The 55,139-nt window shown below is 62.8% G+C and carries 54 protein-coding genes and 3 pseudogenes (1 of these 57 cut by a window edge); 31 read left to right on the top strand and 26 right to left on the bottom strand.

From position 1 onward, the window contains the following. Window positions 1-301: 301 nt before the first annotated feature. Together ACLQ8T_RS16130 and ACLQ8T_RS16125 are read left to right on the top strand one after the other, a co-directional pair. Window positions 302-1,684, top strand: a complete 1,383-nt coding sequence (locus ACLQ8T_RS16130) for an MFS transporter (protein ID WP_413455288.1) — start codon at window positions 302-304, stop codon at window positions 1,682-1,684. 13 nt (window positions 1,685-1,697) lie between these two features. Beyond that, window positions 1,698-1,886, top strand: coding sequence for a hypothetical protein (locus tag ACLQ8T_RS16125; protein WP_413455287.1), 189 nt, complete (start codon window positions 1,698-1,700; stop codon window positions 1,884-1,886). 10 nt (window positions 1,887-1,896) lie between these two features. On the opposite strand, the gene ACLQ8T_RS16120 is transcribed toward ACLQ8T_RS16125, so the two are convergent. Together ACLQ8T_RS16120 and ACLQ8T_RS16115 are read right to left on the bottom strand one after the other, a co-directional pair. Further along, the gene (locus ACLQ8T_RS16120; protein ID WP_413455286.1) at window positions 1,897-2,229 is read right to left on the bottom strand and encodes a GNAT family N-acetyltransferase; all 333 of its coding nucleotides are present in this window, start codon (window positions 2,227-2,229) and stop codon (window positions 1,897-1,899) included. Between the two features lie 17 nt (window positions 2,230-2,246). Next, a complete protein-coding gene (locus tag ACLQ8T_RS16115; RefSeq protein WP_413455285.1) occupies window positions 2,247-3,248 on the bottom strand; it encodes a pirin family protein in 1,002 nt (333 codons plus the stop codon). A 169-nt stretch (window positions 3,249-3,417) separates the two neighbouring features. Here ACLQ8T_RS16115 and ACLQ8T_RS16110 point away from each other — a divergent pair, with 169 nt between their 5' ends. From ACLQ8T_RS16110 to ACLQ8T_RS16100, 3 genes are all read left to right on the top strand, one after another. Continuing rightward, window positions 3,418-3,879: a MarR family winged helix-turn-helix transcriptional regulator gene (locus tag ACLQ8T_RS16110; protein WP_413455284.1), complete on the top strand. Its 462-nt coding sequence runs from the start codon at window positions 3,418-3,420 to the stop codon at window positions 3,877-3,879. Between the two features lie 85 nt (window positions 3,880-3,964). Next, entirely contained in the window at window positions 3,965-4,222 is a 258-nt protein-coding gene (locus ACLQ8T_RS16105) for a hypothetical protein (protein WP_413455283.1), read from the top strand. Between the two features lie 54 nt (window positions 4,223-4,276). Next, window positions 4,277-4,717 (top strand): SRPBCC family protein, encoded by a 441-nt coding sequence (locus ACLQ8T_RS16100; protein ID WP_413455282.1) that lies wholly within the window; start codon window positions 4,277-4,279, stop codon window positions 4,715-4,717. Between the two features lie 3 nt (window positions 4,718-4,720). Here the strand turns inward: ACLQ8T_RS16100 and ACLQ8T_RS16095 are convergent, their stop codons facing one another. Continuing rightward, window positions 4,721-5,104: a nuclear transport factor 2 family protein gene (locus ACLQ8T_RS16095; protein WP_413455281.1), complete on the bottom strand. Its 384-nt coding sequence runs from the start codon at window positions 5,102-5,104 to the stop codon at window positions 4,721-4,723. A 29-nt stretch (window positions 5,105-5,133) separates the two neighbouring features. After that, window positions 5,134-5,898 (bottom strand): SDR family oxidoreductase, encoded by a 765-nt coding sequence (locus ACLQ8T_RS16090; protein ID WP_413455280.1) that lies wholly within the window; start codon window positions 5,896-5,898, stop codon window positions 5,134-5,136. Window positions 5,899-6,097: 199 nt separating this feature from the next. Between ACLQ8T_RS16090 and ACLQ8T_RS16085 the strand changes: the two genes are divergently transcribed. Continuing rightward, complete coding sequence (locus ACLQ8T_RS16085) at window positions 6,098-7,114, top strand: AEC family transporter (protein ID WP_413455279.1); 1,017 nt, start codon at window positions 6,098-6,100, stop codon at window positions 7,112-7,114. 106 nt (window positions 7,115-7,220) lie between these two features. After that, the gene (locus ACLQ8T_RS16080) at window positions 7,221-7,556 is read left to right on the top strand and encodes a LuxR family transcriptional regulator (protein WP_413455278.1); all 336 of its coding nucleotides are present in this window, start codon (window positions 7,221-7,223) and stop codon (window positions 7,554-7,556) included. A gap of 192 nt (window positions 7,557-7,748) precedes the next feature. Here ACLQ8T_RS16080 and ACLQ8T_RS16075 read toward each other — a convergent pair whose 3' ends face one another. Next, window positions 7,749-7,943 carry a hypothetical protein gene (locus tag ACLQ8T_RS16075; RefSeq protein WP_066142901.1) on the bottom strand — a complete coding sequence of 65 codons (195 nt, stop codon included), beginning with the start codon at window positions 7,941-7,943 and terminating at the stop codon, window positions 7,749-7,751. 322 nt (window positions 7,944-8,265) lie between these two features. Between ACLQ8T_RS16075 and uraD the strand changes: the two genes are divergently transcribed. From uraD to ACLQ8T_RS16055, 4 genes are all read left to right on the top strand, one after another. Beyond that, window positions 8,266-8,760, top strand: coding sequence for a 2-oxo-4-hydroxy-4-carboxy-5-ureidoimidazoline decarboxylase (gene uraD / locus ACLQ8T_RS16070; protein ID WP_413455277.1), 495 nt, complete (start codon window positions 8,266-8,268; stop codon window positions 8,758-8,760). Between the two features lie 67 nt (window positions 8,761-8,827). Continuing rightward, a complete protein-coding gene (gene uraH / locus ACLQ8T_RS16065; protein WP_038993376.1) occupies window positions 8,828-9,184 on the top strand; it encodes a hydroxyisourate hydrolase in 357 nt (118 codons plus the stop codon). A 4-nt stretch (window positions 9,185-9,188) separates the two neighbouring features. After that, window positions 9,189-10,112 (top strand): factor-independent urate hydroxylase, encoded by a 924-nt coding sequence (gene pucL, locus ACLQ8T_RS16060; protein WP_204719678.1) that lies wholly within the window; start codon window positions 9,189-9,191, stop codon window positions 10,110-10,112. A gap of 75 nt (window positions 10,113-10,187) precedes the next feature. After that, the gene (locus ACLQ8T_RS16055) at window positions 10,188-11,723 is read left to right on the top strand and encodes a nucleobase:cation symporter-2 family protein (RefSeq protein WP_052253951.1); all 1,536 of its coding nucleotides are present in this window, start codon (window positions 10,188-10,190) and stop codon (window positions 11,721-11,723) included. 1,075 nt (window positions 11,724-12,798) lie between these two features. Here ACLQ8T_RS16055 and ACLQ8T_RS16050 read toward each other — a convergent pair. Further along, window positions 12,799-13,536, bottom strand: coding sequence for a hypothetical protein (locus ACLQ8T_RS16050; RefSeq protein WP_162989390.1), 738 nt, complete (start codon window positions 13,534-13,536; stop codon window positions 12,799-12,801). A gap of 447 nt (window positions 13,537-13,983) precedes the next feature. On the opposite strand from ACLQ8T_RS16050, the gene ACLQ8T_RS16045 reads away from it, so the two are divergent. The 11 genes from ACLQ8T_RS16045 (at window position 13,984) to galE (ending at window position 27,549) form a co-directional block, all read left to right on the top strand. Beyond that, window positions 13,984-14,985, top strand: a complete 1,002-nt coding sequence (locus ACLQ8T_RS16045) for a substrate-binding domain-containing protein (protein ID WP_413455276.1) — start codon at window positions 13,984-13,986, stop codon at window positions 14,983-14,985. A gap of 165 nt (window positions 14,986-15,150) precedes the next feature. After that, window positions 15,151-16,764: a xylulokinase gene (locus tag ACLQ8T_RS16040; RefSeq protein WP_413455275.1), complete on the top strand. Its 1,614-nt coding sequence runs from the start codon at window positions 15,151-15,153 to the stop codon at window positions 16,762-16,764. Between the two features lie 25 nt (window positions 16,765-16,789). After that, window positions 16,790-17,506 (top strand): L-ribulose-5-phosphate 4-epimerase, encoded by a 717-nt coding sequence (locus tag ACLQ8T_RS16035; protein WP_413455274.1) that lies wholly within the window; start codon window positions 16,790-16,792, stop codon window positions 17,504-17,506. 7 nt (window positions 17,507-17,513) lie between these two features. Further along, window positions 17,514-19,025: an L-arabinose isomerase gene (gene araA, locus ACLQ8T_RS16030; protein ID WP_413455273.1), complete on the top strand. Its 1,512-nt coding sequence runs from the start codon at window positions 17,514-17,516 to the stop codon at window positions 19,023-19,025. 176 nt (window positions 19,026-19,201) lie between these two features. After that, window positions 19,202-20,371 (top strand): multiple monosaccharide ABC transporter substrate-binding protein, encoded by a 1,170-nt coding sequence (gene chvE / locus ACLQ8T_RS16025; RefSeq protein WP_413455272.1) that lies wholly within the window; start codon window positions 19,202-19,204, stop codon window positions 20,369-20,371. Between the two features lie 93 nt (window positions 20,372-20,464). After that, a complete protein-coding gene (mmsA, locus tag ACLQ8T_RS16020) occupies window positions 20,465-22,003 on the top strand; it encodes a multiple monosaccharide ABC transporter ATP-binding protein (RefSeq protein WP_204719663.1) in 1,539 nt (512 codons plus the stop codon). Beyond that, a complete protein-coding gene (gene mmsB, locus ACLQ8T_RS16015; protein WP_413455271.1) occupies window positions 22,000-23,181 on the top strand; it encodes a multiple monosaccharide ABC transporter permease in 1,182 nt (393 codons plus the stop codon). The genes mmsA and mmsB overlap by 4 nt, the downstream gene beginning before the upstream one ends. A gap of 95 nt (window positions 23,182-23,276) precedes the next feature. Continuing rightward, entirely contained in the window at window positions 23,277-24,221 is a 945-nt protein-coding gene (locus ACLQ8T_RS16010) for an aldose 1-epimerase family protein (protein ID WP_413455270.1), read from the top strand. A 60-nt stretch (window positions 24,222-24,281) separates the two neighbouring features. Beyond that, window positions 24,282-25,397, top strand: coding sequence for a galactose-1-phosphate uridylyltransferase (gene galT / locus ACLQ8T_RS16005; protein WP_413455269.1), 1,116 nt, complete (start codon window positions 24,282-24,284; stop codon window positions 25,395-25,397). After that, complete coding sequence (gene galK / locus ACLQ8T_RS16000; RefSeq protein WP_413455268.1) at window positions 25,394-26,590, top strand: galactokinase; 1,197 nt, start codon at window positions 25,394-25,396, stop codon at window positions 26,588-26,590. The genes galT and galK overlap by 4 nt, the downstream gene beginning before the upstream one ends. Continuing rightward, window positions 26,587-27,549 carry a UDP-glucose 4-epimerase GalE gene (galE, locus tag ACLQ8T_RS15995; protein ID WP_204719653.1) on the top strand — a complete coding sequence of 321 codons (963 nt, stop codon included), beginning with the start codon at window positions 26,587-26,589 and terminating at the stop codon, window positions 27,547-27,549. Before galK ends, galE begins: the two co-directional genes overlap by 4 nt. On the opposite strand, the gene ACLQ8T_RS15990 is transcribed toward galE, so the two are convergent. Continuing rightward, window positions 27,550-28,578: a Gfo/Idh/MocA family oxidoreductase gene (locus ACLQ8T_RS15990; RefSeq protein WP_204719651.1), complete on the bottom strand. Its 1,029-nt coding sequence runs from the start codon at window positions 28,576-28,578 to the stop codon at window positions 27,550-27,552. Between the two features lie 178 nt (window positions 28,579-28,756). Here ACLQ8T_RS15990 and ACLQ8T_RS15985 point away from each other — a divergent pair, with 178 nt between their 5' ends. Next, window positions 28,757-29,632: a serine aminopeptidase domain-containing protein gene (locus tag ACLQ8T_RS15985; RefSeq protein ID WP_204719649.1), complete on the top strand. Its 876-nt coding sequence runs from the start codon at window positions 28,757-28,759 to the stop codon at window positions 29,630-29,632. A 13-nt stretch (window positions 29,633-29,645) separates the two neighbouring features. Here ACLQ8T_RS15985 and ACLQ8T_RS15980 read toward each other — a convergent pair whose 3' ends face one another. After that, window positions 29,646-30,440, bottom strand: a complete 795-nt coding sequence (locus ACLQ8T_RS15980) for a carbon-nitrogen hydrolase family protein (RefSeq protein WP_204719646.1) — start codon at window positions 30,438-30,440, stop codon at window positions 29,646-29,648. 75 nt (window positions 30,441-30,515) lie between these two features. Continuing rightward, window positions 30,516-31,544 carry an aldo/keto reductase gene (locus ACLQ8T_RS15975; protein WP_204719645.1) on the bottom strand — a complete coding sequence of 343 codons (1,029 nt, stop codon included), beginning with the start codon at window positions 31,542-31,544 and terminating at the stop codon, window positions 30,516-30,518. A 194-nt stretch (window positions 31,545-31,738) separates the two neighbouring features. Between ACLQ8T_RS15975 and ACLQ8T_RS15970 the strand changes: the two genes are divergently transcribed. After that, window positions 31,739-32,335 carry a TetR family transcriptional regulator gene (locus ACLQ8T_RS15970; RefSeq protein ID WP_204719643.1) on the top strand — a complete coding sequence of 199 codons (597 nt, stop codon included), beginning with the start codon at window positions 31,739-31,741 and terminating at the stop codon, window positions 32,333-32,335. A 287-nt stretch (window positions 32,336-32,622) separates the two neighbouring features. On the opposite strand, the pseudogene ACLQ8T_RS15965 reads toward ACLQ8T_RS15970, so the two are convergent. Then, window positions 32,623-33,738: pseudogene (locus ACLQ8T_RS15965) on the bottom strand (cation:dicarboxylate symporter family transporter); the annotation flags it as partial. Window positions 33,739-33,776: 38 nt separating this feature from the next. Between ACLQ8T_RS15965 and ACLQ8T_RS15960 the strand changes: the two are divergent. Next, window positions 33,777-34,112 carry a hypothetical protein gene (locus ACLQ8T_RS15960; RefSeq protein ID WP_204719641.1) on the top strand — a complete coding sequence of 112 codons (336 nt, stop codon included), beginning with the start codon at window positions 33,777-33,779 and terminating at the stop codon, window positions 34,110-34,112. A 399-nt stretch (window positions 34,113-34,511) separates the two neighbouring features. Here ACLQ8T_RS15960 and ACLQ8T_RS15955 read toward each other — a convergent pair whose 3' ends face one another. Together ACLQ8T_RS15955 and ACLQ8T_RS15950 are read right to left on the bottom strand one after the other, a co-directional pair. Then, window positions 34,512-35,027 (bottom strand): type II toxin-antitoxin system RelE family toxin, encoded by a 516-nt coding sequence (locus tag ACLQ8T_RS15955; protein ID WP_170214551.1) that lies wholly within the window; start codon window positions 35,025-35,027, stop codon window positions 34,512-34,514. Between the two features lie 47 nt (window positions 35,028-35,074). After that, on the bottom strand, window positions 35,075-35,374 hold the full coding sequence (locus ACLQ8T_RS15950; protein ID WP_128471024.1) for a type II toxin-antitoxin system Phd/YefM family antitoxin: 300 nt from the start codon (window positions 35,372-35,374) through the stop codon (window positions 35,075-35,077). 423 nt (window positions 35,375-35,797) lie between these two features. Here ACLQ8T_RS15950 and ACLQ8T_RS15945 point away from each other — a divergent pair, with 423 nt between their 5' ends. After that, window positions 35,798-37,651: an ABC transporter ATP-binding protein gene (locus ACLQ8T_RS15945; RefSeq protein WP_413455267.1), complete on the top strand. Its 1,854-nt coding sequence runs from the start codon at window positions 35,798-35,800 to the stop codon at window positions 37,649-37,651. A 56-nt stretch (window positions 37,652-37,707) separates the two neighbouring features. Here the strand turns inward: ACLQ8T_RS15945 and ACLQ8T_RS15940 are convergent, their stop codons facing one another. Next, window positions 37,708-38,481 carry an IclR family transcriptional regulator gene (locus ACLQ8T_RS15940; RefSeq protein ID WP_128470927.1) on the bottom strand — a complete coding sequence of 258 codons (774 nt, stop codon included), beginning with the start codon at window positions 38,479-38,481 and terminating at the stop codon, window positions 37,708-37,710. A gap of 220 nt (window positions 38,482-38,701) precedes the next feature. Here ACLQ8T_RS15940 and ACLQ8T_RS15935 point away from each other — a divergent pair, with 220 nt between their 5' ends. The 4 genes from ACLQ8T_RS15935 (at window position 38,702) to ACLQ8T_RS15920 (ending at window position 43,896) form a co-directional block, all read left to right on the top strand. Beyond that, window positions 38,702-40,087 (top strand): NAD-dependent malic enzyme, encoded by a 1,386-nt coding sequence (locus tag ACLQ8T_RS15935; RefSeq protein WP_413455266.1) that lies wholly within the window; start codon window positions 38,702-38,704, stop codon window positions 40,085-40,087. An 80-nt stretch (window positions 40,088-40,167) separates the two neighbouring features. Then, window positions 40,168-41,799 (top strand): malate synthase A, encoded by a 1,632-nt coding sequence (gene aceB / locus ACLQ8T_RS15930; RefSeq protein ID WP_413455265.1) that lies wholly within the window; start codon window positions 40,168-40,170, stop codon window positions 41,797-41,799. Further along, window positions 41,796-43,049, top strand: a complete 1,254-nt coding sequence (locus ACLQ8T_RS15925; RefSeq protein WP_413455264.1) for a DUF6986 family protein — start codon at window positions 41,796-41,798, stop codon at window positions 43,047-43,049. Before aceB ends, ACLQ8T_RS15925 begins: the two co-directional genes overlap by 4 nt. A 10-nt stretch (window positions 43,050-43,059) precedes the next feature. Beyond that, on the top strand, window positions 43,060-43,896 hold the full coding sequence (locus ACLQ8T_RS15920; protein WP_413455263.1) for a bifunctional allantoicase/(S)-ureidoglycine aminohydrolase: 837 nt from the start codon (window positions 43,060-43,062) through the stop codon (window positions 43,894-43,896). Between the two features lie 892 nt (window positions 43,897-44,788). Here the strand turns inward: ACLQ8T_RS15920 and ACLQ8T_RS15915 are convergent. From ACLQ8T_RS15915 to ACLQ8T_RS15890, 6 genes and pseudogenes are all read right to left on the bottom strand, one after another. Next, the gene (locus ACLQ8T_RS15915) at window positions 44,789-44,947 is read right to left on the bottom strand and encodes a hypothetical protein (RefSeq protein ID WP_413455262.1); all 159 of its coding nucleotides are present in this window, start codon (window positions 44,945-44,947) and stop codon (window positions 44,789-44,791) included. Between the two features lie 20 nt (window positions 44,948-44,967). Continuing rightward, window positions 44,968-45,185, bottom strand: a pseudogene (locus ACLQ8T_RS15910) (Wadjet anti-phage system protein JetD domain-containing protein). 67 nt (window positions 45,186-45,252) lie between these two features. Further along, on the bottom strand, window positions 45,253-45,507 hold the full coding sequence (locus tag ACLQ8T_RS15905; protein ID WP_204719624.1) for a Txe/YoeB family addiction module toxin: 255 nt from the start codon (window positions 45,505-45,507) through the stop codon (window positions 45,253-45,255). Beyond that, window positions 45,508-45,758 (bottom strand): annotated as a pseudogene (locus ACLQ8T_RS15900) (type II toxin-antitoxin system Phd/YefM family antitoxin). Window positions 45,759-46,069: 311 nt separating this feature from the next. Beyond that, window positions 46,070-47,125: a CobW family GTP-binding protein gene (locus ACLQ8T_RS15895; RefSeq protein WP_413455261.1), complete on the bottom strand. Its 1,056-nt coding sequence runs from the start codon at window positions 47,123-47,125 to the stop codon at window positions 46,070-46,072. A gap of 93 nt (window positions 47,126-47,218) precedes the next feature. Beyond that, window positions 47,219-47,917, bottom strand: coding sequence for a maleylpyruvate isomerase family mycothiol-dependent enzyme (locus ACLQ8T_RS15890; protein WP_413455260.1), 699 nt, complete (start codon window positions 47,915-47,917; stop codon window positions 47,219-47,221). Between the two features lie 203 nt (window positions 47,918-48,120). Between ACLQ8T_RS15890 and ACLQ8T_RS15885 the strand changes: the two genes are divergently transcribed. Next, window positions 48,121-49,908: a plasmid pRiA4b ORF-3 family protein gene (locus ACLQ8T_RS15885; protein ID WP_413455259.1), complete on the top strand. Its 1,788-nt coding sequence runs from the start codon at window positions 48,121-48,123 to the stop codon at window positions 49,906-49,908. A 94-nt stretch (window positions 49,909-50,002) separates the two neighbouring features. On the opposite strand, the gene ACLQ8T_RS15880 is transcribed toward ACLQ8T_RS15885, so the two are convergent. From ACLQ8T_RS15880 to ACLQ8T_RS15850, 7 genes are all read right to left on the bottom strand, one after another. Next, the gene (locus ACLQ8T_RS15880) at window positions 50,003-50,209 is read right to left on the bottom strand and encodes a hypothetical protein (RefSeq protein WP_413455258.1); all 207 of its coding nucleotides are present in this window, start codon (window positions 50,207-50,209) and stop codon (window positions 50,003-50,005) included. A gap of 43 nt (window positions 50,210-50,252) precedes the next feature. Beyond that, the gene (locus tag ACLQ8T_RS15875) at window positions 50,253-50,714 is read right to left on the bottom strand and encodes a DUF3817 domain-containing protein (protein WP_413455257.1); all 462 of its coding nucleotides are present in this window, start codon (window positions 50,712-50,714) and stop codon (window positions 50,253-50,255) included. Between the two features lie 342 nt (window positions 50,715-51,056). Continuing rightward, a complete protein-coding gene (locus ACLQ8T_RS15870; protein WP_413455256.1) occupies window positions 51,057-51,218 on the bottom strand; it encodes a hypothetical protein in 162 nt (53 codons plus the stop codon). A gap of 138 nt (window positions 51,219-51,356) precedes the next feature. Further along, window positions 51,357-52,013 carry a class I SAM-dependent methyltransferase gene (locus tag ACLQ8T_RS15865; protein WP_413455255.1) on the bottom strand — a complete coding sequence of 219 codons (657 nt, stop codon included), beginning with the start codon at window positions 52,011-52,013 and terminating at the stop codon, window positions 51,357-51,359. A gap of 102 nt (window positions 52,014-52,115) precedes the next feature. Beyond that, window positions 52,116-54,014, bottom strand: coding sequence for a cytochrome b/b6 domain-containing protein (locus tag ACLQ8T_RS15860; RefSeq protein WP_413455254.1), 1,899 nt, complete (start codon window positions 54,012-54,014; stop codon window positions 52,116-52,118). A gap of 5 nt (window positions 54,015-54,019) precedes the next feature. Next, on the bottom strand, window positions 54,020-55,000 hold the full coding sequence (locus ACLQ8T_RS15855; RefSeq protein ID WP_413455253.1) for an electron transfer flavoprotein subunit alpha/FixB family protein: 981 nt from the start codon (window positions 54,998-55,000) through the stop codon (window positions 54,020-54,022). 14 nt (window positions 55,001-55,014) lie between these two features. Then, window positions 55,015-55,139 carry the end of an electron transfer flavoprotein subunit beta/FixA family protein gene (locus ACLQ8T_RS15850; RefSeq protein ID WP_413455252.1) on the bottom strand. The gene runs 652 nt beyond the window's last position, so 125 of the gene's 777 nt are visible here — the last part of the coding sequence; its start codon lies off the right edge, out of view; the stop codon is at window positions 55,015-55,017.

The following is a 55,139-nucleotide window of genomic DNA, read 5'->3' as shown; positions in this document are numbered from 1 at the left end:
GAATCATCAGCTTCTGACTGTCGGGGCCTTAATAGTTGAAAGTTACAAGAACGTTATCAATGTCTACGCGTGGTCTCATGTGCAAGTTCTTCATTGAGGCCATGGAGAATTAGGACGTGAGCTGTTGGATAGGAACGCTATTCTGCGCTGAACTCTTCCGCCCGCATCGTGAGCGTGATGCTAGCCGTACCGATTGACCCGTGGAGCACGACTACACCGGATTGCTGGTGACCTCTGGCTTCCTCGCGGCCTTCAGCCTGCACGTGATCGGCGGCTAGGCGAAACCTGAGATCATGGATGCATGCCCCTGAACCGCAGCAGCCAATCAACCGAGCGCGCCGAGTCCACCATCTATGCTCCGCAGTATCTTGCCACCACCCTTGGCATGTTCGTGCTCGTCTTCCTGGTCGCCTTCGAATCCATGGCCGTGACGACGGTGATGCCTCTGGTCAGCGAGCTGCTGGACGGTGAACGCTACTTTGCGTTGGCCTTTGCCGCGCCGATCGCCAGCGGCATGCTGGGGATGGTGGCCGCCGGAGAGGTCACCGACCGCTGGGGGCCGAAGCACCCGCTGTTCATCGCCGTTGCCGTTTTCTGCGTTGGGCTGCTGATCTGCGGCTCAGCCGAGAACATGCAGGCCCTGATTGCCGGGCGCATCCTGCAGGGAGTCGGCGGCGGCGCGATCACCGTCGCCATCTATGTGCTCATTGCCCGGGTGTACCCCGGGCACCTGCACTCGAAGATCTTCGCCCTGTTCGCTACCGCCTGGGTTATCCCGGCGATGATCGGCCCCTGGATGGCGGGCCTGATTGCGGTGCACCTCGGTTGGCGCTGGGTGTTCTCCGGCGTGGCGGTGCTGGTGGTTCTCGCGTTTTGCGGGGTCGTGCCGGCGCTGAAGACTCTGAGCTCGACGCGCAATCCTGACCTGGGGCCGATTTCCGCCAAACGGCTGGTGCTGGCTGGCCTGACCGGGGTGGCTGTCATCTGCATGAACCTGCTCGGAAATACGCAGGGCCGCTGGTCCCTGATCGGGTTGATCCTGGCGCTGGCGGTGGCCCTGGCCGCGGTTCGCCCGCTGCTGCCCAAGGGCACATTCAGCTTGGCTAGGGGACTGCCGTCCACCATCATGACCCGCATCTTCGTGGCCGGTGCCTTCTTCGGCGTGGAAGTCTACCTGCCCTACATGCTGCGCGAGGATTACCACTTGGGCCCCGACCGGGCCGGCCTGATCCTGACGGCGTCGGCACTGTGCTGGTCGGTGGGCTCATGGCTGCAGGGAAAGCTGGGGGAGAAGGTGGAATCCTCCACCTGCATCACCGTGGGGGCGATTGCCGGCTGCGTGGCGATTTCAACCGCATTGGCTACCGCGGTCTTCCATCCGCCGGTGCTCGTGCTGGTGGGCGGATGGGCTGTGGGCGGCTTCGGCATGGGCATGATCTTCCCGAGGCAAAACGTGAACATGCTGGCCCTGTCCGCCAAGGATGAGCAGGGATTCAACTCATCGGCAATGACCGTGGCCGACTCCCTGGGCAATGCCGGGGTCACCGCCATCGGTGGCGTCATCTTCGCAATGGCCGCCACCGGCATGGGGTTCATCTCGGTATTCAGCTTCAGCCTCTTGCTGGTCCTGGTCCTGATCGCCATCTCACCGCGCACCAAAGCTGTTGCGCGGCCTGCAGCCTGACTACGCTGGGGTCATGGGCACCGAGCTTCCGAAAACCAGCAACCCCGCGGCCAGGGCCTTCGAGCAGGCGGGCATCACCAGCCTCGAGCAGGCGGGGCAGGCCGGCGCCGCGGCGCTGCTCGCACTGCACGGCGTGGGTCCGAAAGCCATCCGCATACTGAGCGAAGAGCTGGCCGCGCGCGGCCTGGAGATGAATCCTTGAACTGCCCGGATCAGCCGCGCGGCAGGATATCCAGGTGGTGCTTTTCCGGTTCCGCCAGATGCTCCGCGTACTCGGTGTGCTTGGCAACATAGGCCTTCACATACGGGCAGACCGGAACGATCCTGGCGCCGCTGGCGATGGTGTTCTCCAGCGCGAATTTCACCATGATGCCGGCCAGCCCTTGCCCGCCATATTCCTCATCCACGGTGGTGTGGAAGAAGATCCGATCGACTCCTTCTGAACCGTCGAAATCGCGGTAGTGCGCCGCGCCGATGATTTTCCCCTCATCGTCGAGGGCGAAGCGCTGGCGCTCGGGCAGGAAAACTGGCTTGATATCGCTCATGGAAAGCTCCTTGGTGGCTAGGCTGGGTTCGCCCGCGGGCGAAGGCGAACGGTGGGAAGTGCCGGGGCCGGCAGGGCTGCCGGAGTATCGGGCGGGAAAGGCCCGAAGCGGTCCTCGGAGGCGTCCCCGGGTTCCGCCCCGATTTCGGCCTGCCACTGTGCACGGAAGGCGAGAACTTCCTCATGGGTGCGGCCCACGAAGTTCCACCACATCAGGATGTCTTCCTTCAGCGGTTCACCGCCGATGAGCAGCGCCAGCACTGGCTGGTCGCCGGACTTCAGGTGCAGGGTCTTGCACCCGGCACGCACGAATCCCAGGTCGCGCGGGGCGAGATCATGGCCGTTGACTTCAAGGCTGCCGGAGTCCAAGAGGATCCCGTGCTCATGGTGCTCGGGAACCACCACCTGGATTTCGGTATTCGGCGCAAGGCGCAATTCCGCGCCGCCGAGCTCGGTGTGGGTCTTCACCGGGGAGGTGGAAGATTGCCCAGCTACCGCGTAGGTTCCCAGGAACACCGAAAGCGACCAGCCCTCGGCGGTCAGCGGTTCCGGGCGGTAGTTCTCGAAAGTGTGCTCCATGTCCCGCGCATGATCGGGCAGCGCGGTCCATAGTTGGGCGCCGTGGAGGATGGTGGTGTCCTCGGTGAGGATTTCCGAATGGCTGATTCCGTGGCCGGCGGTCATCAGATTGACCTCGCCAGGGCGCACGGTTGCCTTGAACCCGGCAGAATCCATGTGGTTGATCTCGCCGGTGAAGAGCCAGGAGACGGTCTGCAATCCGGTATGCGGGTGCCGGGGCACGTTCATCCCGCCGGTGACCTTGACGTCGTCCGGACCGTAATGGTCAAGGAAGCACCAGGCGCCAATCAGGCTGCGCTGCTTTTGCGGCAGCGTGCGGAAGACAGTCATGGCCCGCGGGCCACCCAGCGGCACTTCGCGTGGCTCGAGGATTTCAACCTCTGCTCCGGAGCGCAGTGCATGGCAGTCGATCTCCTGCGGACTCTGCTCGAGATTGCTCATAGGCCAAGGCTATTCACTGCCGCCCGTTTTGACTACTCGCTCCGCTATTTTCCATATCGCCGGAAGCCATGCCATTCCACTGTGCGTGCTTGGGCCCGGCCGCGAAGTTTTCGGCCGGGGTACGATCGATGCAGTGGTATTAGGCATCTTTCAAGGAGCTTGCATCAACGTGGACAGTGCAATTCTTCGCGACGAAGATCTTCTCAAGCTGGAAAAGCAGGTCTGCTTCGGCCTGGCCGTGGCCTCGCGGTCGGTGATCTCGGCGTACAAGCCCGTGCTGGATCCGCTGGGGCTGACTCATCCGCAGTACCTGGTGATGCTGGCCCTCTGGGATCTGGGACCGATGAGTGCCAGTGCCCTCAGCGGGCACCTGCATCTGGATCCGGGAACGCTCTCGCCGCTGGTCAAGCGGCTGGAAACCGCCGGGCTGGTAGCCAAGACGAAAAACCCGGACGATGAGCGGGCAGTGGTTATCCAGCCCACCGAGAAGGGCACAGCGCTGCGTGCCGAAGCGGTGAAGGTGCCCCGTGAGATGATGGCCCGGCTTGCCCTCTCGGAGAAGGATGTCGTGGAGCTGCGCAGCATCCTGGACCGCATGATTGCCGCTGGTGCGAACGCTCCGAAGAGCTAGGGCCAATTTAGTTGGTGCACCAACTAATGACGTATGATTGATGTGCCAGCACTTGCATGTCAGATGACCGAAGAGGACGACGATCATGGATGAATCACCCCTGCCGATCATTTCCGATACCACCGGACTGAGCGTCGGCTACCGCATTTTCTGGCGCCTGAAGTACCTGGGATTGTCGATCTTCGGTCCTGCCGAGCGCCGCGTCCTGGCCAGCCCGCGCGAGCGCATCAAATGGGATCGCGCAGTGAAGGTCATGCGCGCCCATGAAGCCGCCGGAACCCTGCCGGATGAGCAAACGCTGTACGCCGTGAGCCGCATGGAGCCCCGCCGCCCGCAGGGGTAGCCCGCGCAGCTGAGCCCGAAGGCGGGCCGCGGTAGAATTGAACCCATGGAATCGATGACTGAGCTTGTAGTCGCCCGGCAGTTTTCCGCACCGAAGAACGCCGTCTGGGCTGCCTTTGTCGAACCGGAAATCATCGCCCAGTGGTGGGGGCCGGAGGGCTGGCTGGTCGAGGACGATTCCGTCGTCTTCGAAGCCAAGGTCGGCGGCCGGCATGAGCTGAACATGGTGCAGGCAGGGAACCCGGAAGCCAGGGTGCCGCTCAAGGCGGTGCTGACCGCCTTCGACGAGTACGAGTGCCTGGCCAGCGCCGACGGCCCGCACGAAATGACCTTGGACCTGGTAATCGAGACCCGCATCGAATTCAAGGAATTCGCCGGCCAGACCATGCTCACGCTGACCCAAACCCCCTTGCCGCATGAGGTGATCGAGTCCAGCACCCAGGCATGGCACTCGGCTTTCGCGAAGCTCGAAGCGCTGCTGGCAGAATACTTCTAGGCCCTACTGCGCAGCAGCGGAAGAAGCGGCGAAATAGCTGCGCACGCCGACCAGCTTCGCTGCCTTGCCTGCCGAGGCGAACCGCAGCACGTGGCTGAAGGGAGTATCCCTGCCGCCACTGGTGAAGATCCCGTCCGCGCTGCCTTCCTTGCCGTGGGTGAGGATGCTCAGGAAGAGCACCCTGCTGGTCTCGGGGCGAGCTTGGACCCACTGTTCCACCGCGTCGCGTCCATGCAGGGCCTGCTCGCCCGGGAACTCCCACACCACATCCTCGGCAAGCCACTGGCGCAGTTCTGCCAGGTCTTTGCCGTACAGCGCAGCCAGCAGCCCCATGATGATCTGATGGCGCGGGGCGTTGCCGCAGGTCGCCGGGGTCTCAACTTCCATGCCAGCTCCTCCTGGATGATGCCCGCGGCCTAGCCTCGCCCGATGTAGGGCATGCCGCCAGCGGTGATGGTGAATTGGTTGATGGATGTCCCCAGTGGAACCCCGGCGATGTAAGCAATGGCTTCAGCGGCTTCGGACAGCGGGAAGGTCGGCTCGACGAGCCGATGGCCGCTGGGCTGCAAGGCGCCCTGGGTGGCGCCGAAATCATCGAGCAGGTCGCTGGCGGTGTTGCCGATATCGATCTGGGTGGCCCTGATCCGATGCTCGCGCCCATCGAGTTCAAGGCATTTTGTCAGGCCTGCGATGCCGTGCTTGGTGACGGTATAGGCAACGGAGTTCACGCGCGGCACCTGGGCAGAAATCGACCCGTTGTTGATGATGCGTCCCCCGCCGTTGGCCTTGAAATGGGCGAACGCCGCCCGGGCGGCATTGATGGCCCCGGTGAGGTTGATCCGGCACACTTCATCCCATTGGGCAGGGTCCAGCTCGTCGATGGCTGCCGGGGGACCGAAGATCCCTGCATTATTGAACAGCACGTCGACCGATCCGAAACGCTCGGCGGCTGCGGCAAACAGCTGATCCACGGCCTGCGGATCACTGACATCGGTGGGGACCACCAGGGCGGAGCCATGTCCTTGCGCCGTCTCGTGCAGCTTCTGCGCGGTGCGCCCGGCGAGTACCACATTCCATCCCTGCTCCAGCAGCAGGCGGGCGGTGGTGCGGCCGATGCCTGATCCTGCACCGGTGATGACGATGGTGCGCGGGGCGTGCGGGGCGTTGGATGCTTGGGACATCAATTCTCCTTGCGGAAATATCAACGGTATTAGGGTGAGGCGCGTGGTCTCATCCTAGGAATTCGCGCCGCAAAACCCCAGTTTTCTTCTGCATGTTGCGTCGCATTCCCCGGTGCGTTTCCCGGATCGGACAGGCCGGCTACTAACCTTGAAGTGCCCGGTTCGCGCAATCCGGGCCGAATATCCCCGAAGGAGACTTGTGTTCCTCGACGTGCTTTTTGGCGTGCTGCCGCTGTTCTTCGTCATGCTCATCGGCTTCGCCGCCAGCCATGCTCCCAGGTTCCCGGCCAGCGTGGAACCAGCACTGAACGTATTCGTCTTCTATGTCGCCCTGCCGGCCCTGCTCTACAAGGTGGTGGCCCGGGCGGACATCAGCGACGGCGTGCCGTTCGCATTCCTGTGGATCAGCATTGCCTCGGCACTCGTGTTCGCGCTGATCAGCTGGCTGGCGTTCCGCTATCTGCTACGCGCAGACCGGGCGCGGGCGCTCGCCGGCATGCTGGCCACCAGCTTTGGAAATGTCTCGTATCTGGGCATCCCGATCATCCTGGGCGTGATGGGAACCGAAGCCGGGTTCGCGGCGGGCATGGGGCAACTGGTCCACAACATCATCTTCATGGTCGGGTTCCCCATCCTCGCCCAAATCGTCCTTCCCCACGCAGGCGGAGGCGAGCACAAGGCCAGCGCTGCGCGCATTGCCCGAACCGTGCGCAACGCCTTGGTTTACAGCCCGGTCACCTGGGCGATGCTCGTCGGCGGGGCGGTAGCAATCTTCACTGTGCCGGTGCCGCGGCCGGTGGACGACACCATCGACCTGGTGGCGGCCGCGGCTGCTCCGGGCGCGCTCTTCGTCATCGGCATGTCGCTGAAGCGGACCATTGACCGAGCACGTTCCAGGCGCCGGGCGCCGGCGGCCGCGGACGGTACCGCGCCAGCCGCCCGTTGGGCGAAAACTTCCATCGCCACCATGGTCGTGGGCAAGCTCGTGGCATTCCCCGTGCTGGTGGTGGCCATGCTGCTTGCCTTCGCCCCCGGGCTGGACCGCATCTGGTTCAATTCGGCGGTACTCATGGCGGCCATGCCGGTGAGCGCAACCGCCTACATCATGGCGCAAAACGACACCGGGGATGGCGAACCGACCGCGGTAGCCATCGTCATCACCTGCGTCCTGTCGGTCATAGCATTGCCGGTGCTGGCGCAGCTGGCGCTGAAGTAGCCTTCCGCGCAGTCCTTGACCTTTGCCCCGACCGGGGACAGGCTGGTAGCACCACATGCCAACCGGCCCGGAGTTTCCAGCCGCAGAGATGAGATGCAGGGATTCAATGAAGAAGTTTTCGCTGACCGCCATTGCCCGGGCCCAGCTGCGCGACGCCGAGCACGCGGGCAATGGGCGCGCCGCCAGCACGGTGTTCGGTGGACATGAGCATACGCTGCGCCAAACCGTCATCGGGATCAAGGCCGGCACCGAGCTGCAGGAGCATGTGAACCCCGGCGAAGCGACACTGCTGGTCCTCGGCGGGAGGGTCACCGTCTCATCGATGGGCAACCAGTGGGAGGGGCGCAGCCAGGACCTGATCGTGCTGCCCGAAGGGCGGCTGAAAATCAGCGCTACCGAGGATTCCAGCGTGCTGCTCACGGTGGCCAAGATCGATCGCTAGGCGGAAGCGAACTGCGGGCCAGTCCACATCAATGGGCGGGCCCGGTTTCGGTAACGGCTCATGCCGCTGCATTCGCGTTTGCGGCGTCCCAGAGGGCAACCGCGCGCGACCGCGAACCGGATTAAAAAACAAAACGCAGAGGCCAGGTCCCGACGCCTCAGGGGTTGGCCTCTGCGTGGTCTTGAGGGGCGACTAGCGCCCTTGATGCTGGCCGAATAGGCGGCTGAACAGCGAGGGGACCTCGCGGGTGATCCGCGGCTGGCGGGCGATATCGGGATCCAGACCTTCGATAGGCTGGAACAGCCCGGTGCGCAACGCGTCGGTGGTGGCAACGAGGCGTTGGCCCTCCGGTGAGCAGTTGATCTTGCCAGTGTTGATAGCGGTCATTGCGATCCTCCTTCGCGATTCTCTATTTCCATAATATGGAAATTATGTTTTGTCTTACGAAACCATTATGTGCACCATGGTGGATTGTTGGCAATAGCTAGGCGCAAAATTTTCTATCCGCAATGCGGAAAACTTTCATAAATCACACTTGTTAAAGATTTTCCGGCTTTGACTTGACGGCGACGCTGTGAGGTGGATTACAGTGGTGGCACAAGGTTCCACGAAACCAGCATCGAGTCGAAGCCGAAGTCTCCTTCGGTGGTAAGGGTGTTCAGCCAAGGTCCGTGGAAAGAACGACCGTTTGAAAAGAGCTGATCACCCGATGCGACTAGACGTATTCAATCAATTGCCCGCAGCCGAGGCTGCAGATTTCCTGCGCCCCTGCGTGGATGTCGACCGCTGGATCGATGCACTTGTTTCCGCCCGTCCTTTCAACAGCTTCGATGAGCTTTCCAGCTATGCGCTTCAGGACATCGCCCCCTTCAACCGCGAGGAAATCGCAGCCGCCTTGGCGCACCACCCGCGCATCGGCGAACAAGCGCAGGGCAGCAGCAAGGAAGCCGACCTCTCGCGTGGCGAACAGGCAGGCCTGGACCTCGATAGCGATGTCACCGCACGCCTGGCCGCGGCCAACAAGGCCTACGAGCAGCGCTTCAACCGGGTCTTCCTCATCCGCGCCGTCGGCCGCAGCCCCGAAGAAATCCTCGCCGAATGCGAACGCCGGCTGGCCAATGGCGAGCAGGAAGAACTTCTTGAAGTTGCCGAGCAGCTGCGCCAGATCGCGCTGCTGCGGCTGCAGAACGCGGTGGACAACTAAGCCAATGCCCGGGGCTTACCCCGCGCATTTACCGACCCCTTATCCCTCCGACAGCCAGGAGATGAACATGGCAGATGGCAACGGCGAACGCAGCCACATCACCACCCACATACTCGACACCGGGACCGGGAGGCCTGCCTCCGGTGTCAAGGCCACGCTGGAAGCCAAGACGGCATCCGGCTGGCAAGAAATCGGTTCAGGTTCCACGGATGCCGATGGCCGCATCAAGAACCTCGGACCGGTACAGGTTGAAGCCGGCCGCTACCGGATTTCCTTTGAAACCGGCGGCTACTTCGGGAAGCAGGGAACGGAAAGCTTCTTCCCCGCGGTAAGCATCGATTTCTTCGTCAATGACGTCGACGAGCACTACCACGTACCTCTTCTTATCAGCCCGTTTGCATATTCCACGTACCGAGGAAGTTAGAACCATGACTACCGAAATCACCGCCCCAGCAGGCACCAAGATCGTGCTGGGCTCCAACCAATACGGCAAGGCCGAAGTCCGCCTGGTCAAGATCACCCGCGACACGGTTCGCCACCAGATCCAGGATCTGAACGTCACCAGCCAGTTGCACGGCGACTTCACTGCCGCGCACCAGGATGGCGACAATGGCCGCGTTGTCGCCACCGACACCCAGAAAAACACCGTCTATGGCTTGGCCCGCAACGGCGTGGGCGCCATCGAGGAGTTCCTGGTGCAGCTTGGCGAGCACTTCACCGGAGAATTCGATTGGATCACCGGTGGCCGCTGGGCAGCCCAGCAGTTCTTCTGGGACCGCATCAACGACCACGACCACGCCTTCTCGCAGAACAAGTCCGAGGTCCGCACCGCCGTGCTGGAAATCGGCGCCGACGGCAAGAAGTCGATCGTTGCAGGCCTGGAAGACCTCACCGTGCTGAAGTCCACGGGCAGCGAATTCCACGGCTTCCCGCGGGACAAGTACACGACACTGAAGGAAACCACCGACCGCATCCTGGCCACCGACGTGACCGCGCGCTGGCGCTACACCGAGCAGGCCATCGCCGAGGGCATCGACTTCGACGCGGTCTACACCTCGGTGCGCCAGCTGCTGCTGACCCGCTTCGCCGACACCCACTCGTACGCGCTGCAGCAGACCATGTTCCAGATGGGGCAGGCAGTGCTCGAAGCGCATCCGGAAATCGCCGAGATCAAGATGTCGCTGCCGAACAAGCACCACTTCCTGGTGGACCTCGAGGTCTTCGGCCAGGACAACCCGAATGAGGTCTTCTTCGCGGCTGACCGCCCGTACGGACTGATCGAAGCGACGATCACCCGAGAAGGCACCGAGGCGAATCACCCGATCTGGGCAAATATTCCGGCATTTATCTAAACGAACAGCGTTGAAGGTGTGCCGGTGCTGGCACACCGGCACACCTTTGGCAGCGACTGACGTAGGAGGTCAGCCTTGAGCGCTACACAAGATGAATCTATCAAAGGCAATCGTCCCGAGGACATCAAGCTTCCGCTGGGGAAGTCCTTTGCCTATGGCTTGCAGCATGTCCTGACGATGTACGGGGGAATCATCGCCCCGCCGCTGATCATCGGCAACGCCGCAGGGCTGGCTCCGGACGAAATCGGCCTGCTGGTCGCCTGCTGCCTGTTTGTCGGCGGGCTGGCCACCATCCTGCAAACCGTGGGCATCCCGTTCTTCGGTGCGCAGCTGCCGCTGGTCCAGGGCACCTCCTTCGCCTCCGTGGCCACCATGGTGGCCATCGTCAATGGCGGTGGCGGCATCCAGGCGGTCTTCGGCGCGGTGCTCGTCGCTGCGCTGATCGGCTTCCTCATCGCACCGTTCTTCGCCCGCATCATCAGATTCTTCCCGCCGGTGGTGACCGGCGTAGTCATCACGATGATCGGCATCTCGCTGACCCCGGTCGCGGCGAACTGGGCCATGGGCGGGGACGCCAAGGCCGAGGGCTACGGGTCGCTGGCCAACATCGGCCTGGCCGCCGGAACGCTGCTGGTGGTCCTCCTGCTCTCCAAGGTCGGCAATGCCGCGATCTCCCGCATGTCGATCCTGCTGGCCATCGTGCTGGGCACGGTCGCCGCGGCACTGCTGGGCATGGCAGATTTCTCGCAGGTCGGCCACGGCGCGATCTTCGCCTTCCCGCAGCCGCTGGCCTTCGGCATGCCGGTCTTCGAAATCGGCGGCATCATCTCGATGACCATCGTGGTGCTGGTGATCCTCACCGAAACCACCGCTGACATCCTCGCAGTGGGCGAGATTGCCGGCTCGAAGGTGGATTCCAAGCGCATCGCCGACGGCCTGCGCGCCGACATGGCTTCCTCCGCGGTAGCCCCGATCTTCAACACCTTCACCCAGTCGGCCTTCGCGCAGAACGTCGGCTTGGTGGCCATCACCGGAATCACTAGCCGCTTCGTAGTCGCTGCCGGCGGTGGCATCCTCGTGGTGCTCGGCTTGCTGCCGATCCTCGGCCGCGTGGTCGCGGCCATCCCCACCCCGGTGCTCGGCGGTGCTGGCATCGTGCTCTTCGGCACCGTTGCCGCCTCCGGAATCCGGACCCTGTCCAAGGTGAAGTACGACGGCATGAACCTGGTGATTGTCGCCGCCTCGATTGCCTTCGGCTGCATCCCGATCGTGAAGCCCGACTTCTATGCAGGATTCCCCACCTGGTTCGAGACGATCTTCCACTCCGGAATTTCCTCGGCAGCCGTGATGGCCGTGCTGCTGAACCTGCTGTTCAACGAGCTCAAGTTCGGAAACACGAAGAATGCATCAGTCTTCTCGGCAGCTCCGCCGCGGATGGTCAAGACCGAGGAGATCTGCGGACTGCTCGAGGGCGACCACTACGTGGGCGGCAAGCTCATCGACAAGGAAGGCTACGAGATTCCTGTAGTCACGCCCGATGAATTCGAGCAGATCCAGACAGGGGCCATCGAGATGCCTGTACCCAGGCTTGCCGGGTCATCTGAACACTGACTCGGCGACGGCGCCAGAAGCCGACGCCGTCGAAGAAGCAGATGACGAGACGAAGTAACTCTAAGGAATTACCCGTAAACCAAGGTTTGCGGGTAATTCTTTGTACTCCCAGCATGGGCGGCATAGCTCCTAGCCACTGGTAACTGCGTCACCGTGAGGTGGGGCGGGAAGGAAGCTGAGGCAAACTCTGCACTGTGGAACACGAATCACATAGAAGGTATTTCTGCCGGGGTAAGACAGCAAGAGATGGAGAAGCCAGTCCAACCCGTTTTGTTCCATCGACAATCGGAAGATGCGTAAAAGTGGCAGAGACAGGGTAAAAATTGATGTTCTTATTTAGTGAGGTCTGTCCTAGTGCGTCCCCAGTTGTGTTGATGAAGCGATCTTGTCCGTGAGGGCGGGAACAATGGGACAGAAGTCAGAGGAGGCCATAGTACCTGCCACGGAATTCACTTCGGGTTGGGAGCCCGGAGATAAGTCTGAGGCCTGTTGTGCTCGATGACGGAGGCAGGTAAGGGGTGAACGCGGGGAATTGAGTGTCTGAGGCATTGATGAAATGCTTGGATCCACGTGGTTCCGAAGATCCAGGCATTTTCCCTAGCGAAACTTCAGTTTAGATAGTGCCTGAATGTTCGTTGAGGTGATATCCATACATCTCATCGACATGTTGAGCTTGGTGCTCGCACGCTACCTCCAATGGAAATTCTGGGCCACTAATATTCGCCTGAGTTTCGTGGTCTCTTAGGCATTGTCACCTGAATACACACGCAAGAGGTGTCACTTTTGGCGCAAATTTCTATCTCGAATAATACGTTCCAGAACAGTGATGTATAGCAACGTCACGATTAAACCGAACGTTGAAGGTAGTACTGAAAGGAAAATGTCCTTGTCATATTCCGAAGGCATAAGATAAGCGAGAGTAAACCTCACGATTGAAAACACGGCGATCGACGTGAGCAACACAATTGTGATGCTACGGCGCGAGGCAAGACCGAAGAATTGCGTATTTGGGTTTCGCTTGCCTGAGTTTTTGATTCCGAGCCAAGTGAACATGGTTCCACCCCTTTTTCCGGGTTTATAGGTATTGATACACGATGCCACCGAGGCACGTGACTGCGGCAAGGACGCCGATTCGGCGAACTAAGAATTTGACCGCTTTGTCCCAGCTCGAGAAAGTTGCTTCCAAGACACCCCATACGGTGAACGTTCCTGGCTGAATCCCTAGGCAGCCCGCTATTACTTTCTTAATGTGTTCGCGGAGTGTTGGGTCTGCTACGATCCCGTATTTAAAGGACTCATTATGCTCGACGACTTGCGTAATTGTTTTTCCATGAACCTCAAAGTGTGTAGGTACTGCGGTCCCATCAGCATCATAGGCCCAGGGGCGGTCAATAGAAGCAACAATATTTTCATGTTTGTCTAATGCCTCGATACCTCCATCGTGTTTCTTAACGATGCGGTCAAAGTTTCCCGTCAATTCAAAGGGGTATTCCCTTGGGGATTCCGGCGAATCGATGTGAATCACTGCCCGAGCGTCACCATTAGATAACGCCTGATAAACAATCTGGTGAGAGTCTGATGTGGTCGCAATGCCGTTATCAGTGTATGAAGCGCCGCCGGTTTCAGTCTTTAGTCCGACGGAGCCGTTCTGAAGCTCCGATGATGTGCCGTCGGTTGCCACGGTTGGAAGAGCGGCGCTTGAAGCATCGATGCGATTGTCGGCAGCAAGGGAAGCCAGAGAAGCGTAGGCATCTGAGACCTGATTCTCATGTAGATCGTTTCTTAGTTCGGCAGCAGATGCCGGTACCGTCAAGCCGAGAGTTAGGCTCCCGAGTGCAGCTAGAACTAGTGCTGAAGATATAGTTCTACGCAACAAGTTTCCTGTCGTGTTGATCGAGGTTTTGAAGTAAGTACAATACTTGTATTGAATACATCTACGCGTATAAGGCGCTGTCAACTTAATAATTTGTACAGTACCTATAGACCAGTCATGTAAATTAATAATTTATCTCATGTGTGATTCGTGGGGATTCTGTGATGCCTGAGCTAGTGGATTTTTCGTAGTTGCCAACGGCGGCCTGCTGAAGCTTGACGCGGGTAATCGATGACAGTTTGTCGAATTCCACGACTTCGCGACCTTCTGTTGGTGTGCGGGCAGAGATGTGGGTTCTTTCTGGTGCTTCCAGTCATCTTTGCAATAATGACCGTTGTGAACATTGCTCAGCCCGGTGAAGGGCACCCAGATAAAAGGCCACCGTCAATGGCGGATGTAGCGGCCGTGGCAGGGGTGTCGCACCAGACTGTCTCCCGTGTGCTCAACAACCACCCGAATGTCAGGTCCGGAACGCGCGACCAGGTCATGGAAGCGATCCGCAAACTCGGGTATCGCCGCAATCGAGCTGCCCGTGCGTTGGCGACATCGCACTCCAGCACCATTGGGATTCTGACCATCGGCAGCGAGTTTTTCGGACCGCAGTCAACTGTGCTGGCCATCGAAGCAGCAGCCCGCGCGCAAGGCTACTTCGTGAGCGTGACCGCATTGGATCGCTACGACGCTCACAGTGCAACCGAAGCCTTGAACCACCTGGTTGACCAAGGAGTTGACGGCGTGGTGATGGTCGCGCCGTTCGAAAAGGTCATTGACGCCTTGGATGATGCGGCGCTCAAGATCCCAGTGGTGGTTGTCGCCGCCCGCACCAGTGTTCCCGCTTCGGATCCGGCCCGCTACGTCTATGTTGACCAGCGCGAAGGCGCACGCCTGGCTACCGGACACCTCCTGGCATTAGGCCATTGCAAAATCGCCCACGTCTCCGGACCAACCGGCTGGTTCGACGCAACCGAGCGCCAAATCGGCTGGCAGGAAAAAATGCTCGAAGCCAAGGCGTCGATTATTGAAGTGCCCGCCGAATCATGGCTGGCGCCCAGCGGATACGAGGCGGGCAAGAGACTGGTTGACTCGGTGCGCGTCGGGGAAGTGACGGCAGTCTTCGCCGCGAATGACTATCTCGCCACTGGAATTCTGCGCGCCTTCTGGGAAGCCGGGCTGGATGTGCCAACCGATGTCTCGGTGATCGGTTTTGACGATCTGCAGATTTCGAATTTCCTCATTCCATCGCTGACCACCGTTCGGCAGCCATTCAGGGACGTAGGGCATGCGGCACTCACGGAATTGCTCGAAGGTGACACCGCCGTTAAATCTCCAAAGGTGATCGCTCCAACGCTGGTCATGCGGGCAAGCACGGCTCCGCCGAAGTCCCAGTAATTCTGTTCTAGTTGGCAGTATCTCGAAATCGGGTGTTGCGCATCACGAAATGTTAGCGCTAACATTACTTCGAAGTTCCTGCCGGCAATTTTCCGAATGCCCTCGGAGTGCTGCTGGCGATGCAAAGACGCTGCCCACCAAGCTGGGCCTCAGGACGGAGAGTTCATGGCCACCGCGCCCCAGGATGCAACAGCAGCCCAGCTCATCACCAGCGGCCAAACCGTGCTCGGCGTCGAACTGGGCTCCACCAACATCAAGGCCAGCCTGATCGGCCCGGACTTCCAGCAGCTGGCCAGCGGAAGCCACCAGTGGGACAACCAGTTCGAAGACCAGCTGTGGACCTACTCGCTGGATGCCATCCGCACCGGCCTGCAGCAGTGCTTCGCCGCCGTGCTTGCCGACTGCCGCCAGCGCTACGGCGTTGCGCCCAGCAGCTTCGCCTCGATGGGCGTCTCGGCCATGATGCACGGCTACCTGGCCTTTGGCCAGGACGGCGAACTGCTGGTTCCCTTCCGCACCTGGCGCAACACCAACACACGGGTGGCCGCCGAGCGGCTGACCGGAGCCTTGGGTGTCAACATCCCGCTGCGCTGGTCCGTTGCCCACTACTTCCAGGCCATGATCGATGGCGAGGAGCATGTGCCGCAGGTCCGGCACTTTACCACCTTGGCTGGCTATGTCCACACGCTGCTCACCGGCGAGAAGGTGCTGGGGATCGGTGATGCCTCGGGCATGTTCCCCATCGACACCGCGACCGGCACCTACGACGCCGCGATGCTCGACGCCTTCGACGAGATCTCAGCGTCCTACCAGGCCACATGCACCCTGGCCGAGCTGCTGCCGGCAGTCCTGCCAGCCGGCGCGGCGGCAGGAAACCTGAGCGTAGCCGGCGCCCGCCTGCTCGATCCCACCGGCCAGCTGCAGCCCGGCACCCCGTTCTGCCCGCCCGAAGGCGATGCCGGAACCGGTATGGTGGCCACCAACTCGGTGGCCGTGCGCACCGGCAACGTCTCGGCCGGCACCTCGATCTTCGCGATGCTGGTGCTGGAGCGGCCGCTGGCCGGAGTGCACCACGAAATCGATGTGGTCACCACCCCGGCCGGCGACAGCGTCGCCATGGTCCACTGCAATAACGGCGCAAGCGAGATCGGCGTCTGGGCCGGCGTGTTCGGCGAGTTCGCGAAGGCGCTGGGCGTGGATGCCTCCAGCGACCATATCTTCGAGGCGCTGCTCGGCTCGGCGCTGGACGGCCAGGCCGATGGGGCGGGCCTGCTGGCCTATAACAACCTGTCCGGCGAGCCGGTCACCGGCCTGGAGCAAGGGCGGCCGCTGGTCATCCGCACCCCGGACTCCGCATTGACCCTGGCCAACCTGATGCGCGCCCAGGTCTACGGCATGTTCGCCACCTTGAGCCTGGGCATGAAGGTGCTGGCCGCGCAGGGCGTGCGGGTGGAAAAGCTCAATGCCCATGGCGGCATCTTCCGCACCGCCGGGGTGGCCCAGCGCTTCCTGGCCGCCGCGCTGGACACCGAAGTGAGCGTCTCGGAAACTGCCGGCCACGGCGGGCCGTGGGGCATCGCGGTGCTGGCAAGTTTCCGCCAGTTCATCGAAGCGAACCCGCAGGCCAGCTTGGATTCCTATCTGGACGAGCTGGTCTTCGCCGAGGCCAAGACCAAGGGCGCGGCCCCATTGCCTGAAGATGTGGTCGGCTACAACGCCTGGCTGCAGAACTATGAATCCGGATTGGCCATCCAGCGTGCGGCCATCGCCGCCCTTTAAGTTCCCAGCAGAAAGCCAAGAAAACATGAGTGAGCTCAAGTCGCTGGCGGATTATCCGCAATCGATGCAAGACGAGGTGGCCGCGGTCCGGCAGGCAGTTGCCAGCCTGCACGCCGAATTGCCGCGCTACGAGCTGGTGGTCTGGACCGCAGGCAACGTCTCCCAGCGCGTGCGCCATCCGCAGATCACCGATGGCAGCGCAGATCTGTTCGTGATCAAGCCGTCGGGGGTTTTCTATGACGACTTGACCCCTGAATCGATGGTGGTGTGCACCATCGACGGCAAGCTGCTTGAGGGCGAGCATGCGCCGTCCTCGGATACCGCCGCCCATGCCTACACGTATGAGCACATGCCGGAAGTCGGCGGCGTGGTGCACACCCACTCCACCTACGCCACCGCGTGGGCAGCGCGCGGCGAGGAAATCCCCTGCGTGCTGACCATGATGGCCGACGAATTCGGCGGACCAATCCCGGTGGGCCCTTTCGCCATCATCGGCGACGACTCGATCGGCCGCGGCATTGTCTCCACGCTGCGCGAATCCCGCAGCCCCGCGGTGCTCATGGCCAACCACGGGCCATTCACCATCGGCAAGGATGCCCGGGCTGCAGTCAAGGCTGCGGTGATGTGCGAGGAAGTGGCCCGCACTGTGCATATCGCCCAGCAGCTCGGGGACCCGCAGCCCATTGACCCCGCGAAGATCGACTCGCTCTACGAGCGCTACCAGAACGTCTACGGACAGTAAGGACATCATGGCCAAGGCATATAACGACAAGGAAATCTGGTTCTTCACCGGCAGCCAGGACCTGTACGGCGAGGACACCCTGCGCCAGGTGGCGCAGCAGTCCACCGAGGTGGCGCAGGCGCTGGATGCGTCCGCCGATGTCCCGGCGAAGATCATCTGGAAGCCGGTGCTGAAGGACTCCGAGTCGATCCGCCGCGCGATGCTGGAGGCCAACTCGGATGAGAACGTGCTGGGCGTGATCACCTGGATGCACACCTTCAGCCCGGCGAAGATGTGGATCAATGGCCTGAAGGCCCTCCAGAGGCCGCTGCTGCACCTGCACACCCAGGCAAATGTCGAACTGCCCTGGGATTCGATCGACTTCGACTTCATGAACCTGAACCAGGCTGCGCACGGCGACCGCGAATACGCCTACCTGGCCACCCGCCTGGGCGCCGCGCGCACCACGGTGGTCGGCCACGTCTCCAATCCCGCGGTCACCCGCCGCGTGGGCACCTGGATCCGCGGCGCTGCCGGTTTCAACGCCGTGCAGAACCTGAAGCTGGTCCGCTTCGGCGACAACATGCGCAATGTCGCGGTGACCGAGGGCGACAAGACCGAAGCCGAGATCCGCTTCGGGGTCTCGGTGAACACCTGGGCCGTCGACGACCTGGTCGAGGCCGTGAAGGCGGTGGCCGAGTCCGGCATCGATGCGCTGGTCGCCGAGTACGAGCGCGAGTACGACGTGGTTCCCGAACTGCGCGCCGGAGGCGCGCGCCACGGTTCGCTGCGCTATGCCGCTGCCCAGGAAATCGCGCTGGAAGCGTTCCTGTCCAGAGCCGGCGCCATGGCCTTCACCACCAACTTCGAGGATCTCGGCGGGCTCAAGCAGTTGCCTGGCCTGGCCGTGCAGCGCCTGATGGGCAAGGGCTACGGCTTCGGCGCCGAGGGCGACTGGAAGACCGCGGTGCTGGTGCGCGCCGCCAAGGTGATGGGCGAGGGCCTGCCGGGCGGAGCCTCGCTGATGGAGGATTACACCTACGACCTGACCCCCGGCAAAGAGCTGATCCTCGGTGCCCACATGCTCGAGGTCTGCCCGTCGCTGACCACCTCCAAGCCAAGGGTGGAAATCCACCCACTGGGCATCGGCGGCCGCGAGGATCCGGTGCGCATGGTCTTCAGCGCGGACGCCGCCGAGGGCGCGGTGGTCGTGTCCATGGCCGATATGCGCGAGCGCTTCCGGCTGACCGCCAATGTGGTGGACGTGGTGACCCCGCCAGCTGACCTGCCGAACCTGCCGGTAGCCCGCGCGGTGTGGAGTCCGCGGCCTGATTTCAATATCTCTGCTGAGTCCTGGCTTGCTGCCGGCGGGGCGCACCACACGGTGATGTCCACCGCCGCAGGCATCGAGGCTTTCGAGATCTTCGCGGAGATCGCTGGTGCCGAACTGCTGGTCATCGACGAGGAGACCACACGCCGGAACTTCGCGCAACAGATCCGTGTCAACCAGAGCTACTACCGCTTGGCGCAGGGTTTCTAGCAGCCAGACTGGCCCCTTTAATGGGCCCTGCGCGCCCTGTGCTGGGTGCGCAGAGCCACTGAGTAAGGAATCTTAATTTATTTTCATCAGAGGGTGGTCTAAGTCACTGTGTTATCGCTAACATGGTGTGAGTCCAGTCTCATTCGCAGATATGGCAACCTTTCAAGGAGGAAAAGATGGCATGGAATAATTGGACCCGCAAAGCCGTGGCGACCATGGGATCGCTCGCGCTGGTCGGCGCATTGGCAGCCTGCAGCGGCAGCGGCGCCGGAGGCGGAGCCGGGGCTGGCGGCGGGAAATCGACCGCCCCCGAGGACATCCAGGTGGGCGTCGCGATGCCAACCGAGACGTCGGAGCGCTGGATTGCCGACGGCGAAGCGGTCAAGTCCCAGCTGGAAGAAGCCGGCTTCGAAGTCGACCTGCAGTTCGCGAATGACGACATCCCCACCCAGCAGCAGCAGATCGACCAGATGATCACCAAGGGCAGCGACATCCTGGTGGTCGCCTCCATCGACGGCACCGCGCTGTCCACCCAGCTGCAGGCCGCCGCGGACCAGAACATCCCGATCATCTCCTACGACCGCCTGATCAACGGCACCGAGAACGTGGACTTCTACGTCACCTTCGACAACTACAACGTCGGTGTCCAGCAGGCCACCTCGCTGCTGACCGGCATGGGCCTGGCCGACGACCAGGGCAAGCGCACCGACAAGAAGGGCAAGTTCAACATCGAGCTCTTCGCCGGTTCGATCGACGACAACAACGCGCACTTCTTCTGGAAGGGCGCCATGGACACCCTCAAGCCATACCTCGACGACGGCACGCTGACGGTCAAGTCCGGCCAGACCAAGATCGAGCAGGCCGCCACCCTGCGCTGGAGCCAGGAAGAAGCCCAGTCGCGCATGGAAGACCTGATCACCGCCCACTACCAGGGCGGCAAGACCAAGATCGACGGCATCCTCTCGCCATTCGACGGTATTTCCCGCGGCATCATCACCGCCCTGTCCAACGCCGGCTACGGCAAGTCCATCAAGGACGGCCTGCCGATCATCTCCGGCCAGGACGCCGAAATCGCCTCGGTGAAGCTGATCGACGACGGCGTGCAGTACGCAACCATCTTCAAGGACACCCGCAAGCTGGCCACCCAGGCTGTCGAGGCAGTGAAGGCCTACGCCGGCGGCGGCGAGCCGGAAGCCAACGACACCGAAAGCTACGACAACGGCAAGAAGGTCGTTCCCTCGTACCTGCTGAACTCGGACATCGTGGTCAAGGACAACATCACCTCGCTGCTGGTCGACTCCGGGTACTACACCGCCGAGGAAGTCAAGGCCGGCCAGGCCAAGTAGCCGCCCAAGCAGCAACCACGGTGGCGGGAGGGCAACCTGCGCTCCCGCCGCCGCGGTTCACCGCTCACAGCACACACCAAGGACGTCTGCACTATGGACACCACGATCCTGCACATGCAGGACATCACCAAGACTTTTCCCGGAGTCAAGGCGCTGGACGGCGTCAACCTTTCGGTCAGCAAGGGCGAGATCCACGCCATCTGCGGAGAGAACGGCGCCGGCAAATCCACCCTCATGAAGGTGCTCTCCGGGGTCTACCCGCACGGCAGCTACGAGGGCAAGATCATTTTCGAGGGCGAGGAGCTCAAGGCCTCGAACATCAAGGATTCCGAAGACCAGGGCATCGTGATCATCCACCAGGAGCTGGCCCTGGTGCCCTACCTCTCGGTGGCGGAGAACATCTTCCTCGGCAACGAGACCTCCCGCGGCGGCTTCATCGACTGGAACGAAACCAACCATCGCGCCGCCGACCTGCTGGCCCGCGTGGGCCTGGACGAGCAGCCGGTTACCCCGGTCGGCCAGCTCGGCGTCGGCAAGCAGCAGCTGGTGGAAATCGCCAAGGCGCTGAGCAAGAACGTGAAGCTGCTGATCCTGGACGAACCGACCGCCGCGCTGAACGACGACGACTCGGAGCACCTGCTGAACCTGCTGCGCGAACTGCGCGAGCAGGGCATCACCTCGATCATCATCTCGCACAAGCTCGGCGAGATCGAGGACATCGCCAACACCACCACCATCATCCGCGATGGCCAGTCCATCGAGGCCCTGGACATGGCCGACCCCGCCTCCAACCAGAACCGCATCATCCGCGGCATGGTCGGCCGCGAGCTCTCGGCCCGCTATCCGGAGCGCGAGCCGCAGATCGGCGACGTGGTCTTCGAGGTGCGCGACTGGTCGGTCCAGCATCCGGTGCAGCAGGACCGCACCGTGGTGGAGCACGCAAGCCTCGACGTGCGCGCCGGCGAAATCGTCGGCATTGCCGGGCTCATGGGCGCCGGGCGCACCGAACTGGCGATGAGCATCTTCGGGCACAGCTACGGCCGGAACATCACCGGCACCGTGCTGATGGGCGGCAAGCCGGTGGACACCTCCACGGTGGGCAAGGCCATCGGAGCCGGCATCGCCTACGTCTCCGAAGACCGCAAGAAGTTCGGGCTGAACCTCATCGAGGACATCCGCGTGAACACCACCGCGGCCGGGCTGGGCAAGATCTCCTCGAAGGGCTTCGTGGACGGCAACAGGGAAATCCAGATCGCCGAGCACTACCGCAAGTCCATGCGCATCAAGACCCCCAACGTCATGGCGAAGGTCGGCAACCTCTCGGGCGGCAACCAGCAGAAGGTCGTGCTGGGCAAGTGGCTGCACACCGCCCCCGAGCTGCTGATCCTCGATGAGCCAACCCGCGGCATCGACGTCGGTGCCAAATACGAGATCTACACGATCATCAACGAGCTGGCCGCCGCCGGCAAGGCGGTGCTGGTGATCTCCTCCGAACTGCCCGAGCTGCTGGGCATCTGCGACCGCATCTACACCCTGGCCTACGGCCGGATGACCGGCCAGCTGCCGCGCAGCGAAGCCACCCAGGAACGCCTCATGGAACTCATGACCATCGAGAAGGAAAGCACCCGATGACCATCACAAACGAGCTGAAGGATATCTTCACCAAGAACTTGCGCACCTCGGGCATCTACATTGCCTTCGTGCTCATCGTGGTGCTGTTCACCATCCTGACCAACGGCCTGCTGCTCAGCCCGATCAACATCACCAACATCATCCTGCAGTACTCCTACGTGCTGATCCTCGCGCTGGGCATGATCATCGTGATCGTGGCCGGGCACATCGACCTCTCCGTCGGGTCGCTGGTCGCCCTGACCGGTGCGGTCTCCGCGGTACTGGTGATCAAAGGCGACATGCCTTGGTGGGTCGGCATGCTTGCCGGCATCGCCACCGGCGCATTGTGCGGTGTGTGGCAGGGCTTCTGGGTGGCGTACGTCGGGATCCCCGCGTTCATCGTGACCCTGGCCGGCATGCTGCTCTTCCGCGGTTTGACCTATGAAGTGCTCAGCAACGTTTCGCTCTCGCCATTCCCTGGCGAATACGGCCAGATCGCCGGCGGTTTCCTCAACGGCCTGCTGGGCGGCAACGGTTTTGACCTGTTCACCGTGATCATCGGCGTGATCGCCGTAGCCGGCCTGATCGTCTCGCAGTGGCGCAACCGCTCCGGCCGCGCGAAGTACGGCCAGAGCGTTGAATCCATGGCCATGTTCCTGGCCAAGAACATCGTCACGGGCATCATCATCCTCTGGTTCTTCTGGCAGATCGCCACCAGTCGCGGCATGCCGATCGTGCTGATCATCCTGGCCGCCCTGATCCTGGGCTACCACGTGCTGACCACCAAGACCGTCTTCGGCCGCCACGTCTACGCCATCGGCGGCAACCTCTCCGCCGCGAAGCTCTCGGGCGTGAACGTGAAGAAGATCAACATGTGGATCTTCATCAACATGGGCCTGCTTTCCGGTGTGGCCGGCGTGGTCTTCTCCTCGCGCTCCAACGGTGCCCAGCCGGGTGCCGGGAACATGTTCGAGCTGGATGCGATCGCCGCCTGCTTCATCGGCGGCGCCTCGACCACCGGCGGCGTGGGCCGGGTGACCGGAGCGATCGTCGGCGGCCTGGTGATGGCGGTGCTGTCCAACGGCATGCAGCTGATGGGCGTCGGCGCGTCCACCCAGCAGATCGTCAAGGGCGTGGTGCTGTTGCTGGCAGTGGCCTTCGACATCTACAACAAGCGCCGCGCAGGCGCCGGCAACTAGCCTGCGGCTTGCTGCCACGGGCCCTCCCGCATGAGGTGGCGGGAGGGCCTGCCCATGCCCGACAGTTTCCCTGCCCCCGCATGAAGGATGACGACATGGATCGCCAAGCACTGCCAGCGCAGGACACCGCCAACGGCACGGTGTTCACTCTGCGAGCCCACGGCTTCACCGCGCAGCTGGCCACGGTGGGCGCCACCCTGGTGTCGCTGGAATATGCCGGTCGCCCGCTGGTGCGCGCCTTCGACCCCCATAGCCAGCGCCCGGTGTTCTCCGGAGCCATCCTTGCCCCCTGGCCCAACCGGGTGATCGACGGGGCCTACCACTGGGAAGGCCGGGAGCTGCAACTGGGAATCAGCGAGCCGGTGCGCGGCCACGCGCTGCACGGCCTAGTGCTGGACGAGAACTTCGAGATCACCGGACGCGGCCCGGACTTCGCCCAGCTGCGCACAGTGATCGCCCCGAGCGGCGGCTACCCGTACCGGGTGCAACTGGTGATCGGCTACCGGCTGGAAGCCGGCGGCCTGCGCACCATCGCCACCGCCACCAACCTCGGACAGGGCACCGCGCCCTTCGCCTGGGGTTCGCACGCCTACCTGGTTGCCCCGGGCCACCGGGCGGATGACTGGGAATTCACCCTGCATGCCGGCAAGGTGCAGCTCACCGAAGGTGCGCGCCTGCTGCCGAAGGAAGTGGTGGAGGTGTCCGGCACGGAGCTGGATTTCCGCACCCCGAAGCCGATCGGGGAACTGTTCATCGATCATGCGTACACCGGGTTGGCCGCCGGCGCCGACGGCTTGTTCAGTGCATCGATCACCGACGCTGCGGGCGTCGGCGCGCGGATCAGCTGGGACGCGGCCTGCCCGTGGGTCCAGATCCACACCGCTGACCGCGATGACCCGGCGCTTGACCGCACCGGCCTGGCCATCGAGCCGATGACCTGCCCGCCCGGCGGGTTCAACTCAGGTCAGGACGTCATCGCGCTGGCCCCGGGCGCCAGCTGCGACGCCAGTTGGCTGATCGGCCCGGTCCAGCCGAGCTAACCCGCAGGCGCGCCCGCCGCGCCGCCTACCTATTTGCACCACCACTAGCCCATTGGAGAGATGGCCATGCCGCAAGGCTCCGCAGCATATGAAGCAGCCCACCGGGTGCACCACCTGGCCGATGGCCGCGAAGCGATCTTCTTCGCCGATGCCAACACCGCACTGCCCGAACCGGCGGTCGATACCCGGCCGCTGGATCCGCGCGGGGAACCCGGCGAGCTTCGCTATGACCGGCTGACCGGAGACTGGGTGGCGGTCGCCGCCCACCGCCAGTCGCGCACCTACCTGCCGCCCAAGGAAGAATGCCCGCTATGCCCCAGCGGCAATGGGCGCATGAGCGAAATCCCCGCCGAGGACTTCAACGTGGTGGTCTTCGAGAACCGCTTCCCGTCGCTCGGCCCGGCACTGGGTTCGATTCCATCCGCCGCACCGGTGCAGGTTCCCGCCCCGGCCTACGGGCGCTGCGAAGTCGTGGTGTTCACCCCCGAGCACACCGGCTCCTTCGCCTCGCTGGATGACGCCCGGGCACGCACCGTCATCGAGGCCTGGGCGCAGCGCACCGCCGCATTATCCGCGATGGAAGGCATCGAGCAGGTCTTCGTCTTCGAGAACCGCGGCCAGGACATCGGCGTGACCCTGCACCACCCGCACGGGCAGATCTACGCCTACCCGTACCTGGCCCCGACCGCCGCCAAGATGGCAGGCCAGGCGGTGGCGCACCTGGCGAACACCGGACGCCCCCTGATGCAAGACATCCTGGACTTCGAGCGCAATGAAGGCACGCGCATGGTGCGCCAAGGCGAGCACTTCTCCGTGTTCGTGCCCTATGCCGCCCGATGGCCGCTGGAAGCCCATCTGGTCCCGCACCGCCACGTGCCGGATCTTGCCGCGCTCAATGAAGAGGAGAAAGCCGAACTGGCAGTGATGTACCGGGATCTGCTGCGCGGAGTCGACGCGCTGTACGACACCCCCACACCCTATATTGCCGCTTGGCACCAGGCTCCACTGGAAGCGGAAGCCCGTGAGGCGGCACGGCTGCACCTGCAGCTGACCAGCCCGCGCCGGGCAGCTGGCAAATTGAAGTACCTGGCAGGCTCGGAAGCTGCCATGGGCGCCTTCATCAACGATGTCCCGGCCGAGCAGGCAGCCGCCCGGCTGCGCGAGGTCATGCCATGAGCCGCAGCGGAAGCGGGGAAACCGCGGCGCGGGTCAACGCCCTGCGCGAAAAGTTCACCAAGGTCTACGGCCACCGGCCCGAAGGCATCTGGCGCGCCCCTGGACGGGTGAACCTGATTGGCGAGCATACCGACTACAACCTGGGCTATGTGCTGCCCTTCGCCATCGACAAGAACGCGCTGGTGGCGGTGCGCCGCAAGCCGCGGCTGGATCCGGGAAGCCAGGTGTTGGACTTCGCCTCCACCTACGGAGCAGGCGGCGAACCGCCGGTCACCTCGATCACCGTCGAGGAACTGGTGCCCCGGGCGGTGCCCGGCTGGGCCGCCTACCCGGCGGCCGTGCTGTGGGCGCTGAACCAGCTCGAAGGCGTGCGCATCGGCGGGCTGGAACTGATGGTCGACTCCGACGTCCCGGTGGGCTCCGGGCTGTCCTCCTCGCATGCCCTGGAAGTGGCGACCATCGTGGCGCTGGATGACCTCTACGGCCTTCAGCTGACCAAGGTGCAGATGGCCCAGCTGACCCAGCGGGCCGAGAACGAATTCGTGGGCGCCCCGACCGGAATCATGGACCAGAGCGCCTCGCTGATGTCCCAGGCCCAGCACGCGCTCTTCCTGGATTGCCGTTCCATGGAAACGCAGGCAGTGCCGTTGCCGTTGGCGCAGCACGACGCGGTGGTGCTGGTCATCGATACCCGCGTCGAGCATTCGCATGTGGATGGCGGCTATGCCGCCCGCCGTGCCAGCTGCGAGCAGGCCGCCGCCGCGCTGGGGGTGGAATCCTTGCGCGAAGTGCACAGCGTCGCGGAACTGGAAGCCATCGCCGACCCGGTGGCCCGGCGCCGCGCCAAGCACATCGTGACCGAGAACCGGCGGGTGCTCGATGCCGTTGCCGCGTTGCGCGCCTCGGACCTGGATGCGGTAGGCAAGCTGCTGTGCCAGTCCCACGAATCCATGCGCGACGACTACGAGATTTCCAGCGAGGAACTGGACGCCGCCGTGGACGCGGCCATGGCGGCCGGAGCCATCGGCGCCCGCATGACCGGTGGCGGTTTTGGCGGCAGCGCCATTGCCCTGGTCAAGCGCGAGCAGATCGAGCCGGCCAGCCAGGCCGTCCGCGAGGCCTTTGACCGCGCCGGCTACGTCGAGCCGGCCATTTTCACCGTAATCGCAGATGAGGGAGCAGGCAGGGCATGAGTTGGCTAGTGACCGGCGGAGCCGGGTATATCGGATCCCACGTGGTGCGTTCGCTGCAGGCGGCGGGGTTCGAACCGGTGGTCGTGGACTCGATGTCCAGCGGGGTGCGCTCCTTCGTTCCCGAAGAAGTGCCGTTCTACCAGTTGAGCATCCTGCAGACCGAAAAGCTCGTGGAAATCATGAAGCGCCACGAAGCCTCCGGAGTCATCCACCTGGCCGGCTACAAATATGCCGGCGAATCGGTGAAGCACCCGCTGCTGGCCTTCGAGCAGAATGCTACCGGCACCGCGCACCTGCTCGAAGCGATGGCCACCGCCCGCGTGCACAATATGGTCTTCTCCTCATCGGCCGCCGTCTACGGCACCCCGGCCGAGGATGTGGTCACCGAGACTACCGGCACCTTCCCCGAATCCCCGTATGGCCAGAGCAAGCTCGTGGGGGAGTGGATGATCCGCGACCAGGCGACGGCCGCCGGGCTGAAGCACACTTCGCTGCGCTACTTCAATGTGGTTGGGTCGGGCAGCGCTGAACTCTATGACGCGAGTCCGCACAACCTGTTCCCGCTGGTGTTCCAGGCGTTGAATGCCGGCAAGTCCCCGAAGATCTTCGGCACCGACTACGGCACCCCCGATGGCACCTGCGTGCGCGACTACGTGCATGTCGCCGACCTCGCGCTGGCGCATGTGGAAGCGGCCAGGAAGCTGGAGGCGGGCGAGGCGTTGGAGCCGGTCTACAACCTGGGTTCAGGTGATGGCGTCTCGGTGCGGCAGATCATGGATGCGGTCGCCGAGGTGACCGGCATCGGCTTCACCGCTATTGAGGAAGCCCGCCGTCCGGGCGATCCGGCGCGCATCGTTGCCGACGGCAAGCTGGCCGCCCGCGACCTGGACTGGAGGATGCGCCATAGCCTGGCGCAGATGGTGCACAGCGCCTGGGAGGCCTCGGCGCAGCGTCGCTGACTAGCCGGTGCGCAGTTTTGCGGCGATCGCATCCATGGTCTGGGCAATCGCCAGCGACTCGTCCAGCGGCATGACCGGCGACTCGGTCAATCCATCGGCGATGCACCGGGCTACGTGGGCCGCTTCGAAGCCCAAGCCGGCAGCCGGCGAGGTTTCGGCGAACTTGCGGCTGTCGACGAGCTTTCCGTCGGCACTGCGCAGCACCAGCGCGGAACCGCAGCAGATCGGACGCTCCAGCTCCAGCGTTCCCTCGGTGCCGGCGATCCATGCGCCTTGCGGCGAATCGGTCTCGATGCTGCTGAACACCGTTGCCGTGGATCCGTCCTCATTGGCCAGCACCGCGGTGAAGGACGCATCGACACCGGTCGGGGCCATCCGCCCGGAAGCGTGCAGAAGCTGCTTGGCCGGGGAAACCATGGCGCTGAAGGCAATGGGATAGATGCCGAGATCAAGCAGGGCCCCGCCGCCCAGTGCCGGGTCGTAGATGCGCGAGCTGTAGTCGACCTCGAACCTGGCACCGAAATCAGCCTGGATGGTGATCACCTGACCGAGCATTCCGGACTCGATGACCTGCGACAGCACATTCCCGATCGGCAGGAAACGCGACCACATGGCTTCCATCACGAACACCCCGGCAGCCCTTGTCGCCTCGATGATCCGGGCCGTTTGCCGGGCATCCAGGCTCATCGGCTTCTCCACCAGGACGTACTTGCCCGCGGCGATGGCCTTCAGCGCCAGGTCCGCGTGGCCGCTGTGCGGGACAGCGATATAGATGGCATCCACCGCAGGGTCGTCGAGTACCGCATCGTATGAACCGAAGGCCCGGGTTCGCCCATCCCCGTAGGTGCGCGCGAACTGCTCGGAGCGGGCCAGGGTGCGCGAGCCGACAGCGCCGATCCGGCTGGCGGTCAAGCTGTTCAGCGACTGGGCGAACTGCGAGGCGATCCACCCCGGCCCGAGAATGCCCCAATTCAGCGCAGGGGCCGAAGAGGGATGGGGCAGCGTGGATTCGGGCAGGGCTAGTGGCACTGGGGGCTCCGATGGCAGGCAAGGTCAGATGGCTGTTTCTACCCTAAGCGGAGGATGGCCCTGGTGGAAGAGGAATTGAGCAATGATCAACCGGCCGGAAGCTGGATGGATCTGGTCGAGTGGATTCCGAGCGGAAGAATGTATTTACTGGTGAGTAACATATGGCTAGGATGGCGGTATGCAACCCCAGAGCATCATCAGCGAAGCAGTGCGCGTTCTCGTCACAGCCAAGGACAGTGTCCAGGCCACGGTGTTCAAACCGGCACAAGACCCGCGCGGCGTGCTGGTGATTCATCCGGCGACCGCCACCCCGCAGCGGTTCTATCGCGCCTTGGCTGAAATGGCGACGCGCTCCTCAATGATTGCCGTGACCTACGACTACCGGGGTACAGGGCTGTCCGGCTCGCCCAAGGAATGCAGCAGCCTGCGGATGCGCGACTGGATCCAGCAGGATATCCCAGCCGTCGCGCGGTGGGCGGCCGAGAGCTACCCCGACCTCCCGCACTACGCAGTGGGCCACAGCATCGGAGGGCATGGGCTGATCCTGGATTACGGCACCGAAGCGCTGTCGGCAGCGGTTATCGTCTCCAGCCATGTGGCCGCTTCGCGGACCATCTCCCCGTGGCAGGAACGGGCGCGCGTCACCGCGATACTGAATATCGTGGGACCGGCGCTCAGCCGGACCATGGGCTACATGCCCGGGCAGAAACTCGGGTTGGGCGAGGACATCCCGACAGCTGCCTTGCTGGAGTGGAGCCGCTGGATCCGGAAACCCAACTACTTCTTCGATGACCCGAGCATGCAGGCCCGGGAACGTGCAGCCCGAACCCGGATTCCCATCCTGGCCGTCGGTGCCAGTGATGACCGGTGGGCCTCGCCACGGCAGATGGACCAGCTGACCGGGCACCTGGTCTCGGCCACGGTCCAGCGCCGGACCTGCACGCCAGATGAGCTCGGGGTGCCAGTCATCGGGCATCACGGGCTGATGCGGCGCGGGGTCGGGGATGCCGCCTGGCCGGACATGCTGGACTGGCTGGAGAACCGGAAACGCTGAGCCCGCCGCCTGGCTACAGGTCGACCGCGTTGGCCAGCACCGGCAGCTGCTTGCGCGCGACCTCGACCCGATCGAGATCCAGGTCCACGACCAGCAGCTCGGGCTCCGCACCGGCCTGGGCGATAACACGGCCCAGCGGATCCACCGCAAGTGAGTGGCCGACGCCCAAAGGCGCCGTGCCGGTGACCGTGCGGCCAATGCTTTGCGGATCCGCCTGGTCCACCGCCACCACGAAGGTCGTTGAATCCAGTGCCCGGGCCTGTGCCAGGGTGGTCCACTGCTCGGCCTTCCCTTCGCCCTGTCCCCACGAAGCGCTGACAATGCAGATCGAAGCGCCAGCCTGCGCATGGCGGGTGAACAAGCGCGGGAACCGCAGGTCGTAGCAGGTGGCCAACCCGATGATCGTGCCCTCATGCTTGAACTGCACCGGGGACTGACCGGGCGTCACCGAATCCGACTCCGCATAGCCGAAGGCATCATAGAGATGGATCTTGTCGTAGTGGGTATCAACCCCGTCGCCGGCGACCAGCAAGGTGTTGCGTACCCGTCCGCCCTCGCCGGGGGTGAACATGCCCGCGGCGATGGTGATGCCGATCTCCCGCGCCTGCTGGCGAATCAGCGTAGCCCAGGGGCCATCCAGAGCCTGCGCGTATTTGGCGAGATCATGGCCGAAAGACACCTGCATCGCCTCGGGAAAGACCACCAGCGTTGCCCCTGCCTCCTTCGCCTGGCGGGCATGATCGCGCACCGTCACCAGATTGCGCTGGGGATCAGCGGTGCTCAGCACCTGCGCCAAAGCGATTCTCATGGGATAGTCCTTTCCTGTGGCGAACGTGTGGCGATGCGCTACGCTCACGACTCTACGCAGTAGCGATCAGCGAAGCTACATCTGGGCCATCTGGACCTCTTCGCGGCCCTTGGACACCGACATCACGTCCTTCTGGCGCTCGCCGTCCACTTGGGCGGCCAAGGCATCCAGTGCCGACAGGGATTCCGCGGACAAGCGGACATCCAATGCCTGCAGGTTGTCATCGAAGTGCGCGCTGAAGCGGGTCCCCGGGATCGGGGAGACGGCGACACCGAATGCGCGGGCCTTTTCGTAGACCCAGGCCAGCGATGCTTGGGAGGTGGAGATGTTCTCGCGTTCGGCCACATCATTGATGACTTGGCGCAGCGGCTGGTTGTGCTCCATGCGGGATGCCTCGAAGCGCGGGAAGTTGCGGCGGATGTCCTCTGAGCCCAGCTGTTCCAGTGAATCCACTTCGCCGGTGAAGTATCCGCGGCCCAGCGACGCGTAGGTCACCAGGCCCACGCCCAGTTCGCTGGCGGTTGGCAGCAGCCAGCGCTCGATGTCGCGGCTGAAAATCGAGTACTCCGTCTGGATCGCTGAAATCGGATGCACCGCATGGGCTCGGCGCAGCTCCTGGGAGGTCACCTCGGATAATCCGATGTGCAGGATTTTCCCCGTTTCGACCAGTTCCCTGTAGGCTCCGACCGTCTCCTCGATCGGCACTCTGGAATCCACGCGATGGTAGTAGTACAGGTCGACGTGGTCGACGCCGAGGCGCTGCAGGCTCTCGTCCATGCATTTCTTGATGAAGGCGGGGTCGCCGTTGGCGCGTGGATCTCCCGGGTTCTTCGGGCGGACGATACCCGCCTTGGTTGCCAGCGTGACTTCGTCCCGTCGGGTTTTCAGCACCTGGGACAGCAGGGCTTCGTTGTGCCCATCGCCGTAGATGTTGGCGGTATCCAGGAACGTCACGCCGCGATCAATGACGTGGTTCAGTGTGCGCAAGGATTCGGCATCGTCGGCCGCGCCGTAGGGCCCGCTCAGCGACATGCAGCCAAAACCCTGCGCAGTGGTTTCCAGTCCTTGGCCGAGGTCGATGCGGTTTGCGATCTGCTGTGCCATGCTTGTCCTCATCAGTAGTCGGTTTTTCTGTACCAGAGCCTAGCGAAGCGGAAACGGAATGGCCTCACGTTCGAGGAAATATTGAGCCCCGCGAACCGCAACCACCGCGACACACCCTAGCCGAATGTCTGATGACTTGGATAAAGAGACTGCGTCTCACTTTCGCGAATTGATCTCAGAGTAAGATTCTTGCCATGGGCAGCGTGGTTCGCGATCGGGTTCGCGAAAAGATGAAAGTCGAGTTGGCGGAACAGGCCTATGCCGTGTTCGCCGAACGCGGTGTAGAGAACGTCACCGTCCAGCAAGCAGCCCAAGCCGCCGGAATTTCCCGCGCAACGTTCTTCCGGTACTTCTCCTCGAAAGAGGATGCGGTGGTTACCGCGCTACGTTCCATGACCGGGCACTTCGCCGATATGGCCCGCTCCATGACGTCGCAGCCGGGGGAGAGCTTGCTGGAGCTCTTGCGCCGCAGCTTCGAACCGGCAGTGGCGTTCGCTGAACAGGATCCGGCGACAATGATCAGCCGCATTGAATTGATCCGGAGCACCCCTGCGCTGCGGGCCAGCTGGCAGGAATCCCTGCGTGAGCAGCAGGCGGCGCTGGCCCAGGCGCTCTCGCCGTTCTGCGCGAACCAGCGGCTGGCCGAAACCGCCGCTTTGCTGGGCCTGTCCCTGTACGGCCATGCGCTGGACCGCTGGGTTGGCACCACCGGCAGCACGCTGCGCGAGATCCTTGATGAGGCTTTCGACTTCGCCGCGATGATCGATGACAACTGGGTGGTGAAGCACTAGGAACCGGTGCAAGCTATGGCAAACAACGCACAACAATGGCCGCGGACCAAAGCTGGCGAGTAGAACGGAGAGCGGCCGGCGTGCACTGGAACAATTCCAGTGCACGCCGGCCGTTTCGTGTTCAGGATCCCCGCAGTTTCCCTTGAAGCATTCGGCTTGCCTCAGCTGCGCACTTCGGCGCGTTCGTCATCGAAGTGGCTTTTTCGTGCGGCCGCTGCCGCCTCGGCTTCAGTTGCCGGACGCATATCGAACTTTGGCAGGTCATCCGGGGAAGGGCAGCCACCGAACTACGGCGAAGGCTGGCCGCCGTTGGCTACGCGGTCCGCTTCCAGTTCTTCCTACTCCTCTTCGCGTCCGAGCATGCGGGCCGAGTCCTCGTTGGTGATTTCACCGGCGACGGCACGCTTCATCGCCTCGCGCTCGAACTGCCCTTCCCATTTGGCGACGACGAAGGTGGCTACGCAGTTGCCCAGCAGGTTCACCGCGACGCGCATCGAATCCATGATGTGGTCTGCGCCCAGCAGCAGGGCCACGCCGGCCACCGGGAAGATGCCCAGGGCCGCGGCGGTCGCCGACAACGCCAAGAACGAGGATCCCGGGACGCCTGCCATGCCCTTGGAAGTTAGCAGCAAGATGCCCAGCGCGGAGAGCTGCTGGCCGCACCATCGAGGTTGAAGGAATATCCGGTCGGAACCACCAAGCCGGTGGTGGCACGGGAACATCCGGCGTTGGTCAGCTTGGTCATGATCCTCGGCATCACGGACTCCGTCGATGCGGTGCCCAGGGCCAGCAGGAATTCCTGGCGGGTGTACTTGATGAACTCCCATAGTGGAACCCGGGCAAATGCCCAGGCAACTACGAAGAGGATGCCGATGAACAGCAGGGCCGCGGCGTAGCAGGCCGGAATCAACTTCGCATAGGTGCCCAGTGTCTCGATGCCGTATTGACCGATAATGAAACCCATGGCGCCGAAGGCACTCAGGGGTGCAACGCGCATGACCCAGCTCATGACCTTGAAAATCAGTTCCAGGATGTTCTCGAATGCCGCCAGCAACGGTGCGCCGCGTTCCTGGCCGACGACTACGATGGCTGCGCCGAAGAAGACCGAGAAGAACAGCACCTGTAGCAGGTTGTTATCGGCGAAGGCACCGATGACTCTGACCGTAATGATTCCCAGGATGAAGTCGGCCGCCCCCCTTGGCCTCGCCGGATTTCTCCTCGATAGCCCCGGTGTCGAGAGTTGACGGGTCGATGCTCAAACCGGCACCTGGCTGGAAGACGTTGGCAATGATCAGGCCGAAGACCAAGGCGCAGGTGAAGTAGATCAAGGCCTTGACGCCGACGCGTCCCACTGCCTTGACATCGCCCACCGCCGCGATGCCGGTGACGATCAACAGGAAGATCGGCCACGGCTATCGAGTTGCTGGCGGTCGACGAGTTCGTGGAGATCGATAGACTTTTCGATCAGGTGACCGCGGTGGCGCCGTTCACCAGTGCGCGCACGGAACGGGCTACCTGGAAGTTCTACATTGAGCACCCCCAGTATGGATCGCTGGGCTACGCCGACTCCGACTTCCCTGGCGTGGTGGACCGCCGTTACCTGATGGCCCTGATCTTCGAGTACGCCGCGACCCTGGGCGTTGTCGATGTGCGCTATGTGCGCCCCGAAGGCGCGCAAGCGGACGTGGAGCGTTTCAACCTGTATGATCCGAATGCACCGATAAGCCGCTATGACGGGCTGCTGCAAGTGCGGGACACCTTACTTACGCGCGTCTAGCGAGCCTGCATTGGCGTATTGAACTTACGGAAGGTGCACGGCTTGCCTGTACTCGCGAAATTCAGATGAGCCGTCCTCCGGTGTTCTGCGATCGTTCGATTCCCTGTGTCCGGAATGGACATTTGTAGGAGGAGGCAGGCCAAAAATTGCTAATGCCGCAGACACGGTTGCGGTATTGGAGACCTCTAATTGCAGAGGAATTGTTGCTTGCTTCGAAAACAGTCGTGATCCAATTTGATTCAGTAAAAGATACAAGTCGTGAACATGATTCGACGCTGACGATGGGTCGTCGCTAATGCCACTATCACTTGTGATCTGTCGGCAGAGCTGGGTATCAGAGTGCTCCACTTAGTTTCTGCATATCCCATTGAAGTTGCTCGAAGCGTGCCAGACGGGGATTCAGCTACCGTTATGTCCGGACCAGTGCTCAATTAGTCTTTGCTGGCCTTGTTGTTCGCTGAGCTCTGAGATTTCCGGATCAGACAAGTGCAGCTGATCTTTCAATGCACTGATCATCCATTCGGGAAGGGGCGATGCGAGGGCTGGCTCGGCCGTTGCCTCAACTGATTCGTAGAGCCGACCCATTTGGATGATGACGTCCTTCAAAGGTCGAATTTTCGGGCTGTTGCCCATGCGTGCAACCCGTGAGGTGAGCTCCTCGTAGACTTCGCCATCTGAACGTGCGCCCACAGCCCAGATTTCCGAGATATCAAGAACGGGTATACCGGAGGCATCCTCGGTGATGCGCCAAACGATGCGCCAATCCCGGTCACCGACAACTAGCTTGCGAAAACCAACCAGGGCTCCAAGCAGTGGTTCACCGGCTTCAGGCGACTGTTCCAGAAGCAGCATTTTCTTGAACACGGCACGGACGATCCGGGGGTCTTTTTTGTGAAGGCGATGCAGGTCGGACACTGCGTCTTCAGTTAGCCGAACAATACACAGCCGGTCTCGAGGCTGACTCACGAATCCCCTGACTTAGCTTCTTTGGCATTTTCTGCCTCCAACTCTGCGCGGTCCAAGTTGAAGAATTCCAAGGCTTGATCGAGGGTCGTGCGTGCACCGCTATCGGTGGCAAAGCGTGCCATAACCAATGCGGCGTCGCGAAGTGTCTCCCGGTCCTGTCGTAGTTGAGCGATTTCCTTGGCTGACACCACTTCGGCCACAACCTTGCCGTGACGCGACAAGACTGTATCGTGGCCTTCTTCAGCGGCCGCCACCAACGCTGAAAGGCCGGAACGGGAAGCTTCGGTGATGCTCATGGTAGTCATGCAAAAACTATATAGATTTCTACCTAGATTTTCAATGTCTGCTTAGTTCCCGTTCGGCGGCTTGGGAGCCTCAGCATTTATCAGCACGATGAGCGCAGGCCGGTAATTCATTTCATGTTGGCTAACGGCGATTACAGTTGTTCGTTTAAAGCTTGTCGTTCATGGTCAATAGGCTGCCGGCCTCACACTGAGTTCCTCACTTTCTACACTGAGCACGCCAGCTCATGCACTGAGGGCGGGCTTGGAATTGCCAGGGGCTCCATGCGTGATCTTGCTGCCGCCGGCAAGGAAGTTCTTTCATGCAATCAGACCGGGACGTAAGCTTTGCCTACGTAGAGGCGTGGTCCGCTTACTGAGATCATTGGGTTCAAGCGTCCCACCGATTAACTCCAGCAGGATTGAGAGCACTCGCTAATGAGCATGGAAAGCGCCGCCTGGCATTCGCTATGGAAGCTGTCGGGAGACAAGGGCAAGGCCTACGCTCCCACCACGCCCAAGCGGGTGTTGAAATTTGCCGCTAGCTACAAGTCCCGCCTGCTGGTCTTCGTCATCTTCTCCATCCTGGCCGCCGTGCTGGCCGTGATCACCCCGGTGCTCGCGGGACGGGTGGTCGACGAGATTGTCGCGCAATCCGGCATCCGCACGATCCTCAACGTGGCGCTGCTCATGGCGGTGATTGCGATCCTGGACGCCGTGGTTTCAGTAGTCGTCCGCTGGTTCTCCTCGCGCCTGGGCGAGGGAATCATCTATGACCTGCGCACTGCGGTCTTCGACCACGTACAGAAAATGCCGGTGGCGTTCTTCTCCCGCACCCGGACCGGTGCGCTGGTCAGCCGCTTGAACAACGACGTCATCGGTGCGCAGTCAGCCTTCGCCGGAACCCTGTCCGGACTAGTCTCCAATACCGTGGCGCTGGTGCTCACCGCGGGCGTCATGTTCACCACCTCGTGGCAAGTCACGCTGATCGCGCTGGTGCTGCTGCCGATCTTCCTGCTGCCCGCCCGCCACTTCGGCAAGTCCGTGGCCCTGCTGCGCCGCGAATCCGCGGAGCTGAACGCGACCATGGGCAACCAGATGACCGAGCGCTTCTCCGCACCCGGCGCCACCCTGATCAAGCTTTTCGGCCGCCCCAAGGACGAGTCCGAGCAGTTCGCGCTGCGTGCCGGAAAGGTGCGAGATATCGGCGTGAAGATGGCCATGCGCCAGTTCTACTTCGTCGCCGCGCTGACCCTGGTGGCTGCCCTGGCCCTCGCACTGGTCTACGGCCTGGGCGGAATGTACGCGGTGCGCGGCGACCTGGCCGCCGGCGACGTGGTGGTTCTGGGTATGCTGCTCACCCGCCTCTACACGCCGCTGACCGCACTGGCCAATGCCCGTGTGGAAATCACCAGCGCGCTGGTCAGCTTCGACCGTGTCTTCGAGGTGCTGGATTTGGAACCGCTGATTGCCGATGCGCCGAACGCCCGCCGGCTTGAGGCCGGGTCGGTGCCGGTGAAGTTCAACCACGTGAACTTCTCCTACCCGAGCGCGGACAAGGTTTCGCTGGCCTCGCTGGAGGAAGTGGCAGTGCTTGACACCCGCGGCGGCGAGGAAGTCCTGCATGATATCGATTTCGAGATCCCCGCGGGACAGACCTTTGCGCTGGTCGGTTCTTCCGGTGCCGGCAAATCCACCATCGCCTCGCTGCTGGCCCGTCTCTACGACGTGGACTCGGGCAGCATCGAACTGGCCGGCCAGGACATCCGCCAGCTCAAGCTGGACTCGTTGCGCGGGGCGGTCTCCATGGTCACCCAGGACGGGCACTTGTTCCACGAGTCTATCCGCTCCAATCTCGCCTTGGCTCGTCCGGAAGCTACCGATGAGCAGATCTGGGAGGCGCTGGAGCGCGCCCGGCTCAAGCCGGTGATTGCCGCCCTGCCCGATGGACTGGACACCGTGGTGGGGGAGCGTGGCTACCGGCTTTCCGGCGGAGAACGCCAGCGCATGACCATTGCCCGGCTGCTGCTGGCAGCTCCCCAGGTGGTCATCCTGGACGAGGCCACCGCCGCGCTTGACTCGTCGAACGAGGCCGCAGTGCAGGCGGCGCTGGGCGAAGCGCTGGAAAACCGCACCGCGCTGATCATCGCCCACCGCCTGTCGACCATCCGCTCGGCAGACCAGATCCTGGTCGTGGAGGGCGGACGCATTCTCGAGCGCGGCACGCACAGTGAGCTGCTGGCCATCGGCGGGCGCTACAGCGAGCTGCACGCCACCCAGTTCGCGCAGTAGCGCGCCGGTTCGGCGGTTCCTGAGGTGATCAGGTACCAGCTGGAATTGCCGCCTGCCTAGTCGGCGGCTGCCACCAGCTGGCGGCCCAGTTCGCGGGCAGCGTCCTGCAGTACCGGCACGGCCTTCTTCGTGAAGGCCTCGTCGACTCTGGTCACCGGGCCGGAGACCGAGATGGCCATCGGCGTGGGCGCGCCCGGTACCGGCACCGCGATACAGCGCACGCCCAATTCCTGCTCTTCCTCGTCGACGGCGTAGCCTCGCTCCCGGGTGGCCTCGACATCGGTGAACAGCTTTCCCAGGGTGGTGATGGTGTTAGCGGTCTTCGGCGGCATGCCCGCCTGCGAGACCAGGCGCTGCACACGCTCGTCATCGAGCACCGAGAGCACGGCCTTGCCGACCCCGGAGTTGTGCAGCATGGCGCGCCGGCCTACTTCGGTGATCATGCGCATCGAGTGGGCCGACTGGACCTGGGCGATGTAGGTGACCATGTCGCCATCGAGCACGGCGATATTCGCCGATTCGCCCAGCTTCGCGACCAGTTCCTTCAGTGCAGGGGAAGCCAGGGCGCCCAGCTGGCGGTTGGCGACCTCGCCGAGGCGGATCAGCCGCGGGCCGAGCGAGTAGCGGCGATTGGGCAGCTGGCGCACGTAGCCCACGCCCACCAGGGTGCGCAGCAATCGGTGGATGGTCGGTAATGGCAGGGGAGTATCGGCGGCCAGCTCGCTGAGCGCCGCTTCGCCGCCGGCCCGCGCGATGACTTCCAGGAGCTCAAAAGCACGCTCGACGGACTGGACGCCGCCGGTGGTGGACTTGCTGGCAGTCTGCGTCATCTTTGCTCCTATATAGAGGCAGTAGTTTTCGGAAACGGATAGTGCATTACTTCTACGATGCGAGATCCTTCGTCCCAAGAATAGCGCAGAAACGACTATTTCTTCCACGATCCGATATTAAGCCGTCAAAGAATCGTGCCCCGCTCCACAAAACACTCTTGCATTTTCATTTTGAGGATAATAGTATCCACTATACGGAAAACTTTTACAGGAGGATCAGATGGCAGCGCCAAGCCCGGGATATTCACTCACCCTTCGCGTCCAGGCGCCTGCGTCGATTACCGCGACCAGCGAACTGGCCGGCGCTGTCGGCTCGGCCGGCGCGCACATCACGGCCTTGGATGTCACCGAGTCGAACCACACCCACATGGTGGTGGACGTTTCCTGCAACACCACCGACGTGGCCCACGGCGAGACCGTGCGCGCTGCACTGGACAACCTCGACGGCGTGAGCGTGCGCAACGTCTCGGACCGCACCTTCCTGATGCATCTGGGAGGCAAGCTCTCGGTCACCCCCAAGGTGGCCCTGCGAAACCGCGACGACCTCTCCCGCGCCTACACCCCGGGTGTCGCCCGTGTCTGCATGGCCATCGCCGAAAACCCTGCCGACGCGCGCAACCTGACGGTCAAGCGCAACACCATCGCAGTGGTCACCGACGGCTCGGCAGTGCTGGGCCTGGGCAATATCGGCCCGGCCGCGGCCCTGCCGGTCATGGAAGGCAAGGCCGCGCTGTTCAAGCAGTTCGCCGATGTCGATGCCTGGCCGGTCTGCCTGGACACCCAGGACACCGAGGAGATCATCAAGATCGTCAAGGCGCTGGCCCCGGTCTACGGCGGGGTGAACCTCGAGGACATCGCCGCCCCGCGCTGCTTCGAGATCGAAGCGCGGCTGCGCGAGGAGCTGGACATCCCGGTCTTCCACGACGACCAGCACGGCACCGCAATTGTCACGCTGGCCGCATTGCTGAACGCGGTGAAAGTCGTGGACAAGAAGATCGAGGACCTGCGCATCGTGGTTTCTGGTGTCGGCGCGGCTGGCAACGCGATCATCCAGCTGCTCATGGCCCGCGGCGCAAGGAACATCATCGCCTGCGGACGCAACGGCGCGATCAGTCGCAACGAGAGCTACACCGATGCGCACCGCATCTGGCTCTCTCAGAACACCAACCCGGAGAACGTCACCGGCACCCTGAAGGAAGCCGTCGTCGGCGCAGATGTCTTCATCGGCGTCTCGGCCCCGAACGTGCTGGACGAAGCGGACATCGCCGCCATGAACGAGCGTGCCGTCGTCTTCGCCATGGCCAACCCGGATCCCGAGGTGGACCCGGATATTGCAGGCCGCCACGCCGTGGTGGTCGCCACCGGGCGCAGCGACTTCCCGAACCAGATCAACAATGTCCTGGCATTCCCAGGTTTCTTCCGCGGGCTGCTGGATGCAGGCGTCACCGAGATCACCGACGCCATGCTCCTGGCCGCCGCGGATGCCATTGCCGCCCGAGTCAGCGAATCAGAGCTGAACCCAGGATTCATCATCCCGTCGGTATTCGACCCACAGGTCGCCTCCGATGTTGCACTGGCGGTGCAGGACGCAGCCGCCGCTAAGTAGGTGCTGCGCAGCAAGACCCAAGGGTGCATGTCAACGCATCCTTTCAATGGAACAGAGCACAAGAGGTTAAGGAACAACCCATGAGTATTGAAATCACCAGCATCCCCGATGTCGCCGATGCCCAGCAGATCCTCTCCGACGAGGCACTGGCCTTCATCGAGAAGCTGCACCAGAAGTTCGCCGGCACCCGCGACGAGCTGCTCGCCGCCCGCGGCGTGCGCCGCGAAGAGTTCTCCGCCGCCAAGTCCATCGACTTCGACCCGGAGACCGAATCCGTGCGCACCGGCGACTGGAAGGTCGCCGAAGCGCCCGAGGCGCTCAAGGACCGCCGTGTGGAGATCACCGGCCCGGCCTCCCCGGCCAAGATGGCGATCAACGCGCTGAACTCCGGCGCCAAGGTCTGGCTGGCAGACCTGGAAGATGCCTCGACCCCGAGCTGGTTCAACGTCATCGACGCGATTTCCAACCTCTCGGCCGCCGCCCGCGGCACCCTGGCCTTCACCGATGCGAAGACCGGCAAGTCCTACGCGCTGCGCACCGACGCCCCACGGGCTGTCGTGGTGGTCCGCCCCCGCGGCTGGCACCTGCCGGAGAACAACGTGCTCATCGACGGCAAGCCTGCCGTCGGCGCACTGGTGGACTTCGGCCTGCACTTCTTCCACAACGCGAAGGTGCTGGCAGAATCCGGCCAGGGACCGTTCTACTACCTTCCGAAGATGGAGCACTACCTGGAATCGCGCCTGTGGAACGAGGTCTTCACCTTCGCCCAGTCCGAGCTGGGCATCGCCCACGGCACCGTGCGCGCCACCATGCTCATCGAGACCATTCCGGCCGCTTTCCAGATGGAAGAGTTCCTCTACGAGCTGCGCGAGCACGCTTCGGGCTTGAACGCAGGCCGCTGGGACTACCTGTTCTCCATCATCAAGACCTTCCGCGAAGCCGGCGAGGCGTTCATCATGCCCGACCGCTCGGCCGTGTCGATGACCGCGCCGATGATGCGCGCCTACACCGAGCTGCTGGTCAAGACCTGCCACAAGCGCGGGGCCTTCGCCATGGGCGGCATGGCCGCGTTCATCCCGAACCGCCGCGAACCGGAAGTCACCGCCGCCGCCTTCGACAAGGTCCGCGAGGACAAGTCCCGCGAGGCCAATGACGGATTCGACGGCTCCTGGGTGGCCCACCCGGACCTGGTCGAGCTGTGCAAGGAGATCTTCGACGCGAAGCTCGGCGAGAAGCCGAACCAGATCGATCGCCAGCGCCCGGAGGTCGAGGTCACCGCAGCCCAGCTGCTGGACGTGGCCAGCGCCCCCGGCGATGTGACCGAGGCCGGCGTGCGCGCCAACCTCTACGTGGCGGTGGCCTACACCGCCGTCTGGCTCTCGGGCAACGGCGCGGTCGCCATCCACAACCTGATGGAGGACGCCGCCACCGCGGAGATCTCCCGTTCGCAGATCTGGCAGCAGATCCGCAACAAGGTCGTGGCCGCCGACACCGGCAACACCATCACCGCTGAACTGGTGCAGAGCATCCTCGCCGAAGAGGTTGAACGCCTGCGCTCTGAGGTCGACAATGAAGAGCACTTCAACGCCTACTACCAGCCGGCAGCAGAACTGATCGCGAAACTGACCAGCGGCAAGGACGAGGACTTCGCGGACTTCCTCACCACCCCTGCCTACGAACTCTTGGAAAAGGAATACGTGACCAAGCCATGAGCACCGTCTTCGATGAGTCAACGCTTGCCAGCGTAGAAGCCAAGCTGGCAGCCACCGACCGGCTGCTGGAAACCTCCTACCCGGGAGAGACCGGTGCCCGCCAGCCGGTGCACACCGTGTATGTCCCGGGGGACAAGTACAGCGCGGATCTGCCGGTAGCCTGGGGCGCCAACGCCCTGGCCGCTGCGGGCAACGCCGCCGGTCTGGCGCAGCTGGCAGCCACGCTGGACCTGGCCGAGCCCGAACGCCTGGGCGAGCTGGTGGCCGCGAAGCTGGCAAGTGAACCCATCGAAGATTTGCGCCTCGATTTCGAGGATGGCTATGGCAACCGCACGGATGCCGAGGAGGACGCGGCAGTGCTTGCCGCGGCCGACTCGGTGTCCGCGGCGGTGGCCTCCGGCAAGGCCCCGGCCTGCATCGGCATCCGCTTCAAGTGCTTCGAAGCCCCCACCCGGGCCCGCGGCATCCGCACCCTGGATTTGTTCATTACCCGGCTTCTCGCCAATGGTCCGCTGCCTGAAGGTCTGCGCCTGACCCTTCCGAAGGTCACCACGGTGGCCCAGGTCGAGGCGATGGTGTTCCTGGCCGAGAACCTGGAGGAAGCCCACGGCCTGGAAGCCGGACGCATCCGCTTCGAGGTCCAGGTCGAGACCCCACAGGTGATCATCGCCGCGGACGGGACCCACCCGGTCGCCACCCTGATCCATGCCGGTCAGGGACGCGTCTCCTCGCTGCACTACGGCACCTACGACTACTCCGCCTCGCTGGGCGTGGCCGCCGGCTACCAGTCCATGGAGCACCCGGTGGCGGACTTCGCCAAGGACGTCATGCAGGTCGTCGTGGCAGGAACCGGTGTGGAACTGTCCGACGGCTCTACCAACATCCTGCCCGCCGGCGACCCGGAGAACGTCGCCGCCGCTTGGGAGCTGCACGCCCGCCTGGTGTCCCGCCATCTGGCCCGCGGCATCTACCAGGGCTGGGATATGCACGAGAACCAGCTGGTCACCCGCTACCTGGCCACCTTCGCCTTCTTCCGCGAGGGACTTCAGGCGGCCGGCACCCGGTTGCGCAACTACGTCCACCAGATCAACTCGGCCATCATGGACGAGCCAGCCACCGCGCGTGCCCTGGCCCGCTACATCCACCGCGGGGTCGCCTGCGGTGCGGTCACCGCCGACGAGGTCACCGAACTGGCCCAGATCACCCTGCCCGAACTCGAGGCGATCGCCTTGAACCGCTCCCACGCCTAAGGCCTACACCATGACTGTTCCTGCCATCCAGAACTCCTCGTCCTACTACTCGAACTTCGGTGGCCACCCGCCGCAGAGCGATCTGCTCACCGACCGCGCCATCGTCACGGAGGCCTACACCGTCATCCCCAAGGGCGTGCTGCGCGACATCGTCACCAGCGTCTTCCCAGAATGGACCAACACCCGCGCCTGGGTGCTGAACCGCCCAGTGGCCGGCGGCGCCACCACCTTCGCCCAGTCCATCGTGGAAGTCGCCCCCGGCGGCGGTGCCGAGAAGCCGGAGCCGCAGGCTCAGGTGCAGGGATTCATCTTCGTGCTCACCGGCCAGCTGACCCTTCTCATCGAGGGCACCGAGCATGTGCTGGTGGACGGCGGCTTCGCCTACCTGCCAGCCGGCGCCACCTGGTCCGCCCGCAATGACGGCACCGAGACCACCAGCTTCCACTGGCTGCGCAAGCGCTACGAAGTCCTGGCCGGCGTCGCGGCTCCGGGCCCGGTCGTGGGCAACGAACGCGACATCGAGCCTGGCCCGATGCCGGGCACCGATGGCAAGTGGCGCACCACGCGTATGCTGGATCCCAACGATGTGGCCTTCGACTTCGGTGTGAACATCGTGACCTTTGAACCGGGCGCGTCCATCCCGTTCGCCGAAACCCACGTCATGGAGCACGGCCTGTACGTGCTGGAAGGCAAGGGCGTGTACCGGATGAACGGCGACTGGGTCGAGGTCGAGGCCGGGGACTACATGTCGCTGCGTGCCTTCTGCCCGCAGGCTTGCTACGCCGGCGGCCCGGAGAACTTCCGCTACCTGCTCTACAAGGACCAGAACCGCCAGATCGCGTTGTAAGCGTTCATTTCCAGAGACTGCCGGGGCCGCACCCCGCGCTGACCCGCCGACTATCGGCGCACCGTGTCCATTTCGTGTTCCAGTGATGTTTCCTTTGCTCGGACATGGTGGGCTGACGGCCGGGTCGCGCGGGATGAGGCCTCCGGTTTTTTGGATTCCCGGGGTTGTTTCGTGAGGGCTAAACCATCGTTCGGAACTCTTCATCACACGTACCGGCAATACCGGGCCTATCCCCTGAAATCGCGGGCCCCATCAAATCGACCAACGTTGGCCGATTTCAAAGTGGGTTGCGACCCTGCACCCGTAGGGAGAATCAAATCGTCCAACGTTGGACGATTTCAAAGTGGAGGTCATGCACGACACTCGTGGGCAGCACTTTAGTTGTGTCCGCAGGAAAGACATGGATATGGGTTCGCCTTTCTGCCGGCAAATTCGGACTGGCGCTACGCTTCTGCTGAGATCATGTGTTGATGCTCCACAGGATCGATGACCTGACCCGAGCATTCGCCAGTGGACAGGGCAGCAGGATGAATCATTTGCGTGCCCGTAATCGGTGAAAAAATCCGCTATCTGTAATTGCAGCAACGGCAATCTGTAATTGTTGAGTTCTTCGAAGATTTGAGAATCCGCGTGATTCAAGGGATCGAAGGCCGTCGTTTGTAATTGTTGAAACGGGCCATGTAATTGTTGGCAGTTATAAAAAATGCTCCGGAACGATCACGACTTCAGCTGTGGTGCGCACCGTCGTGGTGACCTTCCCCGACCAGTCCAGAGCGGTCAGGCACGTCGATTCGCCGCTCCAAAGCAAGCCATTTTCCGGCTATCCGCTGAAGATCAGCCGCCACATGTGCGTGCGGTGTGGTGAGTGAAAATTCATGGTTTCAACCTCGCGCTACTGTGCCGCCGGGCGGAAGACACGAGGGGTGTCGCAACCCCCTAGTTCGGTGCGCAACGTAGCCAGCACATGGTCCCGGGGGATGCGTTCCTGCTCAAGGCGCAGCCCACCTTGGATGCGCAGTAATTCGTAGGCCTCGACCTTGTTGGGCAGCAATTCTGCAGACGCCGCCCGGGTCAGTCCTTGGCAGGGGGTGCCGCCAGCTGCGCGAAGTGCTGGAGCGTTCCGAGGTCCATCATCACTGATCGGGCATCGGGCTGCACGCTGCGCAATGACGCCAGGATTGCCAGTCCATCCAGATCAAGATCGCCCCAGTACAGCACCTCGATACGCACCACCCAAGGAATCGGAGCACACAGCGTACGTCATAACCGCCGCCGTGCAGCGCAACCACCCCGTGCAGTTCGGGCAGAGACAGCAGCGTCTGCAGGTTTTCTACGATTAGTACGGCCGGACGCCATTCAATAGTGGTATCGGGCTTGAAGGAAGATCAAGTCTTCTTCGATCACGATGCTGACCAGTCGGTGTTCGTCGGTAATCCGACGGGACCATGAGCCGGAGGCCCCGTATTTCAGCTGTTCGGGCTTTCCAATCCCTTGGAAGGGATCCCGAAGGCATGCTTCGATCAAGGTGTTGACTCTCTTGAGAACGCGCCGGTCGGCCGTTTGCCAGTGAACGTAGTCGTCCCATCCTGCCCGATCCCAGACGAGCCGCACTTATTCGTCCCAGTCGAGCTCGTGGGTTTCTGTTATTCCCGACCGTGCACGTTCGTAGGCATCCAAGAGCCGCCGGGCATTGGCTGGCGAGCGGAAGAGGTACGCGGTCTCTTGCCATGCTGCGTATTCATCTGCTGCCATGAGAACAGCATTCCCTTGCGTGACACGATTTCGACAGCTTGGCGATCATCGTTGACTTGCTCAATCAATGGAAAGAGCGTCTTGCGGGCTTCGCTTGCACTAATGGAGATCTCGGACTCCTTCCACTACTCGCCGTACCACTTAATGGTTCGACTTAACTGCGCCGCGAGGGGCGGCGCCGCCGCTAAGGGAACGCGCCAATAGGCGTGTAACATCTCCAGTAAGTCCAGCGTAATTAACGGCCAAGTCAGGCATGTTCCTTGGCGATTGAGGTCGTCGCCAGTGTTGCAGCATGATTCACATTGACATTTGCCGGCGGACTCTTAGGTGGCTCAGGCAGACGTGGAAATTTTCAAGTCGAGTGAGACCAAGGGCCGTAGATGCCCTCGATGCCAACCTGCTAATGTCAGCCCCGCACCAGCTAGAACCCTTCAGCAGAAGGCTCGTCCGCGGCATCTGCTGCATCGCTGCTCAAGATCAGCCGCCGTTCCAACCGGGTGAGATTCCTCGGGGAAGGATCTTCGCAGGCGGGCGCCAAGGCCGCCGCCAACGCTTCGCCGACCGCCGTCTCATCCAGTCCCATGCCCACTGCGACCAGCGCGTCATCGGCCGGGTCGCTGTGGGGAGTGGCATCCGCGAAATGGATCTGCCGGCCCACCATGTTGACCAAGAAGCGTTGCGTGCCTTGAGCGGTGCGCAGCTTCACGTGCCCCTTGAGCCGGTAGGCCGCGGCCGGCGGTTGCTCGAGCAGATTCAGTAAGGCACCCGGGTCTGCCGCTTCGGGGCAGCGCACCGTCACCGCGTTGGCATGCGGAGCATGCTCGTGGTCGTGGTGCGGGCGGGAGGCGGCTGCCAACGGCAGCTCGTCGATCGGGTCTTCGTCCAAGGCGATGTCGAACACCAGCTCGGGGTCTAAGGCGGCGTGCGAGGCCGGGATGATGGCCACGTGCGGGTTGACGTCCCGGATCCGTCCGCTGATCCGCTCCAACACCGCGTCGCGGTGCTCTGGAGCAATGCGATCCAGCTTGTTGACCACCACCATGCTGGTGGCGCTGAAACGTGCCGGGGCCATCGCAGCGGTATCCACGGTGTGCTCATGCTCCACCGCGTCGATCACGTCGATAATGCCGCCGAAGCGCACCCCGTGGGCCTTGCCGAAGCGCAGCAGCCGGTCCACGTTGATCGGATCCGCGGCGCCACTGGCTTCAACGATGATCGCATCCAACCGAAGTTTTGGTGCCGCAAGTTTTTCCAGTAACTCATCAAGGCCACCACTATCTGGCAGGCAGCACACGCAGCCACCGGCAATGGATTCGGCGGCATCGATCTGCCCGGTGATCAGTCCGGTATCAACATTGATCTTGCCGATGTCGTTGATGATCACGCCAACCCGGGTGCCCGGGCGGGTCAATAATCCATTGAGCAAACTGGTTTTTCCGGCGCCGAGGTATCCAGTGAGCACAATAACGGGGATCAAGACCGGTTCCTTTTCAGATCGACAAGCGGGCCGAGTCCATTCTCCTCGTTCAGCCAACCGTTGCCGCGTGCTGACACGCCTGCCAGAAGGCGGCTACCAGGCAGGCAATGCCGGAATCGGCCCGTCGGCCTCGATATGCCGTGCCTGGCCGCGGGCCAGCCATTCGATCAGGCCTTCGCGGTCCGAGCGCACCTTCAGCGCGCCGTCGCCGATGACCCATTCATCGCCCTCTTCGGTCACCAGCGTCATGCCCGGGGCGTTCTTCACGCGCATGGTCCGCACGGCGGCTTCGACGGCGTTCTCCTGGGAATCCGGATCGGCTTCCTCGATGGTCCAGGCGGTATCGAGATCGTGGTGGTGGATGACCACCTCGGCGATGCGCAGCGCCACGATGGAGGTCGCCGGAATGATCTTGCCGTGCAGGTCCACCTCTTCGACAGCCAAATCGCCACTGAGCCGTTCGCACTGCTCGGCGAAGTAGGCGGCCGCGTCCTGGAACTTCTTGACCAGTTCCTCGCGCGGCAGGGCCGCCAGCTCGTTGATCTCCGCATCGCGGGCCTCACGCGAGGCGTAGAGCTCCTGGGGTTCTCCGCTGGTGGCCCAGTCGATGAGCTTGACCAGGCTCCGGCCGTTGGAGGCCAGGTGCGCGATGACATGCGCCCGGCTCCAGCCTTCGCACAGCGAGGCGGCAGCCATTTCTTCGGTGGTCAGGGTCTCGATCGTGGCCGACATCATCGCGGTTTCGCGGCTGAGTCGTGACAGGTCCGAGTGCAGGCGGGCAGTGTTGATCATGAAGTCACCCTACCAACGCGGGCGCTGAAGCAGCACTGGTTACGACATAGATACTGAATGCGACTCGATTCATATCCGCACTGTTTGGGCACCAGCTGCTCGGGCAATTCTGATTTGGAAAAACACGCGTTCGGCATCCTTCTCCAGCAACCGGCAGCCACGTAGCCTTGGGAGTAAAGGCAAACGACCAGGAAAGCAGTCCAATGGCGAAGAAAAAGAAGAAGCAGAAGCCCAAGCAGGGGCATCCGGCACGCCTGCAAGCGGGCGTCGTCTCCATGGACCGAGTGAAGGTTGGGCGAGGCCTGGACGCGCTCACCGGGCAGTTCGTGCAGTGGGCCGCCAAATACCGGGATGATCCCGAAATGACGATGATGCTCCTTGCCACGGTGCGTGAAACCCTGGGCATCTACGCCGAAGTCGTCGGCCTGGACAAGGTGACCGATTTCGACCCGCCAAAACTGCTGGCAGTGCTCAGTTCAATGCTTGAATTCGAAGAAGCCGAAGATCCCGAAGCTGCTGCCAGCGGACTGGGAACCATGATCTTCATGGCTTGGTCGGACTACGCAGAGTTCCTGCGCGATTCAGGCCTGTGGGAGCGCGAAGACGAAAGCCTGGAGTGGTTCCTGGAGGCACTGGAAGCCCATGATCCATTCGGCGACGAAGAAGACTTCGACGACAACGATGAAATTGACGGGATCATCGCATCTGACGAAGCTTCGGCGGCTGCCCTGGCGGAGATTTCGGCCATGCCGATCAGCAAGCTGGGCCGCGCCGTCTTGCCTTGGGTCCTCGGCGAGGGCAAGAAGCTGTGGGGCAGCATGCCCGTCGGTGAATTCTTGGAAACTGCCGCAACAGCGCTCGCCGATCACGTGCCTGCGGGCGTCGATGAATCGCGCCGGCCCGTGGTGTTGGGCGTAGTGCTCACAGCGCTGGAATCAGTCAATGCCGTCAAGTTGCCCGATAAGGGAAAGCCTGAACGCGGCCTGACGTACGAAGACATCATGGAGCATGAAGACGCCGACTCTTTCGAGGTGAACTTCTACTTCATCCAAGCCTGCCTGGACTTGTTCATGGAGAAGCCTGAGGGCATGGAGGAAGCAAGCCTCCAGGCCTGGGGACTGGCCGCATTCTGGATCGTCGAGGGAATCGATGACAACCCGCATCGCGTGGATGCCCAACGCGATGAACAATGGTCTCCAGAGGTTTGGGAAGCAGCGCACGTGCACATGCATGAACTGAGCTCGCTCGGCCTTCTCGAAGAGGGCGAAGCCTACACCGTGCCGACTATTGTCCGGCTCGCGATTACCGACGTTGAGAATGACCTGCTCGATGGTGAGGATGAATTCGACGATGCCGAGTTCGACGCGATGTTCGGCCCGGACGATGACGAGCCGAAGCGCCTGAAGCGCGAGGAACCGTACACCGGCAAGGTGCTGCAGCTGAAGTTGACCCTCAAGGAGGCCAAACCGCCGATCTGGCGTCGTGTGCTCGTACCCATGGACCTGAACCTCGGCGACCTGCACGACATCATCCAGGCGAGCTTCGACTGGTACGACGGGCACCTGCACATCTTCTATGAGGGCGGTTTCGGCGGCACGTCATATGGTCCAAAAATTGACGACATGGACTACGAGAAGAATGAAGCGGAAACGCTGGTTTCTTCGTTGCTGAAGAAGGAAAAAGACCGCCTGGATTACATGTACGACTTCGGGGACGGCTGGGAAATCCGCATTGACGTCGAGAAGATCCTGGATGCCGATGGCGGCCACCTGCCACGCTGCACCGGCGGCCGGCGCATGGCCCCGATGGAAGATAGCGGCGGGGTCGGCGGCTGGGAAGCCAAGCTGGAAATTCTTGATGACCCGACGGACCCGGAGTACGAGGAAGTGAGAGATTGGCTCTCGAGCTTCGGTGGCGATGAAGAAGACGCGATCGATCCGGCGTATTTCAGCAAGGAAGACATCAACGCCCACCTGGAGCTCGAGTTCTAGGAAGTGCCACGTCACGCCAAACTGCCCGGCCCGATTCAATGCATGAATCGAGCAGGGCGGTTTGGCTGATGCGAGTGAGTGATTGTTCCCGGATCTAGCTGGCCGCGCCAGACGCGGATGGGACTTCGAAGGCGGCTAGCGGTTCGGCGCCCTCATGCGAGTGGCCCCAGTAGCTTTCTTCGGTGATCTGTTCAGCCGTGTAGTAGTTTTCGTCCAGCCTCCCGGTGCGCGGACGTAGAAGGACACCATGTGGTCGTTGGTGTGGCGGCCCAGCGATGCCCAGGTCCTCTGCATCCGCCATCAGCCTTCGCGAAGGAGGGGCGTCGTTGCATGGGAAGCCTGCGCTAGGCGCGGCCGCCTGGAGGGCCCAGGATCAGCATGACGGTGAAGATCAGTGCGACAATCACGACGGCGGTCACCGCAGTTAAAATCGGTCGGCCAACCATCCAGCGGAACAGCGTATCGATCCGCTTGTCATCGTCCGGGTGATCGCTCTTGGTGGTGCGCCATTCGCCTTCCAGTCGTCCCTGCTTTTCCAAGCGGCGTTCATAAGGGATGGTCAGGTAGGGGACCACCGAGGTAGCCGCGGCCAGCACGATGGAGCGCTTGCTCCAGCGCTGGTTGATGCCAACCAGCACGCCGGTGGCGACATAGGAAAGGAAGACGAAACCGTGCACGAATCCGGCAATGGAAACCGGCCAGTCGCCCACTTTCACGACATACTTCAGGATCATGGCGATGATCAGCAGCGTCCAGGTGACTGCCTCGGCCCGGGCAACGATGCGGAATAAAGTGCGTGGCGACATAGCTTGATTTCTGTCCCTCGGAATTGCGAATAAACCGGTTCTCCGTTCAGAACCCATCCGAGTCTAGCGGGCGCGGCTGTGCACATCATTTGAACGCGGGGCAGACCTTGAGCCCGGTCGAGGGCGGCAAATGGCCACCCCGTCCGCCGGAATCTGTGGTGAACGGGATGGCTGCGGCGGGGCCGCTCTGTTCAGGCCGCGGATAAGTCCTGCAGCTCGCCGTGGCGCTTGCCCGGGCGGGCATGAAAACACCCCTATGGCCGGACTGCACGGTTGCAGACCTGCCATAGGAGTGTCGATAAGCGTGGACGTATGTCTAACTAGCTGCCCGCGCAGGAGGCCCTAGACTTCCGGGCTAGCGTCCAGCGCGGCCCCGTGGGGAGTCGCACCGCCTTCATCGGTCCAGTCTTGGCCAACTTCGTCATTCAATGCAGGGTCGGAAATGGTATCGGGCTCTTCGGCTTCTGCCTTGTTCACCAGGGCTTCAGAGTTGTTCTCGGTCATGAATCCATCCCTTTCGTTGGTTGGATTGCCAACCTAGCAAGGATCAGCGGACTTCAAAACCTGAATGGCTCCATTTCCAGCAAGCCTTGAGCAATCCAACAGTGCGCGCCAACCGGCTTCACGGCCAGAACCTATTCCTCACGCTATGCGCTGCACGAATACGACGGAGTCTTCCAAGGTTGCAGGATTGCCGCCCGGTGCCATGATGCTGCGTTCGCGGATCTCTGCGCACAGCACCTCCCACTGCTCAGGGTCCAGCTCCAGGGCCGCCAGTTCCTCTTCCGGGCTGGGGAACGCGGGCATCGGGTGATCGGGATTGCCGGCGAAGGAAGGCATGGAGGCGTGGGACAGTGCCAGCAGATGGCCGCCCGGTGCGACCAGCGTTGCCGCCTTGCGCAGGAAGTCGGCGCGGGGGAATTCGAAAGGTGCCTGGAAGAAGCTCAAGGTCACCAGATCGAAGGTCTCCCCGGTATTCCACGCGGCCAGATCCGAGGCGATGAAGCGGGCCTGTTCCGCATCCAGGCCAAGCTTGGCGGCTTCTTCCGCGGCGCGTTTCACGGCGGTGGGCGAGATATCCACACCGGTAGCCTTCCAGCCATTGGCTGCCAGCCACAGCACGTCGCCGCCCTCGCCGCAGCCGATGTCCAACGATGTGCCGGCGTCCAGCGGGGCAACCAATTCATCGATGACCTGGTTGACCTTGCCTGACCAGATCCGCTCGGATTGGCCGTAGTGGTTTTCCCAGAAGGCGACGCCGTCGAGTTGCGTGGCGTGGTGTTCGTGGTGGTGGCTCATCCTTGGTGTTCCCCATTCGTCAGTAAGGCCGTTATTGAAGACCTTACTGACGATGGGCCCCGTACGCGATCAGTTTTGCGCCAGAGGCAAGAACTATTGTTTCTACCTTGCACTGACCTTGCCGAAGAGGCGGGCAATGGAGGCTAGGATCATTGGCCTGCAGGCCAGCCACGCACCGGCGATCACCAGCAGGGAAAGCGCGAAGAAGAGCAGCCCGGCCCAGTTATCCGCATACGCGGCGGGATCGGTGGATCCCTGGGCCGCATACATGTGGTTCAGGTTGCGCAACGCCCCGGTGGAGAACACCAAGATCACGTGCACGATGATGAACAGCACGAAGTACAGCATGGTGGGGAAGTGCAGGGCTCGGGCCACCTCAATCGGGTACTTCTTGGTCAGTGCTGGCATGTTCTTTGGCCAGAATGCGCTCATCCGGTAACCGGTGATCGCCGCTACCGGAGCTGCAATGAACACGGTGGTGAAGTAGGCCAGCTGCTGCAGCGAGTTGTAGTTCACCCAGCCGTTTTCGGTAGGCCAATCCAGAGTCAGGTATTGCAAGGCCGCGGAAATCGCGTTCGGGAAGACCTCCCACGACGTCGGGACAATGCGCATCCAGTGGCCTGTGGCGAACAGCAGCACGAGGAACACCAAGCCATTGAACAACCACAGCAGGTCAAGGCCCTGATGAAGCCAGAGGTTGATGCTCACCTTCGGGCTGCGCTTCGACGACCAATAGGCAGGCGGCTTCTTCTGATGCCTGACCAGCATGCCCGAGCGGATGATCAGGACCATCAGGAAAAAGTTGAAGAAGTGGTTCCATGCCAGCCAGCCGGGGAAGCCGATGGGTGCTGATTCCGGCAGATGGTATTCGCCCGGGTAGCGTTCCATGAAGGACTCGACCCCATCGATTCCGGCAATGCCGCGGGCAATGAGCACCACGGCAGTGGCCAGGCCCAATGCGGCGAACGCGCCGACGATTCCAGCGAGCACCCACTGCTTGGTGGTCAGCGGACCATGCTTGACCGCTTCCTTCTTGCTCTTTGCCGAGGCCTGGGGCTTCGGGGTGATTGCAGGCTTTGCGGAAAATGCCTTTTCTGCAGCCACCTTTGGCGCCGCCGGAGCCGCAGACTGCTGCATGCCCATGCGGGTACGTGCAGGGGCAGCTGGCGTTTCATCTGACGTGGCCGAGGGAGCGGCCTTCGCACTGGATGCCTGGTCAACCGGTTCAGCCGGTGCTGGTTCGGCCTTCGCCGGTGCGGCCGGTGCGGCTTGGGCGTCTTCAGCAACGGGAGCAGGCGCAACCGGGGCGGCAACAGCAACGTTTTCTGGAACGCTGGCCACAGGTTCCGCAGGTTCCGCAGGTTCCGCAGGTGCCGCAGATGCTGCCGGGGCCGCTGCGACTACGGGTACAGCCACGAATGAACTTGGCGGCCAGGCTTCTGCACCAGCGGTCCGCGGAAGTCCGCGGCGAACTGCCGGTGCATCTGCACTGGAATTCGCCGCGGCCGGTGCCGCATTCGCCGGGGGAACTGGTTCACTGGCTGCCGGCGCCGCTTCAACGGCTGAAGCCTTGGCCGGTTCGGCGACCGGCGTGGTTACCGGCTCGGAAGCCGGTTCAACCGCCGGCTCCTGCTGCGACGCAGATGCAGAAGCGTTCGCTGCAACAGGAATTCCTGCAGGAGGCCATGGCTCGCCGCCGGCAACTCGTGGCAGGCCCCGGCGCAACGATCCAGCTACCGGCACTTGACCGGCAACAGTCTGCGCGGACGCAGCGCTGGCCGCGGCAACAGCAGGTGTTTCGGCAGGCGTTGGTTCGGCGGGAGCAGGTGAGCCGACGGGCTGTTCGAGAACAGGCTTGGCAACTGGCTCAGTCTTCGTGAGCTCCGCAACGGTTGCGTCAGCGGTGGCTGCCACGGAAGCCAACAGCTCTGCCGGGGGCCAGGGCTCGCCACCGGCAACACGGGGCAAGCCCTGCCGGATGGATTGCTCAGGTGCATTCATGGCAATTACGCCTTGCGTGCTTCAAGTGCGGAAATCAACTGCGGAACGACCTTGAAGACATCGCCGACCACACCGAAGTCGGCGATCTCGAAGATCGGTGCATCGGCGTCCTTATTAATGGCAACGATGGTCTTGGCTGTCTGCATGCCCGCCTTATGCTGGATGGCTCCGGAAATGCCCAACGCAACATACAGCTGGGGAGAGACCGCAACACCGGTCTGGCCTACCTGCGCGGCATGCTCGACGTAGCCGGCATCCACCGCTGCGCGCGAAGCGCCCACGGCGGCACCCAGGGCGTCGGCCAGCTGGTGCACCAGGTCGAACTGCTCGGCACTGCCCAGGCCGCGACCGCCGGAAACCACGCGAGCCGCGGAACGCAGCTCGGGACGGGTGGATATGGTTTCCGCTGTTTCCAGTTCCTTGACCTCGATTTCCGGTTTGCCGCTTGCGGCGACCTCCAGCGCGGTGGCGCTGGTCGGCTGGGCTTGGGCGCGCTCTTCGATGCTGCCCACGCGCACGGTAATCACCGGAGCGCCGAAGGTCGGGGCACTGTGGGTCGAGTACGCGCCGCCGTAGATCGAGTGGGCTGCGATGATTCCCTGGTCATCACGCGAAACGCCGAGGGCATCCACGCTGAGCGCCAAGCGGTTGCGCACCGCGAAGCGTGCTGCCACTTCACGTGAGGTCAAGGTATGGCCCAGGATCACCGCTTGCGGCTGGACTACGGCGAAGGCCTGCTGCAGCGCGTCAGCCATAGGGGCAGTCAGCACCGGTGACTCGACAACTGCAGTGAGCACCTGTGCCGCGCCAGCCTGGCTGGCTTGCTCCGCCAGGGCCTCAAGGGAACCGGCCGGGGCGGCGACCAAAGCGACCGGGGTGCCCACGGCGGAAGCTGCACCGAGCAGCTCCGCGTGGTTCTTGGCCAGCGTTCCGGCAGCGGTGGTCTCGAGGAAAACGAGAATTGAATCGGTAGCAAAGTCAGTCATGGTTCTCTTTCCGCTCACACCAGGTTGTTCTTGACGAGGAATTCGGCCAATGCGTTGCCGGCTTCGCCGTCATCGGTCATGATGGTTCCTGCGGTGCGCGGTGGACGCTGGGCCACCGCAACCATGATGGAACGCGCGG

The sequence above is a fragment of the Glutamicibacter sp. FR1 genome (assembly GCF_047300825.1).
Lineage (GTDB): Bacteria > Actinomycetota > Actinomycetes > Actinomycetales > Micrococcaceae > Glutamicibacter > Glutamicibacter nicotianae.
This window is presented reverse-complemented; position numbering and strand designations above follow the sequence as displayed.

What these genes read in the sequence shown, in the direction of transcription:
- ACLQ8T_RS15875 (WP_413455257.1), bottom strand. Translation starts at nt 50,714, where the DNA reads ATGTCGCCACGCACTTTATTCCGCATCGTTGCCCGGGCCGAGGCAGTC.
- ACLQ8T_RS15855 (WP_413455253.1), bottom strand. Translation starts at nt 55,000, where the DNA reads ATGACTGACTTTGCTACCGATTCAATTCTCGTTTTCCTCGAGACCACC.
- ACLQ8T_RS16125 (WP_413455287.1), top strand. Translation starts at nt 1,698, where the DNA reads ATGGGCACCGAGCTTCCGAAAACCAGCAACCCCGCGGCCAGGGCCTTC.
- chvE (WP_413455272.1), top strand. Translation starts at nt 19,202, where the DNA reads ATGGCATGGAATAATTGGACCCGCAAAGCCGTGGCGACCATGGGATCG.
- ACLQ8T_RS16040 (WP_413455275.1), top strand. Translation starts at nt 15,151, where the DNA reads ATGGCCACCGCGCCCCAGGATGCAACAGCAGCCCAGCTCATCACCAGC.
- ACLQ8T_RS15870 (WP_413455256.1), bottom strand. Translation starts at nt 51,218, where the DNA reads ATGACCGAGAACAACTCTGAAGCCCTGGTGAACAAGGCAGAAGCCGAA.
- ACLQ8T_RS16035 (WP_413455274.1), top strand. Translation starts at nt 16,790, where the DNA reads ATGAGTGAGCTCAAGTCGCTGGCGGATTATCCGCAATCGATGCAAGAC.
- ACLQ8T_RS16080 (WP_413455278.1), top strand. Translation starts at nt 7,221, where the DNA reads ATGAAGAAGTTTTCGCTGACCGCCATTGCCCGGGCCCAGCTGCGCGAC.
- ACLQ8T_RS16095 (WP_413455281.1), bottom strand. Translation starts at nt 5,104, where the DNA reads ATGGAAGTTGAGACCCCGGCGACCTGCGGCAACGCCCCGCGCCATCAG.
- ACLQ8T_RS15860 (WP_413455254.1), bottom strand. Translation starts at nt 54,014, where the DNA reads ATGAATGCACCTGAGCAATCCATCCGGCAGGGCTTGCCCCGTGTTGCC.
- ACLQ8T_RS16075 (WP_066142901.1), bottom strand. Translation starts at nt 7,943, where the DNA reads ATGACCGCTATCAACACTGGCAAGATCAACTGCTCACCGGAGGGCCAA.
- ACLQ8T_RS16090 (WP_413455280.1), bottom strand. Translation starts at nt 5,898, where the DNA reads ATGTCCCAAGCATCCAACGCCCCGCACGCCCCGCGCACCATCGTCATC.
- ACLQ8T_RS15970 (WP_204719643.1), top strand. Translation starts at nt 31,739, where the DNA reads ATGGGCAGCGTGGTTCGCGATCGGGTTCGCGAAAAGATGAAAGTCGAG.
- galT (WP_413455269.1), top strand. Translation starts at nt 24,282, where the DNA reads ATGGCCATGCCGCAAGGCTCCGCAGCATATGAAGCAGCCCACCGGGTG.
- ACLQ8T_RS16130 (WP_413455288.1), top strand. Translation starts at nt 302, where the DNA reads ATGCCCCTGAACCGCAGCAGCCAATCAACCGAGCGCGCCGAGTCCACC.
- ACLQ8T_RS15920 (WP_413455263.1), top strand. Translation starts at nt 43,060, where the DNA reads ATGACTGTTCCTGCCATCCAGAACTCCTCGTCCTACTACTCGAACTTC.
- aceB (WP_413455265.1), top strand. Translation starts at nt 40,168, where the DNA reads ATGAGTATTGAAATCACCAGCATCCCCGATGTCGCCGATGCCCAGCAG.
- mmsA (WP_204719663.1), top strand. Translation starts at nt 20,465, where the DNA reads ATGGACACCACGATCCTGCACATGCAGGACATCACCAAGACTTTTCCC.
- ACLQ8T_RS15945 (WP_413455267.1), top strand. Translation starts at nt 35,798, where the DNA reads ATGAGCATGGAAAGCGCCGCCTGGCATTCGCTATGGAAGCTGTCGGGA.
- ACLQ8T_RS15865 (WP_413455255.1), bottom strand. Translation starts at nt 52,013, where the DNA reads ATGAGCCACCACCACGAACACCACGCCACGCAACTCGACGGCGTCGCC.
- ACLQ8T_RS15985 (WP_204719649.1), top strand. Translation starts at nt 28,757, where the DNA reads ATGCAACCCCAGAGCATCATCAGCGAAGCAGTGCGCGTTCTCGTCACA.
- galE (WP_204719653.1), top strand. Translation starts at nt 26,587, where the DNA reads ATGAGTTGGCTAGTGACCGGCGGAGCCGGGTATATCGGATCCCACGTG.
- ACLQ8T_RS15880 (WP_413455258.1), bottom strand. Translation starts at nt 50,209, where the DNA reads ATGGCGGATGCAGAGGACCTGGGCATCGCTGGGCCGCCACACCAACGA.
- ACLQ8T_RS16010 (WP_413455270.1), top strand. Translation starts at nt 23,277, where the DNA reads ATGGATCGCCAAGCACTGCCAGCGCAGGACACCGCCAACGGCACGGTG.
- araA (WP_413455273.1), top strand. Translation starts at nt 17,514, where the DNA reads ATGGCCAAGGCATATAACGACAAGGAAATCTGGTTCTTCACCGGCAGC.
- mmsB (WP_413455271.1), top strand. Translation starts at nt 22,000, where the DNA reads ATGACCATCACAAACGAGCTGAAGGATATCTTCACCAAGAACTTGCGC.
- ACLQ8T_RS16045 (WP_413455276.1), top strand. Translation starts at nt 13,984, where the DNA reads ATGGCGGATGTAGCGGCCGTGGCAGGGGTGTCGCACCAGACTGTCTCC.
- ACLQ8T_RS15925 (WP_413455264.1), top strand. Translation starts at nt 41,796, where the DNA reads ATGAGCACCGTCTTCGATGAGTCAACGCTTGCCAGCGTAGAAGCCAAG.
- uraD (WP_413455277.1), top strand. Translation starts at nt 8,266, where the DNA reads ATGCGACTAGACGTATTCAATCAATTGCCCGCAGCCGAGGCTGCAGAT.
- uraH (WP_038993376.1), top strand. Translation starts at nt 8,828, where the DNA reads ATGGCAGATGGCAACGGCGAACGCAGCCACATCACCACCCACATACTC.
- ACLQ8T_RS16120 (WP_413455286.1), bottom strand. Translation starts at nt 2,229, where the DNA reads ATGAGCGATATCAAGCCAGTTTTCCTGCCCGAGCGCCAGCGCTTCGCC.
- ACLQ8T_RS16105 (WP_413455283.1), top strand. Translation starts at nt 3,965, where the DNA reads ATGGATGAATCACCCCTGCCGATCATTTCCGATACCACCGGACTGAGC.
- ACLQ8T_RS15975 (WP_204719645.1), bottom strand. Translation starts at nt 31,544, where the DNA reads ATGGCACAGCAGATCGCAAACCGCATCGACCTCGGCCAAGGACTGGAA.
- ACLQ8T_RS15940 (WP_128470927.1), bottom strand. Translation starts at nt 38,481, where the DNA reads ATGACGCAGACTGCCAGCAAGTCCACCACCGGCGGCGTCCAGTCCGTC.
- pucL (WP_204719678.1), top strand. Translation starts at nt 9,189, where the DNA reads ATGACTACCGAAATCACCGCCCCAGCAGGCACCAAGATCGTGCTGGGC.
- ACLQ8T_RS15935 (WP_413455266.1), top strand. Translation starts at nt 38,702, where the DNA reads ATGGCAGCGCCAAGCCCGGGATATTCACTCACCCTTCGCGTCCAGGCG.
- ACLQ8T_RS15890 (WP_413455260.1), bottom strand. Translation starts at nt 47,917, where the DNA reads ATGATCAACACTGCCCGCCTGCACTCGGACCTGTCACGACTCAGCCGC.
- ACLQ8T_RS15980 (WP_204719646.1), bottom strand. Translation starts at nt 30,440, where the DNA reads ATGAGAATCGCTTTGGCGCAGGTGCTGAGCACCGCTGATCCCCAGCGC.
- galK (WP_413455268.1), top strand. Translation starts at nt 25,394, where the DNA reads ATGAGCCGCAGCGGAAGCGGGGAAACCGCGGCGCGGGTCAACGCCCTG.
- ACLQ8T_RS15950 (WP_128471024.1), bottom strand. Translation starts at nt 35,374, where the DNA reads ATGAGCATCACCGAAGCTTCCCGTTCCGGCCTTTCAGCGTTGGTGGCG.
- ACLQ8T_RS16115 (WP_413455285.1), bottom strand. Translation starts at nt 3,248, where the DNA reads ATGAGCAATCTCGAGCAGAGTCCGCAGGAGATCGACTGCCATGCACTG.
- ACLQ8T_RS16100 (WP_413455282.1), top strand. Translation starts at nt 4,277, where the DNA reads ATGACTGAGCTTGTAGTCGCCCGGCAGTTTTCCGCACCGAAGAACGCC.
- ACLQ8T_RS15885 (WP_413455259.1), top strand. Translation starts at nt 48,121, where the DNA reads ATGGCGAAGAAAAAGAAGAAGCAGAAGCCCAAGCAGGGGCATCCGGCA.